At 35.3% G+C, this 57,671-nt stretch carries 63 protein-coding genes and 2 pseudogenes (1 of these 65 running past the window's edge); 41 read left to right on the forward strand and 24 right to left on the reverse strand.

Annotated elements, in window-relative coordinates:
- The 5 genes from PQF83_RS00005 to PQF83_RS00025 all read left to right on the forward strand — a co-directional run.
- The coding region (locus PQF83_RS00005) for an IS3 family transposase (protein ID WP_134656395.1) at positions 1-97 on the forward strand (97 nt) is incomplete at its 5' end.
- A 395-nt stretch (positions 98-492) separates the two neighbouring features.
- The gene (locus tag PQF83_RS00010; RefSeq protein WP_000877814.1) at positions 493-660 is read left to right on the forward strand and encodes a hypothetical protein; all 168 of its coding nucleotides are present in this window, start codon (positions 493-495) and stop codon (positions 658-660) included.
- A gap of 264 nt (positions 661-924) precedes the next feature.
- A complete protein-coding gene (locus PQF83_RS00015; protein ID WP_000343924.1) occupies positions 925-1,458 on the forward strand; it encodes a sigma-70 family RNA polymerase sigma factor in 534 nt (177 codons plus the stop codon).
- 4 nt (positions 1,459-1,462) lie between these two features.
- Entirely contained in the window at positions 1,463-1,870 is a 408-nt protein-coding gene (locus PQF83_RS00020; protein WP_000390163.1) for a PadR family transcriptional regulator, read from the forward strand.
- 6 nt (positions 1,871-1,876) lie between these two features.
- Positions 1,877-3,142, forward strand: coding sequence for an FtsW/RodA/SpoVE family cell cycle protein (locus PQF83_RS00025; RefSeq protein ID WP_001034638.1), 1,266 nt, complete (start codon positions 1,877-1,879; stop codon positions 3,140-3,142).
- 57 nt (positions 3,143-3,199) lie between these two features.
- Here the strand turns inward: PQF83_RS00025 and PQF83_RS00030 are convergent, their stop codons facing one another.
- Complete coding sequence (locus PQF83_RS00030) at positions 3,200-3,685, reverse strand: MarR family winged helix-turn-helix transcriptional regulator (protein ID WP_000841456.1); 486 nt, start codon at positions 3,683-3,685, stop codon at positions 3,200-3,202.
- A gap of 281 nt (positions 3,686-3,966) precedes the next feature.
- On the opposite strand from PQF83_RS00030, the gene PQF83_RS00035 reads away from it, so the two are divergent.
- The 3 genes from PQF83_RS00035 to PQF83_RS00045 all read left to right on the forward strand — a co-directional run bounded on the left by PQF83_RS00035 (position 3,967) and on the right by PQF83_RS00045 (position 7,351).
- Positions 3,967-4,332 (forward strand): DoxX family protein, encoded by a 366-nt coding sequence (locus PQF83_RS00035; protein WP_000156912.1) that lies wholly within the window; start codon positions 3,967-3,969, stop codon positions 4,330-4,332.
- Positions 4,333-4,485: 153 nt separating this feature from the next.
- Positions 4,486-5,877 carry an MFS transporter gene (locus PQF83_RS00040; RefSeq protein ID WP_000227532.1) on the forward strand — a complete coding sequence of 464 codons (1,392 nt, stop codon included), beginning with the start codon at positions 4,486-4,488 and terminating at the stop codon, positions 5,875-5,877.
- 25 nt (positions 5,878-5,902) lie between these two features.
- Positions 5,903-7,351, forward strand: coding sequence for an MDR family MFS transporter (locus tag PQF83_RS00045; RefSeq protein ID WP_001097157.1), 1,449 nt, complete (start codon positions 5,903-5,905; stop codon positions 7,349-7,351).
- A gap of 173 nt (positions 7,352-7,524) precedes the next feature.
- On the opposite strand, the gene PQF83_RS00050 is transcribed toward PQF83_RS00045, so the two are convergent.
- The 4 genes from PQF83_RS00050 to PQF83_RS00065 form a co-directional block, all read right to left on the reverse strand.
- Positions 7,525-8,088, reverse strand: coding sequence for a hypothetical protein (locus PQF83_RS00050; protein WP_001017084.1), 564 nt, complete (start codon positions 8,086-8,088; stop codon positions 7,525-7,527).
- An 87-nt stretch (positions 8,089-8,175) separates the two neighbouring features.
- Positions 8,176-10,506: an RNA polymerase recycling motor HelD gene (gene helD / locus PQF83_RS00055; RefSeq protein ID WP_001035413.1), complete on the reverse strand. Its 2,331-nt coding sequence runs from the start codon at positions 10,504-10,506 to the stop codon at positions 8,176-8,178.
- Between the two features lie 457 nt (positions 10,507-10,963).
- Complete coding sequence (gene prsA, locus PQF83_RS00060) at positions 10,964-11,827, reverse strand: peptidylprolyl isomerase PrsA (RefSeq protein WP_000710072.1); 864 nt, start codon at positions 11,825-11,827, stop codon at positions 10,964-10,966.
- Between the two features lie 425 nt (positions 11,828-12,252).
- Positions 12,253-12,447, reverse strand: a complete 195-nt coding sequence (locus PQF83_RS00065) for a hypothetical protein (RefSeq protein ID WP_000172692.1) — start codon at positions 12,445-12,447, stop codon at positions 12,253-12,255.
- A 118-nt stretch (positions 12,448-12,565) separates the two neighbouring features.
- On the opposite strand from PQF83_RS00065, the gene PQF83_RS00070 reads away from it, so the two are divergent.
- Positions 12,566-12,901 (forward strand): DUF1878 family protein, encoded by a 336-nt coding sequence (locus tag PQF83_RS00070; protein ID WP_000383662.1) that lies wholly within the window; start codon positions 12,566-12,568, stop codon positions 12,899-12,901.
- 5 nt (positions 12,902-12,906) lie between these two features.
- On the opposite strand, the gene PQF83_RS00075 is transcribed toward PQF83_RS00070, so the two are convergent.
- The 3 genes from PQF83_RS00075 to PQF83_RS00085 all read right to left on the reverse strand — a co-directional run bounded on the left by PQF83_RS00075 (position 12,907) and on the right by PQF83_RS00085 (position 14,738).
- Positions 12,907-13,464: an HTH-type transcriptional regulator Hpr gene (locus PQF83_RS00075; RefSeq protein ID WP_000834918.1), complete on the reverse strand. Its 558-nt coding sequence runs from the start codon at positions 13,462-13,464 to the stop codon at positions 12,907-12,909.
- A 298-nt stretch (positions 13,465-13,762) separates the two neighbouring features.
- Positions 13,763-14,125 (reverse strand): YtxH domain-containing protein, encoded by a 363-nt coding sequence (locus PQF83_RS00080; RefSeq protein WP_000030300.1) that lies wholly within the window; start codon positions 14,123-14,125, stop codon positions 13,763-13,765.
- 178 nt (positions 14,126-14,303) lie between these two features.
- Positions 14,304-14,738 carry an HIT family protein gene (locus PQF83_RS00085; protein WP_001016840.1) on the reverse strand — a complete coding sequence of 145 codons (435 nt, stop codon included), beginning with the start codon at positions 14,736-14,738 and terminating at the stop codon, positions 14,304-14,306.
- A 559-nt stretch (positions 14,739-15,297) separates the two neighbouring features.
- Here PQF83_RS00085 and ecsA point away from each other — a divergent pair.
- The 3 genes from ecsA to ecsC are packed head-to-tail and all read left to right on the forward strand — an operon-like array spanning position 15,298 to position 17,966.
- Positions 15,298-16,041, forward strand: coding sequence for an ABC transporter ATP-binding protein EcsA (ecsA, locus tag PQF83_RS00090; RefSeq protein ID WP_001292602.1), 744 nt, complete (start codon positions 15,298-15,300; stop codon positions 16,039-16,041).
- On the forward strand, positions 16,034-17,245 hold the full coding sequence (gene ecsB / locus PQF83_RS00095) for an ABC transporter permease EcsB (protein WP_001089162.1): 1,212 nt from the start codon (positions 16,034-16,036) through the stop codon (positions 17,243-17,245). Before ecsA ends, ecsB begins: the two co-directional genes overlap by 8 nt.
- A 13-nt stretch (positions 17,246-17,258) precedes the next feature.
- Positions 17,259-17,966: an ecs operon protein EcsC gene (gene ecsC, locus PQF83_RS00100; protein WP_000634131.1), complete on the forward strand. Its 708-nt coding sequence runs from the start codon at positions 17,259-17,261 to the stop codon at positions 17,964-17,966.
- Positions 17,967-18,076: 110 nt separating this feature from the next.
- On the opposite strand, the gene PQF83_RS00105 is transcribed toward ecsC, so the two are convergent.
- The 3 genes from PQF83_RS00105 to PQF83_RS00115 all read right to left on the reverse strand — a co-directional run bounded on the left by PQF83_RS00105 (position 18,077) and on the right by PQF83_RS00115 (position 19,341).
- Entirely contained in the window at positions 18,077-18,394 is a 318-nt protein-coding gene (locus PQF83_RS00105; RefSeq protein WP_000759578.1) for a hypothetical protein, read from the reverse strand.
- Between the two features lie 115 nt (positions 18,395-18,509).
- Complete coding sequence (locus PQF83_RS00110; RefSeq protein ID WP_001027812.1) at positions 18,510-18,839, reverse strand: hypothetical protein; 330 nt, start codon at positions 18,837-18,839, stop codon at positions 18,510-18,512.
- 181 nt (positions 18,840-19,020) lie between these two features.
- Positions 19,021-19,341, reverse strand: coding sequence for a hypothetical protein (locus PQF83_RS00115; protein ID WP_002163728.1), 321 nt, complete (start codon positions 19,339-19,341; stop codon positions 19,021-19,023).
- A gap of 167 nt (positions 19,342-19,508) precedes the next feature.
- On the opposite strand from PQF83_RS00115, the pseudogene PQF83_RS00120 reads away from it, so the two are divergent.
- A pseudogene (locus tag PQF83_RS00120) lies at positions 19,509-19,739 on the forward strand (peptide ABC transporter substrate-binding protein); the annotation flags it as partial.
- A gap of 91 nt (positions 19,740-19,830) precedes the next feature.
- On the opposite strand, the gene PQF83_RS00125 reads toward PQF83_RS00120, so the two are convergent.
- The 3 genes from PQF83_RS00125 to PQF83_RS00135 all read right to left on the reverse strand — a co-directional run bounded on the left by PQF83_RS00125 (position 19,831) and on the right by PQF83_RS00135 (position 21,429).
- Positions 19,831-20,142 (reverse strand): hypothetical protein, encoded by a 312-nt coding sequence (locus PQF83_RS00125; RefSeq protein ID WP_000710474.1) that lies wholly within the window; start codon positions 20,140-20,142, stop codon positions 19,831-19,833.
- A gap of 110 nt (positions 20,143-20,252) precedes the next feature.
- On the reverse strand, positions 20,253-20,567 hold the full coding sequence (locus PQF83_RS00130) for a DUF1433 domain-containing protein (RefSeq protein WP_000902682.1): 315 nt from the start codon (positions 20,565-20,567) through the stop codon (positions 20,253-20,255).
- A 538-nt stretch (positions 20,568-21,105) separates the two neighbouring features.
- Entirely contained in the window at positions 21,106-21,429 is a 324-nt protein-coding gene (locus PQF83_RS00135; RefSeq protein ID WP_001220548.1) for a hypothetical protein, read from the reverse strand.
- Between the two features lie 113 nt (positions 21,430-21,542).
- Between PQF83_RS00135 and PQF83_RS00140 the strand changes: the two are divergent.
- Positions 21,543-21,838: pseudogene (locus PQF83_RS00140) on the forward strand (lipase family protein); the annotation flags it as partial.
- Between the two features lie 215 nt (positions 21,839-22,053).
- On the opposite strand, the gene PQF83_RS00145 reads toward PQF83_RS00140, so the two are convergent.
- Together PQF83_RS00145 and PQF83_RS00150 are read right to left on the reverse strand one after the other, a co-directional pair.
- Positions 22,054-22,386, reverse strand: coding sequence for a hypothetical protein (locus tag PQF83_RS00145; RefSeq protein ID WP_000234843.1), 333 nt, complete (start codon positions 22,384-22,386; stop codon positions 22,054-22,056).
- Positions 22,387-22,605: 219 nt separating this feature from the next.
- Positions 22,606-22,932, reverse strand: a complete 327-nt coding sequence (locus PQF83_RS00150; RefSeq protein ID WP_000511535.1) for a hypothetical protein — start codon at positions 22,930-22,932, stop codon at positions 22,606-22,608.
- Between the two features lie 114 nt (positions 22,933-23,046).
- Here PQF83_RS00150 and PQF83_RS00155 point away from each other — a divergent pair, with 114 nt between their 5' ends.
- From PQF83_RS00155 to PQF83_RS00220, 14 genes are all read left to right on the forward strand, one after another.
- The gene (locus PQF83_RS00155; protein ID WP_411267118.1) at positions 23,047-24,252 is read left to right on the forward strand and encodes a lipase family protein; all 1,206 of its coding nucleotides are present in this window, start codon (positions 23,047-23,049) and stop codon (positions 24,250-24,252) included.
- Between the two features lie 14 nt (positions 24,253-24,266).
- Entirely contained in the window at positions 24,267-24,563 is a 297-nt protein-coding gene (locus PQF83_RS00160) for a hypothetical protein (RefSeq protein ID WP_001137439.1), read from the forward strand.
- A gap of 199 nt (positions 24,564-24,762) precedes the next feature.
- Entirely contained in the window at positions 24,763-25,344 is a 582-nt protein-coding gene (locus PQF83_RS00165) for a TetR/AcrR family transcriptional regulator (RefSeq protein WP_000164848.1), read from the forward strand.
- Between the two features lie 2 nt (positions 25,345-25,346).
- Positions 25,347-25,514 (forward strand): hypothetical protein, encoded by a 168-nt coding sequence (locus PQF83_RS00170; RefSeq protein WP_000783813.1) that lies wholly within the window; start codon positions 25,347-25,349, stop codon positions 25,512-25,514.
- 79 nt (positions 25,515-25,593) lie between these two features.
- Positions 25,594-26,070, forward strand: coding sequence for a PH domain-containing protein (locus tag PQF83_RS00175; protein ID WP_000371355.1), 477 nt, complete (start codon positions 25,594-25,596; stop codon positions 26,068-26,070).
- On the forward strand, positions 26,063-27,514 hold the full coding sequence (locus PQF83_RS00180) for a PH domain-containing protein (protein ID WP_000278199.1): 1,452 nt from the start codon (positions 26,063-26,065) through the stop codon (positions 27,512-27,514). The genes PQF83_RS00175 and PQF83_RS00180 overlap by 8 nt, the downstream gene beginning before the upstream one ends.
- Before the next feature lie 105 nt (positions 27,515-27,619).
- Positions 27,620-28,054 (forward strand): hypothetical protein, encoded by a 435-nt coding sequence (locus PQF83_RS00185; protein WP_000514472.1) that lies wholly within the window; start codon positions 27,620-27,622, stop codon positions 28,052-28,054.
- Positions 28,055-28,063: 9 nt separating this feature from the next.
- Positions 28,064-28,330, forward strand: coding sequence for a CPCC family cysteine-rich protein (locus tag PQF83_RS00190; RefSeq protein WP_000877826.1), 267 nt, complete (start codon positions 28,064-28,066; stop codon positions 28,328-28,330).
- A gap of 432 nt (positions 28,331-28,762) precedes the next feature.
- Entirely contained in the window at positions 28,763-29,134 is a 372-nt protein-coding gene (locus PQF83_RS00195) for a DUF1304 domain-containing protein (protein WP_000402491.1), read from the forward strand.
- A 632-nt stretch (positions 29,135-29,766) separates the two neighbouring features.
- Positions 29,767-30,750, forward strand: a complete 984-nt coding sequence (locus PQF83_RS00200) for a hypothetical protein (protein WP_000735180.1) — start codon at positions 29,767-29,769, stop codon at positions 30,748-30,750.
- A gap of 246 nt (positions 30,751-30,996) precedes the next feature.
- Positions 30,997-31,293: a hypothetical protein gene (locus PQF83_RS00205; RefSeq protein WP_000606841.1), complete on the forward strand. Its 297-nt coding sequence runs from the start codon at positions 30,997-30,999 to the stop codon at positions 31,291-31,293.
- A gap of 74 nt (positions 31,294-31,367) precedes the next feature.
- A complete protein-coding gene (locus tag PQF83_RS00210; RefSeq protein ID WP_001182705.1) occupies positions 31,368-31,844 on the forward strand; it encodes a PH domain-containing protein in 477 nt (158 codons plus the stop codon).
- Positions 31,837-33,255: a PH domain-containing protein gene (locus tag PQF83_RS00215; RefSeq protein WP_048520014.1), complete on the forward strand. Its 1,419-nt coding sequence runs from the start codon at positions 31,837-31,839 to the stop codon at positions 33,253-33,255. The genes PQF83_RS00210 and PQF83_RS00215 overlap by 8 nt, the downstream gene beginning before the upstream one ends.
- 226 nt (positions 33,256-33,481) lie before the next feature.
- Positions 33,482-33,916, forward strand: coding sequence for an NUDIX hydrolase (locus PQF83_RS00220; protein ID WP_000471218.1), 435 nt, complete (start codon positions 33,482-33,484; stop codon positions 33,914-33,916).
- A 481-nt stretch (positions 33,917-34,397) separates the two neighbouring features.
- Here the strand turns inward: PQF83_RS00220 and hmoB are convergent, their stop codons facing one another.
- Positions 34,398-34,895, reverse strand: a complete 498-nt coding sequence (hmoB, locus tag PQF83_RS00225; RefSeq protein WP_000644055.1) for a heme-degrading monooxygenase HmoB — start codon at positions 34,893-34,895, stop codon at positions 34,398-34,400.
- A gap of 127 nt (positions 34,896-35,022) precedes the next feature.
- Here hmoB and PQF83_RS00230 point away from each other — a divergent pair, with 127 nt between their 5' ends.
- The 4 genes from PQF83_RS00230 to hemY all read left to right on the forward strand — a co-directional run bounded on the left by PQF83_RS00230 (position 35,023) and on the right by hemY (position 40,757).
- Positions 35,023-37,140, forward strand: a complete 2,118-nt coding sequence (locus PQF83_RS00230) for a transglycosylase domain-containing protein (RefSeq protein WP_000756249.1) — start codon at positions 35,023-35,025, stop codon at positions 37,138-37,140.
- Between the two features lie 179 nt (positions 37,141-37,319).
- The gene (hemE, locus tag PQF83_RS00235; protein ID WP_000252614.1) at positions 37,320-38,366 is read left to right on the forward strand and encodes a uroporphyrinogen decarboxylase; all 1,047 of its coding nucleotides are present in this window, start codon (positions 37,320-37,322) and stop codon (positions 38,364-38,366) included.
- 14 nt (positions 38,367-38,380) lie between these two features.
- Positions 38,381-39,316, forward strand: a complete 936-nt coding sequence (gene hemH / locus PQF83_RS00240; RefSeq protein WP_000726777.1) for a ferrochelatase — start codon at positions 38,381-38,383, stop codon at positions 39,314-39,316.
- A 19-nt stretch (positions 39,317-39,335) separates the two neighbouring features.
- Positions 39,336-40,757 (forward strand): protoporphyrinogen oxidase, encoded by a 1,422-nt coding sequence (hemY, locus tag PQF83_RS00245; protein ID WP_001228066.1) that lies wholly within the window; start codon positions 39,336-39,338, stop codon positions 40,755-40,757.
- Positions 40,758-40,796: 39 nt separating this feature from the next.
- On the opposite strand, the gene PQF83_RS00250 is transcribed toward hemY, so the two are convergent.
- Complete coding sequence (locus PQF83_RS00250; protein WP_000453734.1) at positions 40,797-42,149, reverse strand: DUF4026 domain-containing protein; 1,353 nt, start codon at positions 42,147-42,149, stop codon at positions 40,797-40,799.
- A 241-nt stretch (positions 42,150-42,390) separates the two neighbouring features.
- Between PQF83_RS00250 and PQF83_RS00255 the strand changes: the two genes are divergently transcribed.
- Positions 42,391-44,757, forward strand: a complete 2,367-nt coding sequence (locus PQF83_RS00255) for a DUF6359 domain-containing protein (protein WP_000279246.1) — start codon at positions 42,391-42,393, stop codon at positions 44,755-44,757.
- A 152-nt stretch (positions 44,758-44,909) separates the two neighbouring features.
- Positions 44,910-45,209 carry a hypothetical protein gene (locus PQF83_RS00260; protein WP_001148848.1) on the forward strand — a complete coding sequence of 100 codons (300 nt, stop codon included), beginning with the start codon at positions 44,910-44,912 and terminating at the stop codon, positions 45,207-45,209.
- A gap of 54 nt (positions 45,210-45,263) precedes the next feature.
- Here PQF83_RS00260 and PQF83_RS00265 read toward each other — a convergent pair whose 3' ends face one another.
- Positions 45,264-46,109, reverse strand: a complete 846-nt coding sequence (locus PQF83_RS00265) for a membrane protein (RefSeq protein WP_000984154.1) — start codon at positions 46,107-46,109, stop codon at positions 45,264-45,266.
- 427 nt (positions 46,110-46,536) lie between these two features.
- Between PQF83_RS00265 and PQF83_RS00275 the strand changes: the two genes are divergently transcribed.
- From PQF83_RS00275 to PQF83_RS00290, 4 genes are all read left to right on the forward strand, one after another.
- Entirely contained in the window at positions 46,537-47,109 is a 573-nt protein-coding gene (locus PQF83_RS00275; protein ID WP_000963375.1) for a TetR/AcrR family transcriptional regulator, read from the forward strand.
- A 211-nt stretch (positions 47,110-47,320) separates the two neighbouring features.
- Complete coding sequence (locus PQF83_RS00280; RefSeq protein ID WP_000678100.1) at positions 47,321-50,134, forward strand: YhgE/Pip family protein; 2,814 nt, start codon at positions 47,321-47,323, stop codon at positions 50,132-50,134.
- Between the two features lie 143 nt (positions 50,135-50,277).
- The gene (locus PQF83_RS00285) at positions 50,278-50,490 is read left to right on the forward strand and encodes a hypothetical protein (RefSeq protein WP_002163726.1); all 213 of its coding nucleotides are present in this window, start codon (positions 50,278-50,280) and stop codon (positions 50,488-50,490) included.
- 38 nt (positions 50,491-50,528) lie between these two features.
- A complete protein-coding gene (locus tag PQF83_RS00290; protein WP_000138195.1) occupies positions 50,529-50,834 on the forward strand; it encodes a DUF2087 domain-containing protein in 306 nt (101 codons plus the stop codon).
- Between the two features lie 31 nt (positions 50,835-50,865).
- Here PQF83_RS00290 and PQF83_RS00295 read toward each other — a convergent pair whose 3' ends face one another.
- The 4 genes from PQF83_RS00295 to PQF83_RS00310 all read right to left on the reverse strand — a co-directional run bounded on the left by PQF83_RS00295 (position 50,866) and on the right by PQF83_RS00310 (position 54,969).
- On the reverse strand, positions 50,866-52,059 hold the full coding sequence (locus tag PQF83_RS00295) for a hypothetical protein (RefSeq protein ID WP_000721064.1): 1,194 nt from the start codon (positions 52,057-52,059) through the stop codon (positions 50,866-50,868).
- Between the two features lie 64 nt (positions 52,060-52,123).
- Positions 52,124-52,861, reverse strand: coding sequence for a hypothetical protein (locus PQF83_RS00300; RefSeq protein ID WP_000733102.1), 738 nt, complete (start codon positions 52,859-52,861; stop codon positions 52,124-52,126).
- A 581-nt stretch (positions 52,862-53,442) separates the two neighbouring features.
- Positions 53,443-53,943 carry a DinB family protein gene (locus PQF83_RS00305; protein WP_000713022.1) on the reverse strand — a complete coding sequence of 167 codons (501 nt, stop codon included), beginning with the start codon at positions 53,941-53,943 and terminating at the stop codon, positions 53,443-53,445.
- 84 nt (positions 53,944-54,027) lie between these two features.
- Complete coding sequence (locus PQF83_RS00310; protein ID WP_001082268.1) at positions 54,028-54,969, reverse strand: helix-turn-helix transcriptional regulator; 942 nt, start codon at positions 54,967-54,969, stop codon at positions 54,028-54,030.
- Positions 54,970-55,166: 197 nt separating this feature from the next.
- Between PQF83_RS00310 and PQF83_RS00315 the strand changes: the two genes are divergently transcribed.
- A complete protein-coding gene (locus PQF83_RS00315) occupies positions 55,167-56,180 on the forward strand; it encodes a LacI family DNA-binding transcriptional regulator (protein WP_000103718.1) in 1,014 nt (337 codons plus the stop codon).
- Positions 56,181-56,219: 39 nt separating this feature from the next.
- On the opposite strand, the gene yhfH is transcribed toward PQF83_RS00315, so the two are convergent.
- Entirely contained in the window at positions 56,220-56,348 is a 129-nt protein-coding gene (yhfH, locus tag PQF83_RS00320) for a protein YhfH (RefSeq protein ID WP_000567010.1), read from the reverse strand.
- Positions 56,349-56,528: 180 nt separating this feature from the next.
- Between yhfH and PQF83_RS00325 the strand changes: the two genes are divergently transcribed.
- A complete protein-coding gene (locus PQF83_RS00325) occupies positions 56,529-57,263 on the forward strand; it encodes an MBL fold metallo-hydrolase (RefSeq protein WP_000784663.1) in 735 nt (244 codons plus the stop codon).
- A gap of 9 nt (positions 57,264-57,272) precedes the next feature.
- Positions 57,273-57,671, forward strand: the beginning of a protein-coding gene (locus PQF83_RS00330; RefSeq protein WP_000897258.1) for a lipoate--protein ligase. Its footprint extends 591 nt past the window's final position; 399 of the gene's 990 nt are visible here — the first part of the coding sequence; it begins with the start codon at positions 57,273-57,275; its stop codon lies off the right edge, out of view.

Genomic DNA, 57,671 nt, shown 5'->3' on the forward strand with positions numbered 1-57,671 from the left:
GAATTATATTTATTATTACAATAATAAAAGGATTAAGGCAAAATTAAAAGGATTGCCTCCTGTAAAATACAGAATTCAATCCTTATTAGCTGCTTAAATATATGTCTAACTTTTCGGGTCCAGTTCAAAGCAGGGTGGTTCTCGCTTTTTTGTATACAGAAATTAGCCACGGACCGACGTATCTTCTACCGATGACAACGCCAGCTCCGGTTAGGATACCATACACTAATTTAATGACAAACATCGCGATCATTTTATCACCTCCCCCTTTTTTCAAAATGGAAGAGATGATTACCACACCTACTAGTTATAGCTTATTAAGTTACGTATTCATTGTATTATGTTTTAAAATAGGGAACAAGACATATAGATAAAAAGCCCTAGCGTTCAAACTCAAACCCCCACTGAAAGGCTTTATCTCAGTGGGGGGTAGTTGACTCCTTGTTAAATAAACATAACTAAAAAAATAAAGATACTGATAACAATATCCAAATGAAATACACGGCAGAACTAGAAAAAGCAATAAATCAACAAGAACAAACAGCTGCGTTATGTATAGAATTTCAAATACTACACTTGTATGAAGAGTGTACTGGTTTTGATAGTATCGATCCATCTTTGTATGGCCATGAAATATTAGATTCTTTAAGTGAGCGTTAGAAAGAAGGAGGACTCGATTAAATCGGTTCTCTTTTTCATTTAGCGATAGGAAACGAAGACGCCCCTCTTATTGCAAACTTAAAGAGCGCCGTGGGAGAAAGACGCTCTTTAGGTGAATGTATTGTAACGACTATTCGGTTTATTATATGTAAGTTGCGGAGGAAGTGTTTTATAAAAAACATTATTACCCTTTGTATTTTTTTATAAATTTATAAAACTTTTCCATACAGTGCGTCGTCTAATATATGGGAAGGAGGGAAGGCTGTGGATGAATTAATGATAGAAGCGTTTGAAATAGAAGATAAGGAGGACCTTATCGACGAAATAATGAACAAGTATGGACAAGAAGTCTTACAGCTTGTGTATTCATATGTGAATAATAAAGAGGTTGCGGAGGATTTAACGCAAGATATATTTGTGAAATGTTATAAATCTCTTCATACATATAAAGGGAATTCGAACTTAAAAACATGGCTATGGAGAATTGCAATTAATCATTGTAAGGATTATTTAAAAAGTTGGTATAACAAAAAAGTTATTGTTACAGAAGATGATTTTACGTATATGGAGAGTCAAAAAGAAAGTGTGGAACAAACTGTCATTCAAAATGCGGAGGATCGTGAACTGGCTTCTGCAGTAATGAATTTACCGATCAAATATCGAGAAGTCATTTATCTATTTTATTATGAAGAATTATCAATTAAAGAGATTGCGATTGTAATAGATGTGAAGGAAAACACGATAAAAACGAGGATGAAAAAAGCGAAGGAGCTTTTGAAGAAAGGATTGGAGGAATAGTCAAATGGAAGATCGATTAAAAGGTTTGCGAAAATCAATGGAGAACACAACTTTTAAACATTTGAGTTTTTCTGATCAGCACCAGAAGCGGGTGCGTGAAAAAATCAATCAATCGTCCGAAAAAGAAGAAGACATCCTTTTAGCAGTGTTGCAACTTCTTATGAATGAAAAAACAGGCTATGAATTGATGCAGTTACTACGGGGAAGAGGGATTCAAACATTTGAAGGTAATGAAGGGTCTCTATACACTTTGTTACATCGTCTAGAGCAGAATCGCTTTATACAATCTAGCTGGGACCACGCGGGAGCTAAATATTATCAATTAAATGATAAAGGAAACAAGATGCTGCGAAAGGCAGAGAAGAATGCTACGAAGGCACGATTTATATTAAAAGGATTCGTACAGGAGTGAGAAAAATTGAACAAAAAAGGGGAGCGTTTTTTAACAGAAGTTACGAACCATATTAAATCAAAAGAAGCGAAGGACTTAGTAGCAACTGAACTGAATTTTCACTTGAAACAGGCAAAGAATATGTGGATGGATAAAGGGTTAAGTGAGGAAGTTGCTGAAGATAAGGCTGTTGAGCAAATGGGGAGTCCGGTCAAACTTGGACAAGAACTTAACAAACTTCATAAGCCAAAGGTTGATTGGTTTTTAATTGGTTTATTAGTGGCTGCGATGGGATTAGGGTTTTTGCCGGTTATAGCTTTTGGATATATGAATGATTTACTAATGGATAAGGTGATATTTGTTGTTCTTGGTATTGCAACAGCGTTAGGGATGATGCTGATTAATTATCGGAAGTTAGAGAGATTAGGATGGTTGTTTTATACAATTGGTGTACTTATCTTGTTAATGCTATACTGCTTTCCGAATGCTGGGATGCTTGGAGAACCGATAATAAAAGTTGGTCCTATTGCAATTGACCGTTTAATGGCAGTGCCGTTCTTTTTTCTAGCTTGGGCTTCTTTTTTCAATAATAGTAGGATAAAAGTAATGCATCTTGTGGCTCTTTATTTATTTTCTTTGTATTTATTTTTAATTGGCGCAGCTTTTTCAGTGATTTTTATTTATATCACGATGGTATTCGTTATGCTTTGGTGGAGTAAGTTAGGGAAGAAAAAGGCATTAATTATTACAATTGTACCAATCTGTTTATTGATTATAGGGGCCTATTTTTCCTGGCACACAGTAAAAGGAGTTTATTTGGATAGATTTTTAGGGTATTTGAATCCAGAGCGTGATGCACAGGGCGCAGGATTTATGTATATACGTTTAAAGGAGGTAATGTCGTCAGCAGGTTGGTTTGGTACATACGGAGATGTAAAGTTCATCCCTAATCCAGATACTGATTTTGTATTTGCAAGTTTGACTTATTATTATGGATATGTGCTTGCACTGGTCCTTGTCTTAATTCTTTCTCTTTTTGTAGCACGGTTAATCTTCATATCTTATACAATAAATGACCGATATGGTAAATTGCTTCTCATTGGAGGCATGACTCTTTTCGTAGTACAATTCCTTTATAACGTCGGTATGATTTTAGGTTTATTACCGATTACTGCTATATCATTACCTTTTATTAGTTATGGATTAACACCAACTGTATTTCATGCGCTTGTAATGGGAATCGTACTAAGTGTATATCGACGTAAAGACATTCCAGCGAGAAAATCAGCTTAAAAAACAAACCACCTAGTCCCTATATTTTTTAGGGTGTAGGTGGTTTTATTTACACACTTAACAAGTTTTTCCGTTCTCAACTTCTCCGCATGAATCTGGAATTTGCTTATCTTTTATTAATAGTAATAAAAGTTCAAAAAACTGTTCGCGTTGTTCTAATGTGAGGTTTTTTAGAATATCGTTTGCGACTTTGTCTTGGAAAGCGAGCGCCTGCTCCATATTGGAATGCGCGCGTTCAGTAAGTTGAATTAATGTAGCTCGGCGATCAGTTGGATCTGGTATACGAACTAGGAGCTTGTCTTGTTCGAGTGCATCGACAAAATCGGTAACTGTACGTGCTTTGACGCCTAATTTAGCAGCTAATTCATTCATTCGAATGGGACCATTTTCAGAAACGGTGGATAGAACGCGTAACCTAGGACCTGTTAGATGATAAGGTGTGTCAAGGGCTGACAATTGAGATTGAAATTCTCTTTGAACATAGTTCGACGATTGCATTAAAATATGAATAATATCTATTGCAGCTGGATTATTTGATTTCATGAATGGGATGACCTCCTCATTATTTTGTAGTTCATTTTTGCACGTTTCATAAATATATTGTATATTATTAGTGAGTATCCTCTCTATATTATAAACGATTAGTGAGTAACCTCATTATATCGCGTACTCATAATGTGTAATAGCGGGATAATTACTATTATAACTGATGCGGGGATCTATAGAAAACGATAATAGAGAGAGGTGGATTTATGTAAGGAATTTCAAATCGTTTCAGCATTTAATAGCAATACCCTTAAAAAATATATAATGGAGGATTGTACATGACTATTGTAGCATTAGTACTTCAATGTTTATTAATTTTTGCATTTTTCTTTTCGAGTGTGAGTAAAATTGCGGGAGCAAAAATGCAAGTAGAGGCTTTCGCTCATTTAGGTTTACCTCAATGGTTTAGAATTGCGACAGGTTGGATCGCTTTAGCAGGCGTGGTTGGACTAATTTTTGGTTTCTGGAATGAGATCGTATTAGTTTTAGCAGCATTATGGATTGCTTGTATTATGTTAGGAGCTGTATTGTCACATATGCGTGTTAAAGATCCAATTGGAAAAATCATGCCAGCAGCCGTGCTTATGATTTTAGCACTAGTTCTTGCGGTCGTTCATTTTTCAGCAGTAACAGAACTTCTGTAAAGCAAATTGTAGATTTGATTGAATAGAGGTAGAAACTGAGCACGTACGATAAAAATGATATCCTCATTATAATAAAATAGTGAGGATATTCATTATGTTGTCACTCATTTAAATTTGTATAGATTATGGGAAAGAGAAAAGGGGGTCTACAAGATGGTAGATCATTCATCACAAAATGCAGATAAATTGCTAGCAGTTTTAGTAGTTACGCTAATATTTTCGGTTATGAACGGTACGATGTTTAATGTAGCTCTTCCTGAAATCGGTAAAGAATTCAACCTTGTTCCTTCAGAGGTTAGCTGGATTATGACGAGTTATATGGTTGTTTATGCTGTTGGTTCCATCGTAATGGGAAAACTGGCGGATAAATATCGGTTAAAGGATTTGTTAACGTATGGACTACTTATTTTCGCTCTAGGTTCCTTGCTTGGTCTACTTGCTACTGAGTATTGGGTTATCATTTTAGGCCGTGTCATTCAGGCAGCGGGAGCTTCTGTTCTTCCTGCGACAGCAATGATTATTCCGGTTAGATACTTTGCGCCAGAGAAAAGGGGGCGTGCGCTTGGAACTTCAGCAGTTGGTTTAGCGCTTGGGAATGCTTTAGGGCCCGTTGCCGCTGGATTAATTACGAGTTTTGGAAGCTGGAGACTCATGTTTGTTCTTTCATTACTACCGCTTCTAACGCTACCTTTCTTTAGAAAGTATTTAGACAATGCAAAAGGAAAGGCGGGTAGTATTGATATTCTTGGCGGAGGGTTATTAGCTATATCAGTCGCGTTCTTCTTGCTTGCCATTACGCAGATGCAAGTGCTGTTATTCCTTGGAGGATTTGTTATGTTAGCTTTCTTCATTTTGCGAATTAGAAAAGCTACAGAGCCTTTTATTAAACCGACTCTGTTTAAAAATAAGAATTTTTCGATTGGGTTACTCCTTGCCTTTATGACGACAGCGATGAGCTTTAGCATGACATTCATGACGCCGCAATTTCTATCGGCAGTAAATGGATTGACTCCTTCGAATATTGGTTTTGTTTTAGTTCCAGCTGCAATTGCCTCGGCAATTATGGGAAGAAAGGGAGGAAGGGTAGCTGATACTCGGGGCAATTTTGTACTCGTTTTTATTGCCTCAGTATTCATATTCCTTGCTTTCTCATTATTATCTACTTTCATTGGGGTCTCGGCTTTTGTCATAGCATTGATTTTAATTTTCGGAAATGTAGGACAGACCTTTATGCAGATTTCAATGTCTAATACGATTTCACAAACACTGTCAAAGGAAGAGACAGGTGTGGGAATGGGATTACTGTCGATGATTAATTTCATATCTGGCGCGATGGCTATGAGTGTAGTAGGGAAATTGCTTGATAAAGGATCGACTTCACTAAAGCTAAATCCTTTTGTTGCAAATGAAGCTGCAAATATGTATAGTAATATCTTCGGCGTGATGTCATTGTTGATCTTACTTGTAGTTGTGCTCTACCGTTTTCAATTTGGTATGGGCGTTTCTACGTTAAATATGACTAGCAAAGGTAGTAAAAACTTATAAAAGAAAATACAAGGAGGGTTTATGTATGAATACTCAAACTGCACCTGTTTCTTCGCAGTCAAAGGAGTTTGACAATGTGAAAAGACTCCCAATTTTAATATCAATGATCATTGGAGCGTTTTTCACCATTTTGAATGAAACATTATTGAACGTTGCTTTTCCACAATTAATGGTTGAGTTGAATGTAACAGCGTCGACTCTTCAATGGCTTTCAACAGGGTACATGCTTGTAGTTGCTGTACTCATTCCAGCTTCTGCTTTATTAGTACAATGGTTTACAACAAGACAAGTATTCATAGGTGCTATGGTAATCTTTACTTTCGGTACACTTGTAAGTGCGATTGCGCCTGGATTTTCTATACTATTAATGGGTCGCTTGTTACAAGCAGCAGGTACGGGATTAATAATGCCCGTATTAATGAATACGATTCTCCTTCTATATCCTCCTGAAAAGAGAGGAGCGGCAATGGGGAGTATTGGGCTTGTAATCATGTTTGCCCCTGCCATTGGGCCGACACTTTCAGGGCTCATTTTGGAAACATTGAATTGGAGATGGCTATTTTATTTCGTTCTTCCATTCGCGATTTTTTCTATCGTTTTTGCATTTATTTATTTGAAAAATGTCTCTGAGCCTACTAAACCAAAGGTGGATGTATTATCTATTCTTTTATCTACAATTGGATTTGGCGGAATTGTTTATGGATTTAGTAGCTCAGGTGAAGGTTGGGGTAGTTTCCAAGTATATGGCATAATCCTAATTGGTCTTGTAGCAATTCTATTCTTCGTATTGCGTCAATTGAAATTGAAAGAGCCATTACTAGACCTTAGTGCATTTAAGTATCCGATGTTTACGCTCACGACAATTTTATTGACGATCATGATGATGACGATGTTCTCGACAATGACTTTATTACCATTTCTATTCCAAGGTGCTTTAGGCTTAACTGTCTATGCAACCGGTCTTATCATGCTTCCAGGTAGCCTGTTGAATGGTCTGCTTTCTCCAGTTTCAGGGAAGCTTTTTGATAAATTTGGTCCAAGAGCGCTTATTATTCCTGGTACGCTATTATTAGCAGGTGTGATGTGGTTCTTTACACAAGTAACGGCAGATACGTCTAAAATAACTTTCATCCTATTACACGTCACTATGATGATATCTATTTCAATGATCATGATGCCGGCGCAAACGAACGGTTTGAACCAACTTCCGAAGCGATTTTATCCTCACGGAACAGCTATTTTGAATACTCTATCGCAAGTAGCGGGTGCGGTAGGAGTTGCGTTCTTTATTAGTGTTATGACTTCCGGACAAAAGAAATATTTGGGTGCATCTTCAAATCCAACTGACCCAGCTCAATTGACAGAAGCAATGGTTTCAGGCGTGCATAACGCATTTACAATTGGCTTTGGTTTGGCACTACTTGCAGTTGTTGTAGCTTTATTTATAAAACGCTCGCAGACCTCAGAAAGTTAAGGGTCGAAGTAAAGAGGGTATGCCGAGGGCAACCCTCTTTATTATTTTGTTCCTACATATTAATTTGATTTTGGTTCCTTCTTATTAAAATAGTATTTGTCGGATAGCACACCACACCTTTTTAAACTTATAATGGAACAGCTCTAACTTAGCGATAAAGTTTCATTTTATGTTTAAATAAGTGAACTCGCTTTAATAGAAGTACACAATTCAGAACGAGAAATTGATTCAGCTAATTGTTGCAAATAAACATATTCTGTCGCATCTTTTTCAGAAGTGTTAGGATCCAATAAAGGTGAAGAAAGAAGTACATCAATCGTAAGTATGTCTGCATCATGAGAGACGATGTTATAACCTGCAAATACAGGTCGTTTTAAGTCTTTTACTTTTTGAATCATCTGATGGAATTTCGTAACACTTATATTGATTTGTGCGAATGGAAAGCATTTTTGGGTAGGATTCTCGATGGTCTTTCTAATTTTATAATCGTATACATAGTAGTACTTTTCTTGCTGCTCAAGTGTTTGCAATTCTTTCGTTAATAAGTGGTATTTGTCTGTAAGTTCAATTGTAAGTGCATCGTGTTCTTCGTCAACTAATAATGTGAAAGGTCTTGGTGATGAGATTGAAAGGGTGCGGACGTTTAGATCAGTAAAAGTGGGATTAGATTGTAAAATGGTATGTAATTTCTCGATAGGAAACTCACCGTCATAAATAGCAATAAAATAATGGTTCATCTTTTCGCTCCTTAATTTTTTTCTAAACTGATATATTCTACTTTAAAGGTGTAAATCCTGCACAAAAAAGAAACACCTTGATTGTTATCAAGGTGTAATAAGCTCAAAACTCTCCGAATCAGCCCCAAGTATAAAAGGACTAACCTCGCCAACGCTATAAAGTTGTAATTCATGCATCGCGCGCGTACAAGCAGTGTAGAATAATCTACGAACGCTCTCATCGCTGTATACATCTTTAGAAGCATTGTAAATAATAACAGCATCAAATTCGATACCTTTCGCTAAGTAAGCTGGGATCACGACGATGCCTTGCTCATACTCGGCTGAGTTACTCTTCACGAGTTTAATATTCTCGATATGATTAAGTGCTTCGTATGCAGCGGCACTTTCAGCTGCAGATTTACATATAATTGCGATCGTATTGTGCTGCTCTTTTTGCAGTTCAGCAACTTTAGCAGTAATATGTTCGTGCAGTTCGCTGTCATTTGATACTTTCGTCACTGTAGGTTTCTCGCCGTCACGTTCAAAGGCGTGAATGTTCTTTCCTTCTGGTACGAGAGCACGTGTGAATTCAATAATTGGTTTTGTTGAGCGATAGCTACGAGTTAAGTTAATGCCGTCTGTTTCATCCGGTCCGTATAAGCTAGTGAGCGTATTGAAATTCACTGTTTCACTTGCATGGGCAAATATCGCTTGGTTAAAGTCTCCGAGTACAGTCATTCTTGCAGCAGGGAAGAGACGTTTTAAAAACTCGAACTGAAACGGCGAATAATCTTGCGCTTCGTCTACGAGTACGTGTTTAATCGATCTGTTCGTTTGGAAGCCTTCAATTAACTCTTTTAAAAGTAAAAATGGAGTTGCGTCCTCGTAATATAGCTTTCCTTCATCTAACATGTTCACCGTTAATGAGCAAATGTCATCCCAGTCTTTCGGTTTTTCTCCAGTAACCCATGATGCATCTGTAAAGAGCTGTTTATATATTCCTGTGAAATTGATAAAGCGCAATGTTTGAACACCTTTACGAAGTGGCTTCAATTTTTTACGGACAATCATACGTCCAAGTACTTTCGCTTCTTTCTCAAAATCGTTAAAGGAGTTGTCGTCAAACTCCCCTTTTTTCTGTAAATATTTATAAGCCTTTTGATATTCATCTTTACTCAGTAGTTCAATTTCTTCTTCTACCCAAGGCTTTTTCAGTTCTGCTTTTTCAAGTGCATCTATTTGCTTATTTAGCCAATCCGTTAACTTCTCAATACGGCTATGGAAGCGGAGGGAGGAGTCGGTATTGTAAAATTGCTCTGTAATTTCTTTCGCCGAGACAATTAGCTTTCCTCTAAATTTCATTCCTCTAAATAGCATGCCTGAAGATTCAAGAGATTGTCTGTACGCTCGAATCATCTCGAAAAATTGAGTAGATGCTTTAAATCGAATGCTCGCATTTCTCGTTTTATAGGTAGGGCTATTTGTTTCAGTTAGCATATATTCTAATTGCTCGTATGGATCTTCCACGTCAAATGACTTACTTAGTCTATGGTTTAAATATTCTTGGAATGTCACTTGCTGCATATTTTCTTCGCCGAGTTCAGGTAGTACGTTAGAAACGTAGCTATTGAACATAGAGTTAGGGGAGAAGAGAATAATTTGATCCGCTTTTAGCCATTCGCGATATTTATATAGTAAGTAGGCGATTCGTTGCAGCGCAGCTGATGTTTTACCGCTACCAGCAGCTCCTTGCACGATAAGGAGTCGGCCTTCATCGTGACGAATAATTTCATTTTGCTCGCGCTGAATCGTAGCGACGATACTTTGCATATGTTTGTTCGTACCTTTTCCGAGCGCTTGTTGCAAGATTTCATCGCCAATTGTAAGGCTCGTATCGAACATAGAATCAATCTCGCCATTTTGAATAATGTATTGTAATTTTTTCTCCACATTACCGTGAATTATGCCACCTGGTGTACTGTATTCAGCCGGTCCTGGTGGATAATCGTAGTACACACTTGAAATGGGTGCGCGCCAGTCATATATAAGAAAGTTTTCTCCGCTAGCATCAGTAAGTGTAGCTACGCCAATATAAATTTGCTCCGCAGCAGATTCTCCTTCTTCTTTAAAATCAATTCGTCCAAAATAAGGTGATTTATGCATGCGTTTTAGTGCGGCAAGCCGATTAAAGGTGTGCTTATGAGTAATTTGTGTGACAGCTAGTGACTGAGCTTGTTGTCTTAAGTTAATAACTGTTTCAAGATAATCATCAAAAGTATCAGTATTCACTTTCACGTCATCCCAAAAGTGTTTACGAATATTGATTACTTCTGCCCGGCGTCTACCAGTTTCGTTTTCCAGCTTATCAATTTGTTTCGCAATCGTTTCGATTACGGTATCCAAGCGTTTTTGCTCTAAATCAAGTTTTTTGTTCATACGGTAGCACTCCTTTAAAAGTGAAAAATAGAGGTTGACTGAAGATGTGTTTTGGTGTACAATTAAGATACGGATAAATACGTTCTTTGTATTTATGAAAACGTGTTTCTGTACTAATTTAACATAGTTTTTTCATTTAATCAATGATAATAAGATAAACCTTGGTTCCATGATACGTGGATCAAGGTTTTTTTGTGTTTATAGAGGGAGTCACGCTTGTTGTCGTTTTTTGTCGGTAAGTCGATATATTTTGAAAATCGCTGATATATTTGGAATTGCGCCGATATATCTCGAAAATCGCCGATATAATTGGAGTTGTGGTCGATATATTTAAAAAATCGCCGATATAATTTATTCGAAGGACCAACTATATAATTTCATTTACCGAATCGGACATAACTACCGAGAGAAGAGGGTATAAAAAAAGCTCGGACCTAAGCCCAAGCTTTTTATTTCATTATTTCTTTTCGTCTTTCTTAGCGTCAGCTTTTTTCTCTTCGAAAAGATCTTTTAAATCTTTATCATCAACTTTTACGTCAGCTTTTTTGATTTCTTTCATCATAAGATCGTTCATGAATTCGCCGTCTTGTGATTTCTTCTGAACGATTTCTTTTTTGATGTCAGCTTTAGATTGTTCGAATGATTTTTCTGGCTCTTTAATGTCTGTTACTTTAATGATGTGGTAACCGAATTGTGATTTCACAGGTTCGCTTACTTCATCTTTTTTCAGCTTATAAGCAGCCTCTTCGAATTCTTTAACCATTTTGCCAGGTCCGAAGAATCCTAAGTCGCCACCTTTTTCTTTTGAACCAGTATCTTCAGAGTATTGTTTTGCTAACTCTTCGAAAGATTTACCTTGTCCAAGTTCTTCTTTAACCTTTTTAGCAGTTGCTTCATCTTTTACAAGAATGTGGCTTGCTTTAATTTCAGGCTTGTAATTATCTTTCAATTCTTTATCAGTGATTGTTTTCTCGATAGCTTTTTCTTGCGCTAATTGAGCACGCACACCAGTTTTTAACGTTTCTTCTTTAATACCTTGTTGTTTTAATAGTGTATCGAATTGATCACCGTATTGTTTTTTCATTTCATCGAACTTTTTGTCTACTTCTTTGTCTTCAACTTTGTAGTTTTTAATAAGTACTTTTTCCATAACCATGTTATTTAGTACTTGTTTACCAGCTTGTGTCTTCATTTGCTCGTAGAATTCTTCTTTTGTAATGTCACCAGCTTTAGATGTAACGATTTTGTCTGATGATGATGTTCCACATGCTGATAATGCGATTACACTTGTTGCGGCTAAGGCAAGCATAGCTTTCTTCATTCGATAAACACTCCTACTATTATGTATTTTTAATTTATCCTATACCAATGAATTTTAGTTCATCAGAGCCCGGTTAAGTCTCACTGATACTTTTGCTTTTTATGTTGGTAAAGCGCGCTTAACAGGGCTTACCGTGGCTTAAGGATAAAGTTAAGATGCGTGTCATTTATTTCATAGTATAAGCAATATGTACAAAATTTAATATATCATATTTCGACGTGTTTTCATATTGATAAAGAAAAATTAACCAGTACGTGTCAGATTTTGAAGGTGTGCCATATTGGGCGTATGCCGCATATACAGAAAAGAGGAGGGGATGGGGATGAATTCTCAACTTATTTTATTACTTGTACTGTTTATTTTATTGGTTATAGTAGGTATAATTTGCTTATAGAGGAAAAAAGTGAGGAAGGGGCTTTCCTTCCTCACTTTCCATGAAATATAATTTCTATATAACTAGAAATTAATAAAATTGTTATACATACATTAATAACCCGAAAGACACCGGGTTGGCGGCTCGCAGATATTTGTTTTCGTTCACACAGTGTATGTGTCATGAAATTCGTGTAAAATATAACAAGAAGTGCGAATGCGACAAAAACAACTGTTATAAGTGTCATGAGGCGAGACCTCCTTTTGGCTAAAATACATATACTTTATATATTGTATCATACGATATTTTGTTCGTGTTATAAAATTCAGAAATAGAAGACTTTGTGTTAGAAAGTGAGGGAGAAAATGGACGTTGTTAGAAGATTAGAACAAGCTGAATACTACGTAGACCTACTATTTAAAATGATTGATGAAGAAAAGTGTCCATTTTATTCTTTGATCATAAAGAAAAAAGCTCGTAAAAAAGATGTTGAACGTATACTAAATCTTTGTGAAAAACTGAACGAACAATATGTAGCGGAGAAAGCAGAAGGCCTTCTTTTGTTCGATGCGCTGTTAGATCAATTTGAAAAAGCGCTTCCACATCAGCTCGAAGTACACGAAACTGCGGAAGCGCTAGCAAAACAAGGTTTATTCAAACCGCTTATGAATGAATTCTTAAGCATGATTGCGAAAAAATAAATAGATTACTTCTTAACTAACTTCTGATCGGATTCTGTAAAGTTCTCTTCAATATCTTCTAATGATTTCTCAAAAATATCGATGAAGTCTTGTCCGTAAATGTTACGCAAGATAGCAATCAGTTCGATGTTTTCTGGGAACTTCCCATAAAAATTACGAAGTGCAAGAGCCCCATTAAACACTGAATTATTTTCAGGGTCATACTCCTCCATTAAGCGAAGTAGTAATTCTTCCCCTTTGTCTGTAATTTCGATGTACGTATTTCGTTTATCATCTTCTTTTTTCGAGAATACAAGATAGCCGCGTTCTTCCAACTTTTTCGAGAAGTTAAACGCCGTTGATACGTGCATAACTCCAAACTTAGCAATCTCAGAAATAGAAGCCCCTTTTAAATGATAAGCGATTGTTAAAATATGATGCTCATTAATGTTTAAATCATAAGGTTTAATCCACATCTGCCAATCTTTCTCTACACATTTCCATAACGCTTTCGATAATTGAGCAATGCGTTGGCTGAAAATCATCGCTTCTTTTACCGAGTAATCTTTTTCTCCACTTTTCATATACTCACCCACTTTAACATTCTTTTTCATTACTATCTATTATGCCAGTAAAATAAAAATTAATAAAGTCTTTTTGTGAGAATTGTGAAAATTTTTTAAAAAAATGACATTCTATACAAATCATGCATAACTATGGAAGCGGTTTATGAGTCATGAATACATGTGTTGTCCATACATGTTAAGTGATAACATATATTGTAAATGCATAAAAACACGGCATATCTATGTGATATGCCGTGTTAAGGTCAATTTATATAAAAAATATTTGTTATATGCAAAAAACTAAGCAGGAATTTGTTTACGCTTTTTCCGGAACAGCTTCTTGTAGTTTCTCAATTGATTTTTGAATGTCCAAAATCTCTTTCTCAATATGTCGTTTGTTTTGAGAAATATCTTGCTTCCAGTTAGAAAGTGTATCGTGCATATCGTCTTTTAATTCTTGGAACACTTCTTTACCTTCTGAAGCAGTTTCAACGATTTGACGTTTTAATAATTTTGTATCAGCTGTAATATCAGCTAAAGTCTTTTTAATATCATTTCCTTTTTCTTTTAACTTGCCGCGCATGTCTTTGCCAGAAGAAGGAGTTGAGAAAAGAACAGCTAGTCCAGCAACTGCTCCGCCGCAAATGACACCGGTAATAAAGGATTTAGCTTTTGACATAAAAGGAGACCTCCTTATTTTTTGTTCGTATTCATGATGTGAAAAAATATGCATATCTTTAAGACGAGGGAAAGGAAAGTGTGCAGTCCCTGGCATCTTAAGTGGAGAAACAAGCCGTGCCATATTTAATCACTTTAGGAAAGTGGCTTGTTATGTATGACTACTTATTATAGTGTCACTATTTCACGCTATTTGCAATTGTACTTGCGATGTTTTGTAAATTTTCCATTGTGTATTCATTTTGATGTGATTTCCAAACAGCACCGAAACCATCGTTTTCACCGTAGCGTGGAATTAAATGAAGGTGGAAGTGGAACACAGTTTGTCCAGCTTTTTCACCGTTGTTGTTAAGTAGGTTAAAGCCAACTGGATTAAACTCTGCTTTAATCGCATTTGCGATTTTTGGAACGACAGAAAAAATGTGTGATGCGATTTCTGGCGTTAACGCAAAAATGTCTTGTTTGTGAACTTTCGGAATAACAAGAGTATGTCCTTTTGTCACTTGACTAATATCTAAAAATGCAAGCACATGTTCATCTTCGTATACTTTTGAGCAAGGGATTTGCCCGTCAATGATTTTGCAAAAAATACAATTATCCGCTGTATGATTCATTGATCTCATCCTTTCAAATATCCTTAGCCGTATTTTACCATAATTACATAAGAGAACAAACACGAAAAACAGGAAGCTGACTCAGCTTCCTGTTTTCTGAAGATGGATTGAAAAAGCATTATCGTAATTTACGTTTCGCAGACACCTCATTTATTTTAAGAAATGCACGGTAAATCGGCTAAAGTTTCTGCCGTAGACACCCCATTTTCAAGTGAAATGAATTGCAATCTTTTTAAATGAAATTGTTTACTTTTTAAAACAGTATATGCTCTTTCGGAGACACCCCGTTTCGAAAATAAAACAAATAATCTGGTTATGTGTAAATTCCTTTGTCCAACTTGGACACCCCATTTCATGATGACTTCACTATGTTGTTGTACTCATCAATAGGTGGTCGCTTTTTCAATGTGTTCCTTCTTCAATAATTATGATGTCCGCTTTCGTAATAATATATGCGAACAAATTTAAATTTTTTTTGAACGCATCGATACTATGTAGTACAGCGTAATTTTTGGTAAGATGAATATAGAACGAATATAAATGAAGAAAGTGGTGTCGTATGAGCGAGTTATTGCGTGTAGAAAATGTTACAGGAGGATATACGAAACGACCTGTATTAAAAGATGTTTCGTTCTCTGTGAATAAAGGTGAACTTGTCGGCTTAATCGGTTTAAATGGAGCAGGTAAAAGTACGACGATTAAACATATTATCGGTTTAATGGAACCGAAAAAAGGAACTGTCACAATTAATGGGAAAACAATTCGTGATGATATGACAGCGTACCGTTCTAGTTTTTCGTTCATCCCAGAAACACCAGTATTATATGATGAGCTAACGCTAGAAGAACATTTGAAGTTAACAGCGATGGCTTACGGCGTTGATGAAAAACAATATGAAGAACGTGTAGGACAATTATTACAAGAATTCCGTATGAAAAATCGTTTGAAATGGTTTCCGTCTCATTTCTCAAAAGGGATGAAACAAAAAGTAATGATTATGAGTGCGTTTTTAGTAGAGCCATCTCTTTACATTGTGGACGAACCGTTCGTTGGGCTTGATCCGTTAGCAATCCAATCACTCCTTCAAATGATGGACCAAATGAAAAAGAGTGGTGCAGGTATTTTAATGAGTACACATATTTTAGCGACGGCAGAGCGTTATTGTGATTCGTTCATTATTTTGCATCAAGGCGAAGTGAGAGCGAAGGGAACATTATCTGAGCTGCAATCACAGTTTCATATGCCAGGTGCAACGTTAGATGATATTTATATTGCATTAACGAAGGAAGAAGATTATGAATAGCACAGCGTTATGGAAAGAACGATTTCGTTACTTTTTACAAGAAGTTCGTACATATAGTAAATACGTATTTAATGATCATTTAAAATTTATTTTCGTATTCATCATCGGCGCAGGAGCGTATTATTACCAGCAATGGTTACAAACGTTAACACCTTCGTTTCCGACTGCGCTCGTTATGGCAGTGTTACTTGGATTCGTATTAACGGCCGGATCCATTCAAACGTTATTAAAAGAAGCGGATCTCGTTTATTTACTGCCAGTGGAAGAAAAGTTAAAACCATATTTTACAAAGGCGTTTCTTTTTACGTTTATGATTCAGTTATACATAATCGCAATTGTAGCGGCAGCGCTTGCTCCGTTATACTTCCAGCAAATGAAGCAAACAGGAGCGGCTTACATATGGGTTGTAATCGCGTTTATCATTGTAAAAGCATGGAATTTATTCGTAGCGTGGGAAAAGTCATTTTTAACAGATCAAAATATACAAAGAGCCGATTGGTTCATTCGATTTATTTTAAACGCCTTATTTGTGTATTTCCTTGTAGAACGTACTTCCGTTATCTTTATTGCTGGAATCGTCCTTCTCATGGTGTTATACCTTGCGATTATGTATCAAATCGTGAAGGGGAAACCACTAAACTGGGAGTATTTAATTTCTGAAGAAGGTAAGAAGATGATGCTGCTGTACCGCATCGCGAATATGTTCGTTGATGTACCAGCATTAAAAGAGAGAGTAGCACGTAGAAAATGGCTTGATTTCATTCTTTCGATGATCGGTGAAAAGCGTACCTATTTATACTTATATACGAGAACGTTCTTAAGATCTGGTAATTATTTTGGCTTATATGTGCGCCTGCTCGCTCTTGGCGGAGTTATTCTTTACTTCATTCCGTTTTTATATGGACGATTTATCGTAAGCCTTATCTTCCTATACTTAATCGGTTATCAGCTATTAACTTTATGGAAACATCACCGCATGAAAATTTGGCTTGATTTGTACCCAGTAGGCGGAGAAGAGAAGAAGAAAGATTTTCTTACTTTATTAAATGCAATTCTCATTATTGGCAGCGTTGTATTTACAATCATATTTGCACTTGCTACGAAAGATTTCATGATGACAGGAATTTTACTAGTCGTAAGCATAGTATTTAGTATCGGTTTCGTTTATCAATACGGGGCAAAACGTATTGAGCGTTTAAATTGAAGGGAATGAACCTATGATTACATATGAAGAAAAGGTTATAAAAGAACTGGAGCAGTGGAAAGCTACATTCATGAAAGATTCTTCTATGATGACACGGTTCTCAAAGAAAGTGCAGACGAAAGTACAGCAGCTTATTCCGGCGAAAGTGCAAAAAGTATTAACAGAAACGATTCGGATGATGGTACAAACGATTAGTGCCGGATCAAACTTTATAAAGCCGAAATTAAAAGAGACGAACTGGTCATTGCAAAGACGAGACGATGAAGTACGTAAAAAAATGGATGAGTACAAAAAAATAGCAGCGGCAGAAGGAGCAGGGACGGGAGCAGGCGGTATTCTCCTTGGCCTTGCTGACTTTCCGCTGTTGCTCGGCATTAAAATTAAATTTTTATTCGATGCAGCAACGTTGTACGGATTTGATACGAGCGATAAAGAAGAGCGCCTTTTTATCCTTCACGTTTTCCAACTTGCCTTTTCAAGTGATGAACACCGAAAAGAAATATGGAAAGCCATCGAAACGTGGGATACAGAAGAAGAAAATCATATGGACTGGGAAAAGTTCCAAACAGAGTACCGAGACTATATCGATTTAGCAAAAATGCTTCAGCTCGTACCAATAATAGGTGCCCCGGTCGGCGCATATGCGAACTATCAATTACTGCAAAGACTTGGGGAAGTGACGATGAATTGTTATCGTATGCGATTGTTGAATAGGAATTAAAAAGAAAGCATCCTAAATGTGTGATTTAGGATGCTTTTTATTTTTTATAAAGAACACTCCTGAATTAAAAAACAAATTTAAATAGTTATGTTGAAGTGAAACCGTTAGATTTAGTGTTTTAAATCAAAACCTTCAGATGTGGAAATGGAACCGATGTGATAATCATTAGCATATTCAACATCTGCCGAGAATGTTTTATTTTTATCATCTTTCACATGTCCTGAAATCCAAACACTTTGAAAGTCCTTCGGGGCAAATTGATGTTTAGTAATCACTACGTCTAGATTTTCTTTTTCTTTAAAATATTGAATTGTAGTTTCTGTTGCCTTATTAACTATTTGTTGTTCCTCATTCTTTTGATCTATCGTACATCCACCTAAAAGGATAAGTGTAAAGATAAAGAATAATCTTATAGCATATTTTTTCACGAATAATCACCCCGTTAATAGTGCGTTATATTCCTCTTCACTAAATTTTATATTCACTGAACATTGTGTGGTGGGGGATAAAGAAAGGGCTCTTTAAAAGAGTGCCTTTTCTTTATTATTTTAAATGTAAATTTTCACTTGTAGAGATAGAACCTATTGTATATTCATCTCCACCGTATTCTATTGTAATATTAAATGTTTTGCTTTCATCATTTTTTATATAGCCGGAGATAAAGATACCTTGTAAATCACTTGGACCAAACCTATAATCAGTGATTACTACATCTAAGTCTTGTTTTTCTTTGAAGTATTGGATTGTTCTTTCTTGTGCTTTTTCAACTATTTGTTGTTCCTCATTTTTTTGATTTATCGTACATCCCCCTAAAATACTTAAAATAAATATAAAGAGTAGAAAAAAACTAATTTTTTTGATTGTAATATTCATATTTATCCTCCAATAATGACATCTTGATTATATAAAATATCGTGATAGAAGGAATGTTTTTAGTGAAAAAAGCACTCACTTTTTCTGGTAGCGGGTGCTTTTTAGTTTTCTTTCTTATAAGGAATAATCCTGAATGAAAAAAGCAAACTTAAATAATTATGTTGACGTGAAACTATTAGATTTAGTGTTTAAAATCAAAATTATTAGACGCTGTGATAGAACCAATATGATAATTATTAGCGTATTGGACTGAAGCGGTAAACTTTTTGCTTTTGTCATTTGTTACATAACCTGAGATAAGGATAGTTTGAAAATCTTTTTGTCCAAATTTATGATCAGTGATTGTTACATCTAAGCCCTCTGTTTCTTTAAAATATTTAATGGTTACCTCTTCTGCCTTTGTTACTATTTCTTTTTCTTCATTTGTTTTATTATTCATACTGCATCCTCCTAAAAGGATAAGTGTAAGGATAATGAATAATCTTATACCATTTTTTTTCAATCAAAATCCCTCCATTAATGTTATTCTATATTTAGAATATATTAAAATATCTGGTAGTGGGGATATTTTGAAGGAAAATGATAAACTTTTAGATTCTTGTTATTATTAGCTGTCAAGGTTTGCTTATCGTGGTGATGAGAATTTAGGAAACAGTATTGAGGTCACCGACAACAAAGGTAATTGATGAATTAATTCATAAGGGGAAAACTGATTTATCTAGTGATGAAAAAGCATGTTGGGAAGCGATGATACAAGCGGGAAAAGTCTTGTTAGAAGATAGTGCAGTAACTCCTTTCTATCAAACGGGACGCTCATACTTATAACGCTCGTCTATTAAAGGGCTTGTGACGAATGATTTTGAGGGAGAATTTAATTTTAAATGGACTGAAGTTAAATAATGAAATGACATTGCTGTATGATAGTAACTAAAAAGAGCCTCTAAGGAGGCTCTTTTTTAACTAGTCCTGAGTATCTAATGACCTAGTTTTTTCATTCTAGACTTTCAGAATATGTTCTAGAAGTGACTCTATAATCACTATCTCCATATTCGACATGCACTGTAAATGCTTGAGTTTTATCGTCTTTAACATGTCCTTTTATAAAAACAGTTTGAAAATCACTCGGAGCAAATTCATATCCAGTAATTACTACATTTAGATTTTCTTTTTCCTTAAAATATTTAATGGTTGTTTCATTTGCTTTTTCTACTATTTGTTGTTCCTCATTCTTTTGATCTATAGTACATCCTCCTAAAAGGATAAGTGTAAAAATAAAGAATAATCTTATATCACATTTTTTCACGAACAATCACTCCATGAATGTTGAGTTATATTCCTCTTCAATAAATTTTATATTCACTGAACATTGTGTGGTGAAGTATAAAGAAAAGGCACTCTAAAGTGCCTGGATTATTAGTTTTTAAGCTCTAAATTTTTGGTGGTTGAAATAGCGCCGATATGATAATTATTTGCGTATCCAACTGAAGCAGTAAATTCTTTCGTTTTATCATTAGTCACATAGCCTGATATAGAGATAGTTTGAAAGTCTTTTGGTCCAAATTCATGATCAGTAATTGATACATCTAAGCCCTCTGTCTTTTTCAAATATTGAATGGTTTCTTCTTTTGCTTTATTAATGATTTCTTCCTCGGTATTATTTTCATTATTACAGCCTCCTAAGGTAGTAATAATGAAAACTAAATAAAAAAACAATCTTTTATGCAACATAATTCTCCTCCAATCATTGGTTCCTAAATTAGGGATATATCAAATGTTGCAGAAGAGAAACTTTAAAATGTTTTAATAGGTTCAAATCAATCTAGGTTTTTAAGAATTATTTGAGGGGCTCCTTTTGAAAATAAAAATAGACACCTTATTGTTAGGTGCCCAAAAGTTTGATACATTGCTTCTAAATTTTTAACGTTAGAAGTTGAGCTTATTGAATATTGATATCATCCTTTATATACATATGAAATAATTGGAATTAATATAAAGGGCCAACAAAAATATACTTTATTTTCATATTAATTTCAGTCATCATAACTAATACTTTCAACCTTATTTTTATAATTTATATCTGCAGTTATTTTACGGTTTGGATTATTTGTTACATGACCTGATACAAAAATCACCCAAAAATCTGAGGGGGCGAATTCCACTCTTGTCACTGTGACACCTAGCTTTTTATCTTCTTTAAAATGTTGGATTGCGATCTTTTTTGCTTTTTCTTTTAATGCTATTTCCTCATTTTTTTATCCATATTGTATTATTTTTTTAGAGAAAAATTCGTTGAAACAGAACCAACATTATAATTATTATTGTAATCTATTGTAGCAGTGAATTCCTTGCTTTCATCATCTTTGATATGACCAGTTATGAAGACTGATTCTAGATCATTAGAAGGGAACCTGTAATCAGTAATAGTTACATCTAAATTTTGTTTCTCTTTAAAGTAATTAATTGTTTTTTCTGTTGCTTTATCTACTATTTGTTTTTCTTTATTATTTTCCTGCATATTACATCCCCCAATTATTGTACTTACAAAGATAAAAAAGACAAAAAAGGTAAATTTTCGGATTTTAATTCTCATGTTTATCCTCCGTTAATGTTGTTCTATAATTTAGAATATACTAAATATCCCGAGGAGAGAATACTTTGGATAGCAAAAATACACAAGAAGTGTTAGATTTAAGCTTTTATCGAATGGCTAAAGATGCGTATAAATCAGATAAAGAGTTAAGAAATGAAATTACAGTGAATAATGCGAATGATGATACTTTACAAACATGGAAGGTCCGTGAAACATTCCACGACAAACAAACCGGAATGGACGCAGTAGTCTTTGAACGAGATGCCGATGGGAAAAAGCAAGTTAGGGTATCTTTCCGAGGAACAGAAGGGAATAAAATTATAGAGAAAAACTCTTTAGGCATTCCGATGAAGCCAGGGAAGGTATGAAGGATTTAAAAACGGATACAAATCATTTTGTTAAGAAAAAAATTCATATGCTAAAATATTTTACGTGAAAAGGGGCATTTATCAATATATTGATATCGTTTATAGATGTCCCTACGGTTTTTAATAGCTTGTATGTTTCTCGATTGTACTTAAGGAATGTAAAAAAAGCACTCATAGATACAATCTACGAGTGCTTTTGACGGTATGGATTTGTTTAGGGTTTTCATAAAGAAAAAATATTACAACAAATCGTTAACTAATCATGTTTTAGTTCAAAATTTTTGGTGGTTGAAATGGTACTGATATGATAGTTATTAGCGTATTCAACTGCAACACTAAATTCTTTGCTTTTGTCATCCGTTACATAACCAGATATAAAAATTGTTTGAAGATCATTTGGAGTGAATTTATGTTTAGTAATAGTTACATCTACGTTTTCCTCCTCCTTGAAGTATTTAAAAGTTTGTTCTTTAGCTTTATTAATGATTTGTTGTTCATCATTCTTTGGATTTATTGTACACCCTCCTAAAGTAGCAAATACTAAGATTAAAAGGAAATAAAAACTAATTTTTTTGAATTTGATAACCATTTTCTCCCTCCAATGATGTTGTCCCAGTTATTAGGATATATCATTTTTTACAAGGAGGGAGTGTTTTGAAAGAAAATAATAAAAATACAGATGAAACCTTTTTTCGTTTATCCAAATAGGAATTGATTTGTTTTATAAAAAAGACATCCTAATCACACATTTAGGATGTCTTTTTGTTCTAATGATTAATGTTTAAAAGGAAAATTTCAGATTGTCTATTCAGTGTTTTAGGCTGAAATTAGTGGTAGAGATAGAACCGATATTATAATCATCTTTATAATCAATTGAAGTAGTAAATTTCTTATTTGTATCATCTTTGATATGACCAGTTATAAAAATAGTTTCGATGTCATTAGAAGGAAATCGATGATTCGTAATAGTCACTTCTAAATTTTCTTTTTCTTTAAAATATTGGATTGTAGTTTCTGTTGCTTTATTAACTATTTGTTGTTCTTTTTCATTTTGTCCCATGTTACACCCTCCAATCATTGTAGTTAACAGGATAAATAAAGTTAAGAAGGTATATTTTTTAATTTTTATTCCCATATATATCCTCCAAAAATGTTATTCTTATTATTAAGAATATACTAAATCACCTAGGAGGGGAATACTTTGGAGAATAAAGGGTCGGAACAATTATTAGATATAAGTTATTATCGAATGGCTCAAGATGCATATATGACAGATGAAGAGCTGGGAAGCGAAATTACAGTGAAAAATAGGAATAAAGAAACATTACAAACATGGAAAGTAGGAGAAACATTCCACGACAAACAAACCGGAATGGACGCAGTAGTCTTTGAACGAGATGTCGATGGGAAAAAGCAAGTTATGGTATCTTTCCGAGGAACAGAAGGGGATAAAATTATAGAGAAAAACTCTTTAGGCATTCCAATGAAGCCAGGGGAAGGTATGAAGGATTTAAAAACGGATACGAATCATTTTGTATTACGAGAAGGTGTTCATGAACCAGCAGCACCTCCTGTTGCAGGGACTGAGAATGAAGGTTCAAAGAAATATTGGAATGAAGAGAATCAGCGCTGGGAAACACATAATCAATTCGAACAAGCTGAAAGGGTCATGAAACAAGTAACGGATACATATAAGGACAGAGATGATGTGGAGATATATACGACGGGTCATTCACTAGGGGGCGCTTTAGCAGAATATGTAGCGGCATCTAATGACAATGTAAGATGTATGTCATGGAATGCGCCAAGTGCAAAACATTTGTTACCGTCTGATTTACAAGAAAAAGCAAATAATGGTGAGTTTAATAATAGAATTGTAAGTGTTGTTCACGGAAATGATTCCATTGGCTATGGACCATTTGGTGCATATGAAAGTCATATAGGCTCTACTTATGCGGTAGCCCCACCAATTTCGAAAGAAGAAATGTCAAAGCTATCATTACAGCAAAAGCTTGGGATGGATGTTACTCGATTTTTGAATTCGATAAGTGGCCCTGGTTATCATTATCAAACAGATCAAAACTTCCAATTTGGAGAGAATGGGTCTTTATCAAATAAATACTTGTTAAATGTAGACACGAATGAAAGAGTTTATGATTCACCGGGCGCGTTATTAGGCGGGGGAGAGATTCGTGTAGTTGTAGAGAATTTGGAAAAAGCCGTAGGAGATATGAAGCGAAACGCACAAGAATTTCAAGATAGAGTACCAAGGTTAATTTCTAATATGATGACATTATTAGAAACGGCCGAAAGTAGACGGGTAGAAGCTAAAGTAAATAATATACGCGCACATGTAGAGCATTTAAGTTTTTGGTACATACGAACAGCGACGGAAATTTCAGAGTTTATTGAGAAGAAAGCCGATGATTATAAGAAGACGGATCAACAATATTAAGGGAGAAGATTAGGATGCCGAGAATTTACTTAAATGAAGAAGTATTGAGCCAAGCTTTACAACAATTTGACCAGATGATTCAAGACTTAAACCATAATAAAAGGGTTGTAAGTAATGTACATAATTTACTTTTATCAAGCTGGTCTCAACTTGGAGTAGGGAAAAAAGCCATTAGCGATTTAGAATCTTTTAAAAAAGATATTGAAAGAAGAATGGAAGAATTAGAGTCTGATAAAAGAGAGTTAAAGGGTGCGATTGATTTATTAAAAGCGTTAGATCAAAGTTATGATTACATGGGGCCTAAATATTAAATTACAAGAAGCACTCGCAAAGGTGCTTTTGTAGTTTAATTGGCTGAAAGATTACTATAGTAATTATGGAGGAATATGATTCCGCTTCATAAAGTAAATGGAGAAAGTAATATGTAATTTTGAATCCAACTTGCAAACGATAATTTTTTATTTTACAATTTATTTACCGACCGGTAAGTAAAAATAAGTGAGGTACAGTATGACAAAGAATTTACAAACATCGCAAAACATTGTAGAGGCATCATTTAAACTTATGGCAGAGCACGGCATTGAGAAGATGAGTCTTTCCATGATTGCGAAAGAGGTAGGTATTTCAAAACCGGCTATTTATTATCATTTTTCTTCTAAAGAAGCGTTAGTGGACTTTTTATTTGAAGAAATTTTTTCTGGGTATCATTTCGTGAGTTATTTTGATAAAGAGCAATATACGAAAGAAAATTTTGCAGAAAAGTTAATCGCAGATGGTTTACATATGCTATCTGAATATGAAGGACAAGAAGGAATACTACGTGTCATAAATGAATTTATCGTAACTGCGGCGCGAAATGAAAAGTATCAGAAACGCTTATTTGAAATACAAGAAGAGTTTTTAAATGGTTTCCACGATCTATTGAAGAAAGGCGCGAGACTAGGCGTTGTGTCACAAGATGCAACGGAAGAAAACGCTCATACGCTAGCGCTCGTAATTGATAATATGAGCAATTACATGCTCATGGGATTTCAGTTAAAGTATAAAGAAATTTGGATTCGAAATGTGAAAAACGTCATGAAGGAGGAGTAAAGATGAAAATGCAAAAAAACTGGTGGCTCGGTTTTCTTGGATTCATTGGGGTGTATAAAATTCCAGGCATGATAGAAGCTTTTCAAGCGGATGGAAATTGGATGAAGTTAATCGGTTTCATTTGGCTACTTTGGTTCGGATATTTTATTCCTGAGAAGAAAGAAGATTGAATTTCAATTTTATGTAAAGTTATGTAAAATATAGATTAAGACTATTCATATAGTAGATTACTAGATTTGGAGTGGTTACATGGATCCATTGAAAAATGAAATTCACCCTGACATGGTCAAGGTGTGGAAAGTTCGGGCTGTAATAGAAGAAGGGATCGGTATTCTTGTCATTTTAGCTTACCTTTTCCTCATGATAAAGTTTGATTGGTGGGCGTGGATTTTGTACGTGTTAATCGGTTTAACAGTTGCGTTAGCACCATTGGAGTACTTCGTATTCCCAAAACTACGTCAACGTTATTACAGCTACCAACTAAATGAAGAAGAACTTGAAATTCAACACGGTCTTTTCGTCGTAAAGCGCGTATTAGTACCGATGATTCGTGTACAGCACGTGACGATTGAACAAGGGCCGATTATGAGAAAATACAGTTTAGCAGAATTACACATTTCAACAGCAGCAACTTCTCACAGCATCCCAGGCTTAACGATGTATGAAGCGGAAATGTTGAAAACGAAAATCGCAGAATTAGCGAAAGTGAGTGATGAGGATGTATAAGAGGCAGCATCCAATCACGATGTTACTGGAATTAAAAATAACAGATTTTATACCACTCTTTATTTTCATGTTTAGCTTAAATGGAAAATTCCCGTTTTGGTATTTAATTCCCGCTGCATTCGGTTTACTCACCGTTTTTTCAGCGTTTGAAAAATGGTATTACACAACATACTGGGTTGAAAATAACGTATTACATGTAAAACAAGGCCTCTTTGTGAAGAAGGAGAGCTACTTAAATAAAGAACGTGTTCAAACGATTAATACAAGTTCTAACGTGTTATATCAAATGCTTGGCTTAAAGAAAATCCAAATCGAAACAGCTGGTGGGGGCGATGAAGCGGAGGTTAGCTTAGCCGGTATTACAGTAGAAGAGGCAACTGAGCTTATTGCTTTGCTAAATGAGCCAACTCCAGAAGTGAAAGCAGAAGAAACGTTAGACGAAGTAGTAGAACATACAGTAGAAAAAGAAATTGTTACAGAGGAAAAACAATCGACAGAATACAAGTTAACTTGGAAAGAGATTTTATTAGCTTCTGTTACATCTGGTCAGTTTGGACTATTATTCTCATTAATCTTTTTCGTGTACCACCAAGTAGATGAGTACATTCCGAAATGGATAGAGAATGGCGTAAAGTCGTATGTAATGGACCACGATATATATGGCTTGATTTTCATGATAGCCATTTTGATCGTCCTTTCATGGATTATATCGACAATCGGTTATGCGCTAAAACATGGAGATTTCACAGTAAATCGAAGAAATGACGAAGTCCGCATTTCACAAGGATTACTTGAGAAAAAAGAACTCGTCCTAAAGTTACATCGTATTCAAGGGATTACGATAAAAGAAAGTATTTTACGTCAGCCATTCGGCTATTGTGCTGTGCAAGTAGAAGTGATTCAAAGTAAGGGAACGGGTGACGAAAAAGAAAAAGTTACACTCCATCCAATCATTCGAAAAGACCGAGTACAACAGTTACTCGCACATTTACAATTACCATACGAACTGAATACAAATATTATTTCATTACCAAAAGCAGCATTACGCCGCTATCTCATTGATAGCTTCATCTTTTTCGCAATGATAGCTATCCCGCTTATTGGAATAAGTATATACTTTGAAAAGCACTTCATTATGTGGGCACTAATTCCGCTCACAATCCTCATCTTTACACTTGGTTACGCAACATTTAAAACAAATGGTTACAGTGTAAACGGAGAGCAAATTACGCTTGTATATCGTAGTGTTGGAAAATATACAGGACTTGTTAGAAGAAGACACGTCCAATCAATGGAAAAGACGCAATCCTATTTCCAGCGCCGCGCGGATTTATGTACGTATAAGTTTTCGAGCGCATCATCGAGTTATAAATTAGAGCATACGAGAGTAGAAGATGCGGAGAGAATGCAGGATTGGTATAAGAAGAGAATAAGTGAGAATTAAGTGGAATGGCTCGTCTTTTGCGGAAGGCGAGTTATTTTTCTATGTAAAAATGATAGGAAATAATGAATAATATATGTGACGCAAAAAAAAGTGAGGTGAGCAGGATTGGGGAAATTTTTAATTCCGTATTCCCATTCTTTATTAAGCTTATTTATTTCAATGACGATAATTCAAATATACGATGAGAAGGGGATTTTTGAAGGAGAGCTATTTTCTATTTTTACGAATCTTTTTATTGCTATGGCCCAAATGTTGGTCGCTACTTTAATAGTTGGAGTCCCTGTTGTTTTAGTTGGATGTCTTCTTGGAGAGATATTGTTTAGGTGCGTTATTTTACCTATAAAGCTACATTTTATCCCATCCTTAATTTTATATATTCTTTTAGCCATAAGTATTGTTTTTTGCTATGAAGTTATATCTGACGGGGTTCCTACAACATATGAAAATACTCGTATTATTAAAATGATGTACTTTATGGGATTAACTATAATTTGCTCTATTACATTTTTAGTAAGTAGGACTACATATGAAGGAAAATAAGGTGATTATATGAAATACACTTGTCCATGCTGCGGATATAAAACATTAGAAGAAGAACCACCAGGTACATATGAAATTTGTAACATATGTTTTTGGGAAGATGATTCTGTTCAATTTAAAGAGCCTGACTATGAAGGCGGGGCAAATGAAGTTTCGTTAAGACAAGCGCAGGAAAATTTCATTGTGTTTGGTGCCTGTGAAAAGCGATGTATTGAATTCGTTAGAAAGCCGACTAGTGAAGATGTGAAGGATGCTAGTTGGAAGCAAATTTGTTAAATAGCTTTAAATAAAAATGTTATTACTCAATTTAACAAGAGTAATAACATTTTTTTATGCCATGATGAAAGAATGAACGCCGCCTTATCAAATAAAAAAGAAATAAAATTTTCGTCTTTGGAGACAACTAATTATTAATTTGATGATTTAGCTGATTTTTTTTGTAGTTATTGAAAAACACCATAGTTTCTAGAGAGTGAACAGGGGTTTTGAATTGATTTGAAGTTGACGGAACAAAATAAAACGAATAGAGCAAAAAAACTTGCAAAACTAAAAGAGGAGTTGTATATTAATTGATGCATCAAATATTGATGTATCAATTAATGTTTTAATAAGTAAGAAGAAGGAATTTTCGAAAACGTATTATTCAGACGATGTCGGATTTTTATATAAGCTATAAGATTAAAGCGAAGATAGAGGGGGCACAATACTGTGGAAATAATCGCAGCTATTTTAGTCGGGATCGTAGCATTAGAACATTTATTTATCATGATCCTCGAAATGTTTTTTATGAATTCAAAAGTGGCAAAACGTGCTTTTCAATTACCCGAGCATTTAGAAGGAGATCGAAACGTAGCCATTATGTTTGCAAACCAAGGTTTATATAATGGATTTTTAGCCGTTGGTCTCATTTGGGGACTTATACTTGGTCTCAATTCAATTGGTTATATGGTTCAATTATTCTTTGTAATGTGTGTGGTAGTAGCAGCTCTGTTTGGCGGTTTCACATCTAATAAATCAATTATTGTAAAACAAGGACTTCCAGCTATATTAGCGTTGATTGCCCTTTTAATTGTGATATAGAACTAAAGCGTTTGTATAAAAGAACTCATTTTTGAAAAATACGTTATTCTTTCTTCCTATAGGCTCATAGGAAAGAATAGCGTATTTTTTCTTTTTAAGGGGATATATCCTTCAATTTAATCAAAAATGTAAATTCTTTTTTTAGCGCGATTGTTATGAAAATACGTATTACATTAAGGATTAGAACCGGATTAACGCTTTAAAATATAGAAGGTGGGGAAAATAATGTAAAAAAACTATTGTATGTTTAAAAACCGTGTGTTACATTTGTGTTACAAAATAGTTACAAACTGTAACTTATATTGCAGTTTGTTTTCTTTTTGTTTTTCGGTATGTTACAAATCGGAGTGTGTATCAAATCGTCAGAAGATATTTGAAGTTCAAAAAGTTTTTCTATGTGTATAAGAGTGTGTGTAGTAAAGAGCTTGGTGAGAACTTTGCGCACATTATTAAAATTCCTTTCTGTCTTTAAAAGAAGAAAACCAACTATTTAGGAGTTTTAAGTAATGATAGTAAATGAAATGTACTTCCTTTCCCGCACATAAAGTACATATTTACGCTCAGTCTAATTACTACACAGACTTTTATACATATAAAGCTATTGTTTTAGGGGATATATAGGAGGAGAAAAAATGAAAAAGTTATTAATGGTAATTGGACTTACATTTTTAATGTTAGCTGGATGTAGTAATGGGAATTTTGACAAAGTAATGGATGAAGGAAAGACCGCGTTAACGAATAAAGAGTATAAAAATGCCTTATCATCATTTGAAAAAGCACTAGATGAGAAGAAAGATGATTCAGATGCAAAGGTGCTTGTAGAACAAACAAAAGCAATGATTGAAGCTGTGAAGTTAAAAGAAGAAACAAAGGTAGAAGAATCAATCAAGTCATTTGAAAAAGTAGAGAACATGAAGGATGGAAATAGTACGTTAGTAAAACAAGCGAAGGAAGAACGAACAGCATTATTAGCTATCGTCGAACAAAAAAAGAAGTATAGCGAGCAACTAGTGAAAAGTGAAGAGTTAATAAATAAGAAAAATTACGCAGAAGCGAAAGATATATTAAATAAGCTAGTTTCAGAAACAAAAGATAACAAAAATCTTGAAGAATATAATAAAAAGGCTTCAGGATTAATTACTAAAATTGGTGAAGCAGAAAAGAATGCAACGGTAGCGAAGGCAGAAAAAACTAATGTAGCAACGAATCAAAAGGTAACAACAGAGAAGCCTCAAAAGGTAGAGACAGAAAAGAACCAAAAGGTAACGACAGAGAAGCCTCAAAAGGTAGAAGCAGAAAAGAACCAAAAGGTAACGGCAGAGAAGCCTCAAAAAGTAGAAACAGAAAAGAACCAGAAGGTAACGACAGATAAGAACCAAAAGGTAGAAACAGGAAAGACTCAAGATGCATTTACTTTTGAGAAAGCGAAAGAATATATTAAAAATGAATATAAAGAAGACTATGATTATACGCTAGAAAATACGCAAGTAGAGAATGGAAAGAAATATTATCAAATTAGAGTGCGTACGACATATAAAATAGAAGGCGCAGCTGGATCAGGATTTACTGGCGTATTTAAAGTATTTGAAGATGGTACGATTGTTGAAGTGCACTAAATTAATGGAAAGGTATCCTCAAAGTGTTTGAAGATACCTTTTTAGCGTAAAAAAAGCATCTAGCAAAAGTACTAGATGCAAATAAAAACACAAGGGAAGACAAAATTCTTCCCTTTTCCCGTAAGTAATTATATCAAAAAATTTATAAAAAACTAGCTTTATTTTTAATATAATTGATGTGTGAAGCTATGAAAGTATAAGATTACACTATTTTTGTAGTGTTTTGTTGAAAAAGGAGCCGCCTATATGATTAATTTTAAATCAGAAAATTTGAACCAACTATTAAAAGTAATGTTAATTAGTGCCAATAAGTCTTACGATGCGATTAAAGAGTATGAATGTACGGGAGAAGCAGTCGTATTCTGTGTAGACTTCGAATATATTGACGTTTCTCTTATGATTGTAGATATGCTAGGAAGATCGGCTTCTAGATTTAACATTTTGCCATTTGCTAAGCCAGATACGAATGAGATAGATTACATTCAGTTTCAAGTGTATTCCATTAATGAAGGGAATTTTAAAGAAGTTCTCGATACGATGTAAAAAACTATAATTTTACAAAAATGTATATACCAACTAATATATAAGTAATAAATTCATATAATTGGAGTGATGAGATGCAGCCGTTAGAAAGGGAGATTCATTCTAATATGCTGAAAGTGTGGCGAATTCATGCTTTAATTGGGGCGGCAGTTATACTAGCAGTCGTAATTGCATATTTCTTTTTTATGATCAATTTTAATTGGTGGGGTTGGTTGTTTGGCTTGTTAGTCACAGGAGCTATTCTATTTATTCCGCTCGATTATTTTGTATTTCCAAATTTACGTCAGCGCTATTATAGTTACAGATTAAATGAAGAAGAGATTGAGATTCAAAAGGGAATGTTCGTTGTAAAACGCGTGCTTATTCCGATGATTCGTGTGCAGCACGTAACGATTGAACAGGGCCCGATTATGAGAAAGTACAATTTAGCAGAATTACATATTTCAACAGCAGCAACTTCTCATAGTATTCCAGGTTTAACGAAAGAAGAAGCAGAGCAGTTGAAAAGACAAATTGGAGAACTTGCGAAAGTAAGTGATGAGGATGTATAAGAGGCAACATCCGATCACGATTTTATTAGGTATTCGAGTTGCGACTTTGTTGCCTTTTATTTTTCTTGTTTTATTTCGATCAGATGGTGAAGTAGAACCATGGTATTTCTTGCATCTTGTTCTTTTGTTTGTATTATTCATTATGGCTATTTTCTCAGCTATAAAATGGTATTTTAAAGTGTACTGGGTTGAAAATAATATTTTACATATTAAACATGGCGTCTTTGTAAAGAAAGAAAGTTACTTAAATAAAGAACGTGTGCAAAATATTAGTACGTCTTCTAACATCATCTATCAAATATTTGGACTGACGAAATTAAATATTGAAGTGGCAGGCGGCGGTACTGAGCCAGAAGTGATGTTGGCGGGTATTAGAGAAGCAGAAGCGAAGGAACTCATTGCTTTATTACATAAAGAAAGAAGTGTTGTGAGTGAAGAAGGGCCTGCGGAAGAAGGAAGTAAGACGGTATATCAGTTAACAACGAAAGAGATTTTAGCAGCATCTATTACATCTGGTAGATTCGGATTAGTGTTTTCTATGTTAGTCATCCTTTACACAGAGTTTAATCAATTTCTACCAGAATGGCTTATCAATAAAGTAGAAACGTATGTGATGGATAACGGTGTAGATGAATTAATCGTTATGGCGGCGATTTTAATGGCAGTGTCGTGGGTCATTTCAACAGCAGGTTATGCATTAAAATATGCGAACTTTAAAATTGAGCGAAACGGAAATGAAGTTCGCATCGTGCAAGGTTTATTTGATAAGAAAGAGTTTGTTTTAAAATTACACCGTATTCAAGCGATTACGGTGAAAGAAGGCATTCTCCGCCAGCCTTTCGGATATTGCTCTGTCGAAGTAGAAGTCATTCAAAGTATAGAAGCGGCAGGAAATGAAGTGATGTTACATCCTTTTATGAAGAAAAAAGATGTGCAGCAGTTACTCGCATATTTACAGTTGCCGTATGAAATGGAAGCGGAAATCGTTCATTTACCGAAAGCAGCATTACGTCGTTATGTCATCATGGGCTGGATTACAAGTGCCGTACTCGCTGTGCCAATCATAGGTGCGAGTATATATTTTAAACAAAATATCGCGTTATTCACTCTCATACCATTATGTATTATATTTACGTTACTTGCATACGCGCGGTATACAAGTAGTGGTTATATGATACGGGACAATCAGTTAGTCATGGTATACCGAGGACTCGCGAAATATACAGGAATCATGCGAAGAAGGCATGTGCAAGCAGTCGGATACAGTCAGTCGTATTTCCAAAAGAAAGACGAGCTATGTACAGCTAACGTGTCAGTAGCGGGGCATCGTTACAAAGTGAAGCATATGCAAAAAGAAGATGCGCTTCGTATATATAATTGGTACAAAGAAAAAGGAAACACCGGCGTGTAACGGTGTTTCCTTTTTTGTGTCATGATTTGTCGATAAGTCGATATATTTTGAAAATCGCTGATATAATTTGAGTTGCGCCGATATTGTGATTTGAACCATAACTTTGCCTCTTGGGCAAGGTTATGGTTCTTTTTGTCTGTGGCGAATTTATAATTCATGTAAAGGGAAGGGAATATTACAAACCTTGAAGAAGTGATTAAGGATAATTTATAGGAGGTACTTTAAAATGTTTATCGTAAATGTTGAAGGTGCTATAAGGAAAAATGATAAATGGCTTATTATTGAAAGAAGCAAAAAAGAGGAACATGCTGGTGGTTGGCTTTCTCTTGTGGGAGGTAAGGTAGATATAGAAGGAAATTCCTCAGACATATTAGAGCGAACAGTAAAGCGAGAAATATTAGAAGAAGTTGGTGTGAGCGTAAAAGACAGGATAAATTATGTACATAGTACATCATTCGTAACCGAAACAGGTGAAAATGTTGTCGATATTGTTTTTCTTTGCGAATATGAATCGGGGGAGGCATTTTCTAAAAGTCCCGATGAGGTTGAAGCGGTATTATGGTTAACTACTAAAGAAATATTAAATCACCCCAATTCGCCAATTTATTTAAAAGAAAGCATTAATCATGCGGAAGCGTTGATTCGTATTCATTCTTCATAACGCTATTAATTTATAATAGAAGTAAAGTTGTTATATACATAAATGGGGGTAACTTTGGAATTTATCTTGTTCAATTATCGGGCGCTTTAATGGAAGAAGAATCACAGAGATGGTCAGACTTTTTATAAAATAATGATTCAATTAAATAAATTAAGAGCGTATTTTGATCAATCTTTTTTCAAAACACGCCCTTTCTTTTTGCTCGTTTATCAAGATTATTAGTATCAATTTAACCAAATATTATTCCAAAGCTATATTAATAAAACACACGGTAAGCTTATGGTTTAATAATTAACTTCCGGCAAGCTTATGATTCCATTTTCTATGGAAAATTAGATGAATCTCTTCTAAAATAAGTGATTTCCGGCAAGTTTATGCTTCCAATTGCGGCAAATTTATGAGTATAGTGACAGATATATTCGAAAAATCGCCGATATAATTTCATGTACCGCATCCTTGGAGAAACCACGATACAAAAAAACTAAACTAACACATCAAAAGTAGTTACAAATGACGGACGAGAGAAAATACTCTTTTGCTGTTCTGCATGTGGATGCGCCGGTGCTTGTCCTTCTGCTTGTGCGGGGCGTTTTTTATGAGCATTTTCGAATGAACGTGATTCTGTCCAGTCTTTAAAGTTTTGCTCTGTTTCCCACATCGTTAAGATGACATATGTATCGTTACTTAATGGGCGTAGAACGCGGATTGCTTGGAATCCTGGTTCGTTTTCAATAAGGCCTGCGCGGTTTTTAAAACGGTTTTCAAATACTGGGCGACCTTCGTCTGTTACAGAAATGTTGTTACAAACGATATAGCCAGGTTGTCCTTTAAATTCTCCAACAGCGTCTAGTACATCATACTTAAGAGATCCTTCTACAGATTCTTCTGTATTTTCTTTATAAAACATATTTTTTTCATCATTTTTTGCAGTGAAATGTGCTTGTTCTAGAGGTGTTTCGTATGAAATAATAGCCTTCATTTTAATGCCCCCTTACTTATTTGTTTCTATTATATCAACTCTCTTAAAAAACTTCGAAGATTATATACATAAAGATACTTCTTTTTCAAATAATAAATGTACCATCATTTGGAAAGAAGGCCGATGTATGAAGAAAGTAAAGTGGACTTTATTAGGTGGGTTAGCAACGCTACTATTAGCGATTGTCCTTTATAAACTAATTGTGTTAGCTGGTGGCTATATGATGGATGAAAAGCAGCTCGTTTTCCACTCTTCATCACGTATCGTTGACCAGAAAGGGAAAGAAATTACGAAATTATACGTAGAAAATAGAGACCTTGTACCAATCGAGCAAATTCCGAAATATGTACAGCAGGCGTTCGTTGCGGTGGAAGATTCTCGTTTTTATGAGCATCAAGGAATTGATTACCCGTCTATATTTCGTGCTCTTTATAAAGACACGTTAGCTGGAGAGAAGGTCGAAGGCGGTAGCACGATTACGCAGCAACTTGCTAAAAACGTTTTTTTAACTCGTGAAAAAACATTTACGCGTAAGTTGAAGGAAGTCGCAATTTCCCTTCAATTAGAGCAAAAATATACGAAGCAACAAATTCTTGAAATGTATATGAATCATATTTATTTTGGCCATGGAGCTTACGGTATTCAAGCAGCAGCAAAGTTATATTTTAATAAAAATGTAGAAGATTTAACAGTAGAAGAAGGAGCAATGCTTGCAGGTCTTCCGAAGTCGCCAAACGGTTATTCACCTTATTTTTCTCCAGAGAAGAGTAAAGAACGCCGCGATCTCGTATTGTCACTTATGCATAAACAAGGCTATTTGACTGCCGAAGAAAGCGTACGTTATCAAGGAAAGACAATTGCACTATATAAAAACTTAGATGAGAATGAACTCGCATATATGCCGTATATTGATATGGTTATAGATGAAGCAGCTCGTTTATACGGATTGTCTCATCAAGAAGTGCTTCGCGGAGGATATACGTTTGTCGTACCGATGGATGAAAAAATTCAAAAGGTAGCGTATAACCAGTTTCAAGATGCAAGGAATTTCCCTGGGAAAGAAGAGGGGGCGCAAGGTGCTTTTTTATTAATGGATAATCGTACGGGCGGGATTAAAGCTGCGATTGGCGGAAGAAAGTACGTCCCGAGAGGATTTAATCGCGTTTTTGCAAAAAGACAGCCCGGTTCTGTGCTAAAACCACTTATCGTTTATGCGCCAGCACTCGAAACGAAAAAGTATAATCCGTATTCTTTATTAAAGAATGAAAGACATTCTTTTGAAGGGTATGAACCTCGAAATTATAACCATGAGTATTCGAAAGAAATGACGATGTACGATGCGATTGTAGAGTCAGCAAATGTACCAGCAGTTTCTTTATTAAATGAGTTAGGGGTAGAAGAAGGAAAGCAATATTTAGAGAAAGGAAATGTTCACATTGCTGATGCTGGTTTAAGCACAGCGCTTGGCGGATTGAAAAATGGTGTTTCAACATTTGATCTTGTGAAAATGTATCGTGCGTTTTTAGCAAATGGTGATATTATTGAGCCGCACGTTATTGATAAAGTGTTAAATAGACACGGCGCAGTCATTGGAGAATCACCAAAAGTAGAAACGAAAATTTTCTCGAAACAAACGGCATGGTATATGACAAAAATGTTAGAAGGAGTTGTAAAGGAAGGGACAGCGAAAGCCGGTGTATATAACGGAGCGTTAGCTGGGAAAACAGGTACAACTTCCTTACCAAATGACGATAATGGGGCGAGGGATATGTGGTTCGTTGGCTATACGCCAAATTTAGTAGGCGCTGTTTGGATTGGTTATGACCGCATAGATAAAGAGCATCAGTTGCAAGGAGAAAGTGCGTCAGCAACAAAATTATTTAAGAAAATTTTAACGAAAGCAAATGTAGAACAGAAAGAGCAGTTTAGGAAACCAGAAGGTGTGGAAACAATCGGTGCTCCAATTCGGCTGCGCAAGATTGAAGATGTGAAAATGAAATTAGCATTTAGCCCTTTCGGTTTATTTAAAGCGAAATTAAGCTGGACACCACTTCCAGATGAAAGAATTATGTATCGTATTTATAGAGTGGAAAATGGAATTCATACGCATGTAGGTACTGTAAATGGTGCCGGGGAATATGAGGAAAAGTTCGTTAACATCTTTTCAAAACCGAGTTTTTACGTTGTACCATATAACACACAAACGAATCGCGAAGGAGAAAAGTCAAAAGTAGCTAAACCATAGTTTTTCTCTGTGTTATAATAAGAATGTTGCGAAAATAGTAAGCGTTTTTAAGAATGTTTGTGTCAATTTAATGAACAACGTACATAATATTATGCATTTTGTTTTTACAAGCTGTATAGTAAAAAAAGATAAATATCGAACGTATTCGAAGCATTGTGGTAAGGAAGGGAGCTAGGGTCTTGGTAAGAACTATAAATGAGACATTTTTAAAAGCATGTAGGGGGGAACGTACTGATTATGTACCAGCATGGTATATGCGTCAAGCAGGTCGTTCGCAGCCGGAATATAGAAAGATAAAAGAAAAGTATTCTTTATTTGAAATTACACATAATCCAGAGTTATGTGCTTACGTTACAAAACTGCCAGTTGATCAGTATAACGTAGACGCAGCAATTCTTTATAAAGATATTATGTCACCACTACCTGCAATTGGTGTGGATGTAGAAATTAAATCAGGTATTGGCCCAGTTATTGATAATCCAATCCGTTCTTTACAAGACGTAGAAAAACTAGGGGAAATCAATCCAGAAGATGACGTACCGTACATATTAGATACAATTCGTTTATTAACGACTGAAATGCTAGATGTACCGTTAATCGGTTTTTCAGGAGCTCCATTTACATTAGCGAGCTATATGATTGAAGGCGGTCCATCTCGTAACTACCATAATACGAAAGCGTTCATGTATGCAGAGCCAAAAGCTTGGTTCGCTTTAATGGATAAGCTAGCAGATATGGTTATTACATATTTAAAAGCGCAAATTAACGCAGGGGCAAAAGCAGTTCAAATTTTTGATTCTTGGGTTGGAACAGTAAACGTAGCAGATTACCGCGTATTTATTAAACCAGCAATGGAGCGTATTTTTGCAGAAGTTCGCACGATGGGTGTACCGATGATTATGCACGGCGTAGGAGCTGCACACTTAGTAAATGAATGGCACGACTTACCGCTTGATGTAGTCGGTTTAGACTGGCGTTTACCAATTGAAGAAGCACGTGCACGCGGCGTTCACAAGGCGGTACAAGGTAATATGGATCCTTCGTTCTTACTTGCGCCATGGTCTGTTATTGAAGAACATGTAAAAGGTATTTTAGATCAAGGGATGAAACAGCCGGGTTATATCTTTAACTTAGGTCACGGTGTATTCCCAGAAGTAAATCCAGATACATTAAAACGTTTAACTACATTTATTCATGAATACTCTAAAGGGCAGTTAGCGAAGTAAAGGAGAATTGCTGTATGAAAAAGAAAATTGGTTTGCTTGTAATGGCATACGGAACGCCATATAAAGAAGAAGATATTGAACGTTACTATACACATATTCGCAGAGGAAGAAAGCCAAGTCCTGAAATGCTAGAAGATTTAACAGAGCGTTACCGTGCAATTGGTGGTATTTCTCCTTTAGCTACTATTACATTAGAGCAAGCTAAGAAGTTAGAGAAGCGTTTAAATGAAGTACAAGATGAAGTCGAGTACCATATGTATCTTGGCTTAAAACATATTGAACCGTTCATTGAAGATGCGGTGAAAGATATGCATAACGACGGTATACAAGATGCAATCGCACTTGTTCTTGCGCCGCACTATTCTACGTTTAGCGTAAAATCATACGTTGGACGAGCACAAGAAGAAGCTGAGAAACTTGGAAACTTAACAATTCATGGCATCGATAGCTGGTATAAAGAACCAAAATTTATCCAGTACTGGGTTGATGCAGTGAAAGGTATATATAACGGTATGTCAGACGCAGAACGTGAAAAAGCAGTATTAATCGTATCAGCTCATAGCTTACCAGAAAAAATTATCGCAATGGGCGATCCATATCCAGATCAATTAAATGAAACAGCGGACTATATTGCAAGAGGCGCTGAAGTAGCAAACTATGCAGTAGGTTGGCAAAGTGCAGGAAACACACCAGATCCTTGGATTGGTCCCGACGTACAAGATTTAACGAGAGAACTAAATGAAAAGCACGGTTATACTTCATTCGTATATGCACCAGTTGGATTTGTTGCGGAACATTTAGAAGTTTTATATGACAACGACTTTGAGTGTAAAGTGGTAACGGATGAAATTGGCGCGAAATATTATCGTCCAGAAATGCCAAACGCATCGGACGCATTTATTGACTGCTTAACAGATGTTGTAGTAAAGAAAAAAGAATCTGTACTGTAAGAAGAAAGGGGGAGCCTGCTTGAGGAAAAAAGTTGTGATCATCGGCGGAGGCATCACTGGATTAACAGCAATGTATAACTTACAAAAAAATATTCATGAAAAAAACTTGCCGATTGATACATTACTGATAGAAGCATCGGGTAAACTTGGCGGAAAAATTCAAACCGTTCGAAAAGATGGATTTACAATTGAGCGCGGACCGGATTCTTTCTTAGCACGAAAAGAAAGTGCAGCTAGATTAGTGAAAGAATTAGGTCTTGGCGATGAACTTGTAAATAATGAGGCCGGTCAATCATTTATCCTCGTAAACAATCGGTTACATAAAATGCCGAATGGATCAATGATGGGAATTCCAACGCAAATTACGCCGTTTCTATTTTCCGGGCTGTTCTCCCCAATTGGGAAACTAAGAGCTGGTTTTGATCTATTAATGCCAAGATCAAAACCAGTATCTGACCAATCACTCGGGCACTTTTTCAGACATCGCCTCGGAAATGAAGTGGTTGAAAATTTAATAGAACCATTACTATCTGGTATTTATGCAGGGGATATTGATGAAATGAGCTTAATGTCAACATTCCCGCAAATGTATCAAATTGAGCAGAAACATCGCAGTATTTCACTCGGTATGCGTACGCTCGCTCCGAAAGAAGAGAAAGCTGAACCGAAAAAAGGAATCTTCCAAACAGTGAAAACAGGTTTAGAATCTATCGTAGAATCTCTTGAAGCAAAGATGCATGAAGGTACGATAATAAAGGGAACTCGCATTGAAAAAGTTACAAAACAGGGTGATGGCTATACGATTACTCTTAGTAACGGAAAAGAAATAGAAGCGGACGCGGTCGTAGTGGCAAGTTCACATAAAGTATTGCCATCTATGTTTGCACAGTACAAGCAGTTTCGTTTCTTTCGCAACATTCCGTCCACATCAGTTGCGAATGTAGCAATGGCTTTCCCGAAATCAGCCATTCAGCGAGATATTGATGGTACAGGATTTGTTGTCTCTCGAAATAGTGATTACACAATTACAGCATGTACGTGGACGCATAAAAAGTGGCCACATACAACGCCAAAAGGAAAAACGCTTCTTCGATGTTACGTTGGACGACCTGGTGATGAAGCAGTTGTAGAACAAACAGAAGAGGAACTCGTTCAGCTCGTACTAGAAGACTTACGAAAGACGATGGATATTACAGAGAATCCAGAGTTTACAGTCGTAAGCCGTTGGAAAGAAGCAATGCCCCAATATACAGTAGGCCATAACGAGCGAATGAAGAAACTCACAACATTTATGGAGAAAGAGTTGCCAGGTATATACTTGGCAGGTAGTTCTTACGCTGGTTCTGGTCTGCCGGACTGTATTGACCAAGGTGAGAAGGCTGCAAAACGTGTACTCTCTCATTTGGAGAAAGTAATGAATACGGAATTAATCGCACAATAAAGAGAAACGCCTTCAATCATATTGAAGGCGTTTTGTTACTTATTCACCAATAAACATATATAAGTTATTTGGCTTTATAACGGCATCTCCTGCATAAATAACCCATTCTGTTAAGTCATCAAAATCTAAATGATAACTATTTCCTTCACTCATATCTTCTATAAAATATGGTTCATTAATGAGTATTCCTTGAATAAAGTCTTCTGTAATATGTTGCATTTCAAACCACATATGCTCGCTTTTACCCTCTTCATAGGAAACGCCAAACTTAGCGAGAAAACGAAACTCCTCATTTGATTGTTCAATTTGAAAAATGTTGCTGAAATACCCGAAAGTATTTTTTGCATTGTAAGCCATACGAGCCGTTTCACTATTTGTTTTATAGAACATGAGCCCTGTAGCTTCCTCGTGTTCTTTGAAAAAGCTTTCGATACATTCTTCTGAAGTATCAAATTTGAACAAGAGAACAGATGGCGATTGATGGTATTCATCTCGGTCATCCATCCCGCCTAAGAATGTGTTTTGTGCATCTATTGGTTGTAGCTTCACTTCTTCATCCTCAATTGAAGATAATTGATCTATACTCGTTTTATGCCCAATATAAGATAAACCTTTTTCCCACGGCACAGCTACTGTATGTATAGAACCTTGCTGACTATGTGCGATAACGATAGGCTCATTCATAGGGACTTGTCCATTTTCAACGGCATTATTCGCAAATGTTTGAAAGAGGTCACCAATGCCATAGTAGGAAGGAATGCGATTTGGAATAATTAATTCTATTTCTGTTACGCCCGCTCTTAAAAGGCCGTGTGTATGAAACCAATATTGCGTAGGCTCGCCTTCTTTATCGTCTTCATAAACGGAATGAATAACGTACAAGTCAGGAATGTCAGGTAATAATTCATTTTCAACGTGATATTCAATATAGCTTCTAGATATTACCTTCATTGCTGCACTTGAATCAATTACAAATAACAAATCTGGCGCAAGGTTCCATAAAAACTGTAACTGCTGGAAAAAGCAGTCCAGCACATCGCCTACAAATAGCGTACGGGTGAAAATTTCAGTACCATAAGCCGCATCTTCAAAAGTACGGTCTACGATTGTGGAATCTTGTCTATTGTATAGTTTGTATTCTTCTGGATCATCCGTTTCATCAATATGCAGTTCATACGGTATGACATTTTCATCCATATGTAACTCAACAATAAGGCTTGTCTCATCACTATAAACAATTTTTAACTCATCAACTTTAGTAGCGATAGTTTCTAGCCGTTGTTTTAACTGCTCAATTGTAATTCTAGTCGGTATAACAGCAATCATATCTGAAAAATGACGTTCTAATGTTCCATTCATAGCTGCGCGGTATGTTTCTGTCTGTACTTCCATCCAATCACTCCTATTCAAATGAATCCATTTTACATGCCAATGAAATATCGATATTTTCTGTTTTCTCTCTCTAACATTATAGAGTGCATTCGTAGAAAGTGTAAAATTATTATTTTGTATTATAGTTTGAAAGCTTGTAAATTAAATAAATTTTTTGTAAAACTTGTCGAAATATCATTCTATATAACGAATCATTTGATATGATAGACATGCTGAGAAAATATGAAATAGGGAGAGGGAAATGGCTGTGAAGAAATTGTTAAGTGTCTTTTTATCATTTATACTATTGCTTTCATTTACTGGAACTTTAGTACAAGCAGAAGAAACTACTTCTATGTCAGTAGAAAAAGCAATTCAAGTATTTAAGCAGCAAGGGAAAACGAAGGGGACAGTGGAAGGGTACATCGTCGGATATACGCAAAGTCCTTCGAAATACACGAAAGATCCGGCTAAGTTTGATGATACAAACGTAGCAATTGCTGATTCGCCAAATGAAACGAATCCAGACAAAATCATGCCTGTTCAGTTACCAAAAGGCGATGTGAGAGCGGCAGTAAACGTGAAAGATCATCCTGAAAATATCGGGAAGAAAGTTAGTTTAACAGGGACGCTTGAATTATATTTTAGTAGCCCAGGTTTAAAATCAGTAACAGCTCATAAGTTTCAAGGGGAAGAACAAAACCGTGTTAGTGATGTAGTAGCTTCACCGAATGGAGGAGAAGTTGCGAAAGGAACAGCAGTAACGTTAACAACGAATACAGAAGGAGCAACAATCTACTATACGTTAGATGGCTCTAACCCTACAAATAAAAGTGTTCGTTATAACGGACAAATTATCGTGAATGAAAATAGTGTGATTAAAGCAATTGCAGAGAAAGAAGGGCTTACTTCTTCAGCAATTTCAACATTTTCATTTGTTATCGTAAACAATGAACCAGTTCGTATTCATGATATTCAAGGAAAATCACATATTTCTCCTTACAACGGGAAGAAAGTATACAATGTGGAAGGCGTTGTAACAGCGCTTGATAAAAATGGTTTTTATATAGAAGATAATCAGCCAGATAATGATCCAGCTACTTCAGAAGGTATGTATGTGTACAAAAAGGATGCGAATGTAGCAGTAGGAGATCTTATTCAAGTTGATGGAGTAGTAGAAGAATATGTTGGACCTGGATATGCAGAAAGGTTTGACACAGACTTAACGACGACGGAAATTAAAGCGAGCCGCGTTGCTGTAATCGCAAAAGATCAAGTTTTACCAGCACCGATTGTACTTGGAGAAAACGGTGTGAAAATTCCTGATCAAATTATCGATAATGATGCATTTGGTTTATTTGATCCAAATGAAGATGCAATCGATTTTTATGAAAGTATAGAAGGTATGCGCGTTACGATGCCAACGCCAAAAATTATTGCACCTCAGAAAAACGGGAATTTATATGTAACAGTGAAAAATGGCGGAAATAAAGTCGTAACGAAATATGGCACACCTGTATTAGATGAAAATCAATTAAACCCAGAGCGTCTTTCTGTAAAAGTACCTCGTAATTATGTAGCAAAAGTAGGAGATACTTTCACTGGAGATATAACAGGAGTAGTCGGATATGATTACGGTGCGTTCCGCATTGCGCCAATAACGGAATTACCATCTGTAGTAGACGGTGGATTTAAGCAAATAGGAGCAAATATTCAGCCGCGTCTTGATAAGTTAACGGTTGCTACATATAATATTGAAAACTTCTCGGCGAATAAAAAAGAAACAACAGATGAAAAAGTAAAAGCGTTAGCGTATTCTATTAAATACAATTTAAAAATGCCGGATATTATCGGTGTAGAGGAAATGCAAGATAATAACGGAACGGTTAATGACGGTACAACAGATGCTTCGTTAAGCGCAAAACGTATCATTGATGCAGTGCTAGAAATTCGCGGGCCAAAGTATGAGTATGTAGAAATTGCTCCGAATAATAATTTAGACGGAGGAGCACCAGGCGCTAACATTCGCGTCGGTTTCTTCTATAACCCATCACGCGTGAAATTAGCAACAGTACCGAAGTTGCTTGATAAAAACGTTGTCCGTATTGGAGACGAAAATCCATTGTTTGAAAGTACACGTAAACCGCTTGCGGCAGAATTTACGTTCCAAGGACAAAATTTAGTTGTTGTTGCAAATCACTTAAACTCAAAAATAGGAGATGCAACACCATTTGGAAAAGTACAGCCGCTCGTATTAAAAAGTGAAGAAAAACGAGTTCAATTAGCGCAAGAAGTAAATCATTTCGTACAAGGAATTCAGAAAAAGAACACGAATGCACCAGTTGTTGTGTTAGGGGATATGAACGATTTTGAGTTTGCTAAACCACTAAAAGCACTAGAAGGAACAATCTTGAAAAATATGTTAAATACAGTGCCGAAAGAAAATCGCTACACGTATATTCATGAAGGAAATGCACAAGTGCTAGATCATATTTTAGTAACAAACAACATTGCACCGCACACAATCGTAGATCCAGTACATTTAAACTCAAACATTATGAAAGAACATGGACGTGTAAGTGATCACGACCCAGTACTTGCTCAAATTGATTTGAAGAAGGCATCTTAAAGTAGGGGAACGCTTAGGTAACTAAGCGTTCTTTTATTTGATAAAAATAGATAAGGATAGTGTATAAGCGATTTTTTAGAATGATATAGATTGGTCTTCTGCAGTTTTATGGTAAAATTGATTGAATATTTAGTTTTTAAGGAGGGTCAATGATGCAAGCACAACTAAATGGGAAATTAATGAATCAGCTTGCATTTTCTTTTAGTACCATCGTCATGCTTCAATTTATAGCTGATGTAACAGGACTTACGCAAAATTTAGATATTACATATAACTTAATACATACAGCAGCATCTTATATAACGTTTAGTTTAGCAGTTATTTTTACTTTAATTGGCGCAAGGAGAGAATTAAGTAAATATGCAATTACTTCATTATGTTTAGTTGTAGGTATTAAAGCGATTTATTTTGTAGGGGTCGTTATTTTATGGGGATTGGCTGGCACGCCATAAAAGGATAGTAAATAAACCTCTAATTTTCAAGATAGTAAGGAAATTAGAGGTTTATTATACTTGAAATGATTTTCTACACCGATCTCTTCTTTGCAATCTTCTTCTATATTTTTTTCTATCCCGCTTTACCCCTCGTATATACATAAGTAAGCTAACGAAAAGAAAGAAAGCACATTGCACCGTTAAAATGTACGGTGACATTCCATCCAATGGTTGTTTTGGATCATATAAATGAATTGGTGCTCCGCCTATTGTAGGGAAGACTGTATTTAGCAGGACGTAAGGGATGGAGGTAGCTGCAAATGGAAATAGAAGCGACATATAATCTTTTTGTGACCATGCAGATGCAGCAAGTCCTAAAAGAGCCATTAAACCTGCAAATAAAAAGTTAATTCCAATATATACAGTAATGTAAATAATGGGAGAAGCCTCATATAAGTTTGCAAACATCCCATTAACATTTATGATGCCTGAACCAGCCGGCGTTTCTCCGTCTGGAATGGTTAATTTGCAAAATAATAAAGATAAGATAAATGGAAGCGTATAAAGAAGTCCGCCGCAAAAGAATGTAACAATATATTTCGTTATTGAATAAGAAAATAAATTAATTCCTTTACTTACAAACTGTTTAAAGCCATCAGATTTATCCGAGTTGTAACTTGTACTAAAGGGAAGGCTCGCAATAATTGGCATTAATAATAAATAAACATCCATTTCATTGTCACGAAATCCAATCCATTTTATATCTGTTGATATAGGTCCGCTTGCAGCGTCCCCTAAATAACGAATGACATAATAATAATGATAAATACAAATAAGAACGAATCCACTAAACATAATAATTAAAGAAACACGATTACAAAAAGCTTGCTTTATATTTAAACGAAGTGCACGCATCATGACTGAAAAAGCCCCCACTGATTATTAGTCTTCACCAATCGGACTTTTATGGACAGCCCGATCCCCACCTAAATTCTTTGCTTTCGCTGAATTTTGAGGTAGGGTCTTACTGCCCGTTAAAGTCGGATAAACTTGTCTATTTTCTATATTACTATTAAATGTAAAGATTTTCTTGTTTTTTTATTTGATTATTTAAAAAAAGAGAAATTTGTTGTTGGGAAGTAAGGTTTAGCTGTATATCTCAAGAACACCTTTTCCTTTTCTCTTTTCTTCTGATAAACTATGGACAGTATGATACAATTTGACTGGAATTTTTTATACTGGAAATAATAAAAAAGAGAACTTGTATAGAATGTAAGCGTGTGGTAATATCAAAGATGTACTAATTGACTATATTATCCAATTGGTCATTTTTGGAGGTGACGATGTGGCGATAGATCGAAAACGTTCTATTATTGAGGCTGCAACAAAGTCTTTTTCAGCATTCGGTTATAAAGCAACAACGATGGATCAAGTAGCGAAGTTAGCGAATGTAGGAAAAGGAACGATTTATACTTTTTTCAAAAATAAAGAAGAGCTATTTGGCGAGATTATTTCTAATTTAATTACAGAAATGAAGCAAGTTGCAGAAAATGCAATTCGTTCAGATGTTTCATTTTTTGAAAATGTACATAGAGCATTATATAGCATATTAGAATTCAGAAAAGAACATCAGCTCATGATTAAGTTAATTCAAGAAGAGCGCGATATGGGAACGAAAGAAGTACAAGAAGTGATGCAACAAGTAGATGTGGAAATCGTTTCTGTCATTCAATCCTATTTAAAGATTGCGATTGATAAAGGTGAAATTAGCAAATGTGATCCAGAAATTACAGCATTTATTATGCTTCGCTTATATGTATCGCTTATTTTTGATTGGGAAAAAAATCATGAACCGCTAGAAAAAGAAAAAATCGCAGAATTATTTGAACTTTATTTATTAAAAGGATTGTCAAACTAAGATAATCCTTTTTTTTATAAAAAATGACCGATTGAACAAAATGGTCATACATTTAATTTAGGAGGGATTATAGAAATATTCACTTCATAGTAAGAAACAGTTGCATAGTATAAATTCGGGGATAAGGCATATGTATGAATCAGTATAGCCTTTTTGTTTGGGTAAAAATGACCAATTGAACAATTCGGTCATTTAAAAAGGGGGAGAAATGATGAAAGGAAATCAGTTACTTCGTAAAGAGTTCACACAAATTATAAAAAGTAAAAAAATATTAATTCCAATTATCGCGGTTCTATTCGTACCAATTTTATATGCAGGTATGTTTTTATGGGCCTTTTGGGATCCGTATAAACAGTTAGATGATTTACCAGTTGCGGTAGTCAATTTAGATAAAGGTGCAGTATTTGACGGAAAACCAATTGAGGTCGGAAAAGGGCTTGTTGATAATTTAAAAGATAATACCAGTTTTAAATGGGAATTTGTAAGTGAAAAAGAAGCGAAAAAAGGAATGGAAGGCAGAAAGTATTACATGTTAGTACGCATTCCAGATGACTTCTCAAGTAACGCTACAACATTATTAAAAGATGAACCGAAACCATTAAACTTAGAATATATTCCAAACGAAAGCTTAAACTTCTTATCTTCACAAATTGGCGGAACAGCCATTGAAAAAATTAAAGGTGAAGTAGCAAGTACGTTAACGAAAACATATGCAGAGAAAATGTTTGATTCCATTCAAGACGTCTCAAAAGGATTAGCAGATGGGGCGGAAGGTGCAAGTAAACTACATGACGGATCAAATGAGCTGCATGATGGTTCAAGTAAAGTGACGGATGGACTTCATACACTTCAAGGGAAGTCTGGGGAGATGAAGGATGGAGTTCAGAAATTAGCAGATGGATCTAATAAGTTACAAGATGGATCCGGAAAAGTGACAGTAGGTTTAAATACGTTAAATAGCAAAACGGGTGAGATGCAGGTAGGTATAGGGAAATTACAAGATGGATCTCAGAAAGTAACAGTAGGTTTGAATACGTTAAATAGCAAAACGGGTGAAATGCAGGTAGGTATAGAGAAATTACAAGATGGATCTCAGAAAGTAACAGCAGGTTTGAATACGTTAAATGGAAAAACGGATGAAATGAAAAAAGGAATTGACGAATTACGTGATGGATCTGAGCAAGTGACTGGTGGTTTGAACAAATTGGTAAGTAAATCTGGCGAATTAAAAGCAGGAACAACCGATCTATCAAATGGTATGGGAAAAGTTGTTGAGGGACAAAGCCAATTAGAGAAATGGTCTCAAGGGATTCAAAAGGGATTGCAGGAGTTAAATAGTAACGTACAAAACTCTATTGCAGGTTTAGAGGAAATGCAGTCAAAAGCTCCTTCTACATTAAATAAGGTAAATGAGAAAATAAATGAGGCTGGAGAAAAAGTAAATCAGTTAAATGAATTCACGCAATCAACAGCAGAGGATGCACAAACTGCAGCGCAAGATGTAGCAAATTTGCAAAAGCAAATCGAGAGTTTACCAAAAGAATATCAAGATCAGTTGCAACCCTTTATAACAAGTGCGGCAAAAAGTACAGCGACAGTGCAACAAAAAGCTGTTGGAGTTGCAGGTGGAACAAATAAATTAAATGCAGAAGTAAAACAATTAAAAGGTGAAATACAACAAACGACAAGTGGAGTACAAAGCGAATTACCAAATCCAAAACGGGTGAAAGCTTTAACGGAGGGTATTGAGAAACTAACGAATGAACAAGCGAAATTTGTTAGTACGTTTCAGGATTTTGGTGAAGGGTTAGGAGATACAAAAAGAGGTGCTGATAAATTAAAAGAGGGATCAGTTCAATTAATTGATGGCGCAACTCAATTACAAAGTGGATCTGGAAAAGTGACAATAGGATTAGGGAAATTATCTGTAGGAGCAAACCAAATGACAGGTGGTGTAACTCAATTAGTAGATGGCTCTGGTCAAGTGACAGGCGGTTTAGGTGAATTATCTACAGGAGCAAACCAAATGGCAGGTGGTGTAAATCAACTAGCAGATGGCTCAAGCCAAGTAACAGGCGGTTTAGGTACATTATCTGTAGGAGCAAACCAAATGGCAGGTGGTGTAAATCAACTAGCAGATGGCTCTGGTCAAGTAACAACTGGCATAGGTACGCTAAATGGTGGTCTAAATAAAATGTCAACCGGCTCAACCCAGCTAATCGACGGCGTTAATAAACTAGCAGACGGTTCCGGGAAAGTAACGGATGGCCTTGTAAAAGTAAACGACGGTTCAGGTGAACTTGCTGAGAAACTTGGCGAAGGGGCAGAGAAAACTGGTGAAGTAAAAGGAACGGATAAAACGTATGATATGTTTGCAAGTCCTGTAAAAGTGAAGACGGAGAAAATGGCGGAAGTTCCAAACTACGGAACTGGATTTACACCGTATTTCTTATCACTCGGTTTATTTGTTGGGGCATTACTATTATCAATCGTATATCCATTACGTGATACAGTGGGCGTTCCAAAATCAGGATTTAGCTGGTTTATTAGTAAGTTCGGCGTTTTACTATCAGTCGGTATTATTCAAGCAGTAGTAGCTGATGTCATATTATTGTTTGGATTAGGTGTAGAAGTACAAAGTATTCCTTATTTCATACTCTTTAGCATCGTTACAAGTTTAGCGTTTATCTCATTAATTCAATGTTTAGTAACAGCATTTGGTGATGCAGGGCGTTTCATCGCCATCATCACATTAATTATTCAGCTTACAACAAGTGCTGGAACATTCCCACTAGAATTGATTCCGAAGTTTTTACAACCATTCAATGCTTGGCTACCGATGACATACTCTGTATCAGGGCTGAAAGCAGTCGTATCAAGCGGAGACTTTAACTTCATGTGGCAAAACATAGGAATACTCATGATCTTTATCGTTGTGTTATCACTTGGAACAATTGCTTCATTAACTTGGATGCACAAACGACAGTTTAAAAATATTGCTGAAAATCAATCGGTTGAAGCGTAGAAAAAAGCACCTTTTTGGTGCTTTTTTATTGTAATGCAGGGCATCTTTTTTGTAGTTCGGATAGGAATCTGTCTAAAAACTATAGAAACGAAAGAAAAGGAATTACAACAATTTAAAGAGAAAACTAGAATAGAGGAGCTGATATGATGAAAGGAAAGCTTACTTATTATTTTATCTTAAATCCGCTAATCATCTTTCTTGTTTACGCCCTTTCACCTATCTTGTTTCATAAAGAAAAATATATAAATATGAAAGATGCACTAGGAATACTTGTAGTTTACTATGTGCTTATTAGCGGGTATTACTTTATGGATGTTGTAAGTAAAAGAATGAAGAAAAACGGTAAAGAAAAATAAAGAGTTTTATTACATAAAAACCGATGGAGGATAACAACATGACCGAAAATGAAATCAAATTCAGAGATACAACCATTCGTAATTTTTTCGATAAAGAGGACCGCCTAAAATCGATTCCAGGTCAAAAGAAGAAAAAACTAGTATTGTTAGAGTATTTAATTAGCAAGTTAAATGCGGAGAATCAGTATACGGAAAAAGAAATCAATGCATTCATCAAACAATATCATGACGATTTTTGTACGATTAGACGCGAGTTTATTGTGCAGGGGTTTATGGACAGAGAGGATAATATGTACCGTATAAATGGGAGAGAAATGTGGACGAAGTGGGAGGAGTTAAAATAAAAAGCTCTGTTATGGAAAACAGAGCTTTTTATTATTTATTCGGATGTAAAATTTTAAAATCGTAGGCGTAAATGGATTTACCACCTTTAACAGATGTAATAATTTGATCCATATCTTTAATTTTAGTAGTTTTAATTTTTTTACCGGTTGTTAGAGAGTATGTTTCTATAGAATATTTATGTTCTTGCTTTTCATTATAACGTAATACATATAATTGATCGTTTTCAAAATATGTTTGTTCATTATATCTAACGCCATCCGTTACATGGTAATCAATTTTGAATTTAGGATTGACTGCATTTGTTTCGGTATTAAAAGTTATGACCTCACCTAGTCCATTTATAAAAAATAATTCATTGTTATGTAGATAAGCGGAATTATTTTTTGTAAATGGTATGGAAGCTGTGGAATTCTCCTCGGAAGAAAGTAAAATTAAATCTTGTTTTAATGATTTTTTATCAATGCGTAATAAATATACTTTGCCTTTAATGGAGTTATCGTTCTCAATTAAAATCGTATAATAAAAATTTGAGTCACTTAAAATAGATGAGTAACTAGAATACGACATGTTTTTATTAAGATTAATTGTTGTAACATCTTCAAGGTGCATAGTTGAATCATTAAATAGTAATTTTTTTAAACTATGCTCATTTTTATCTATATCTTGAGTTAAGACTAAGACTTCATCTGTATTGACGCCAGAGCTAATAAGATAATGAGGAATATTTCCTTTATGAATCTGTTTTTGATTACCAAAAATTACATTCGAATCATAATTTCCAGTAGATGAGTTACTACCTGAATTGTAAATGTTAACAAATAAGCCTTGTTTTTTTAAATATATCCTTTGATCTCCTGTATGTTGGTATTTCATTTTAAAATTTTTAAAATCATCTCCAATAAATTTAATATTATCTTTACTTTCTAGTACGATTTCTTTTTTGTTATCAGATACACCTATTCCTCCGAGTTCTAAACCATTCATTTTATATCCATGTGCTTTTGCATTTTTATCGATGAATATCGCATAACTAATCCCGTTGCCATCCATATCTTGATCGGCAGTCGAAGAGAGATATATAACAGCTTGTTTATCTTTCAAAAAATCTTTTTTCTCAATATCTTCTTCAGATATTGAATTTACATTATTGTTTTTAAAGAAGAAAAAGTAGATGAGTGCTACAATTAAAATTATGCTTAGAATAAGAACGATTATTTTTTTCACTGTTATGAGCTCCTTTTATAAGAAGAAGTGCAACAAATATAGTTGTTGCACTTTTTCTTCAGTATTAAATATTGCGAATTGTTGAGGTTTGTTTTGCGTCACGAACATCCCGTGGATATACACCAGCACCGCCATCTTTATCTAAATCTAGTCCGCCATGAAGTTGATAAGCAGACCAAATTAGTTTAGAACAGTTTTTAGCCCCATAATGTGTTGTACTTCTATTTGTAGCAAAATTATAAGAATATGAATCTTTACCTACACGATCTTTTGCCCACCATGCCGCATCATTTTTGTTTTGCCAAGATGTATTTACGGATTTTACTACCGCATCTCCTTTATCTACTTTACGGGATGTAGTACTAATTGTACGAACGCCATCACCTGGTACAGATTCTACAATTGTATTTGAACTATAATACATACCAACATGTCCATGATTTAAGTATGCAGTGTATGAACCGGTATAGAAGAAATCCCCCATATTGCTGTTCCCAACTGAAACTGTACCACCACTAGCTCCTAAAGTATTCATTTTTTTACTTGCTTCTTTTTTGCCTTGTTCTTCATCTGCTTTTAGCTCTTTATAAATCTGTTCAGAAACAGCTTCTTTTGTATTCCCAGTGTTGTTTGCTAATTCATTAATACTAGATATTAGCTCTTGTGTACTTACATCGGGCTGCATTTTTTTGATTTCATTTAAGTAAGGTAAATCATCACTTTTTGCCAGAGAAGCAGTAGGTACAATCACAGTAGAAGCTAGTAACCCCATTGTTAATGTTAATGCATGTAGCTTTTTAATAATCCATCCCCTTTGTGCAATTTATTTTTTCTGGGAATTTTACCTGTATTTTATTCAAATGGTAAAATTATCCTTAATGATAAGTGATAGTTTTATAGCTGTAAATCGTATTTTAGTAATTAATTGTTGAGAAAGTTTGGCTTGTAATAGGTTTGAAAAATAAGGTTATTATGTTTTTAAGTGTAGATAAATTATATGGAAATGTATAATACAGTTTGTGTGAATATTTGTCTAAGGAATAAAAGGAGGGAATGATTATGGCGGGCTTTATAAAAATTATTCTTTAGTCGTACCATTTGTTATAATACGTGATATTCGTAATTTGTTATATTCCCTACGTTTTTTTGTTGAGAAATAAAAATAGTACTTTATTTGAACTTTCACTTTCAGTAATGTATATAATTGTCTCAATTCAGTTTTTCAACGAGGGTTCTTACAAAGTAGTAGTTTACTTTGTATAGTTCCATTTTAATAGTCATGATTAAAAAGATGGCCAGGTAAATATCTGAGCCATCTTTAAAACATTTTATTCTTCCTCCCACTATATTGGTGGGAGGATTCCATTTTCCCTTTATGAGAAATTATGAAATTGCGTTCTCTAATCGCTCTTTCTGACGAAGATGATGTGCAAAATGCATAGAAATAAGTTGAAACCATTCTGCTGCATGTAAGTAACCAAGCCCAGGATGTTCGACTTTACAATCACTTGGGATAGAAGAAAGTGTTGGCTCAATGTCTTTAACAATTGTAATTAATTCTAGAAGCTGTTTCTGTATGTCTTCTTTATTAGAGGGATTTTCAGGTGTATATCCAGGATGATTTGGTACTTTGATTTGTATATCCGGGAAAGCACCAAGTTTATATACTTTTTCACCCATGTCCGTTTTCTTGTTAGTTGCTGATGGTGTTTCAGTTTTACATTTCGCAATTGCATCTAACTGCATATATGTAGAGGCAATTAAATGACTATACATTTGACCGAGGGACCATTCTTCGCTAGACGGCTTCGTCCTAAATTGTTCTATAGAGTATCTTTCTAATTCCTCTATGTAATACGTTGCTAATTCCTCAAATTTCTTCATATTGTTAACCCCTTTTTATAAAAATGTATTTGCTAATACCTAATATAAAGGATGGCTACTGACAACATTATGTCAGTAGTGAAATTAAAGTTTTAACATTTTTTTTGCTTCATCACGGATTTTCTCAGAAAGAATTTTTGGCTCAAGTACTTGCACTTGGCTCCCCCAGCTAAATACCCATTGAAATACTTCGTCTATGTTTCTTGATTTCAAAAAAACGTGAAAACTGTTATCTCTATGCTCGTATGAATCTATAAAAAAGTAGCGGGACTCAATAATCTTATGTGCAATATGAGATGGAAACAATAAATGAACCGTAACAGTCCGATTGCTTTCAGGTTTATAGTTTTGTAAAGAAAAATCTTTCGGCTTTGTAAAGAATTCTTGTTCTTGCTGTAATGTATCCATTCGATCTAAACGAAAATTGCGTATTTGTTTTCGAAGTAAACAGTGGGCAACGATGTACCAAATTCCTGAAATATTGACTAAGCCATAAGGATGAACGGTCCGCTTTATTTTTGTAGTTTCTCTCGGTTTCCGATAAGAAAAAGAGATAGCTTGTTCTTTTTGAATAGATTCTTGCAATAGAAGAAGTTGATTTTCTAGTTTTTCTTGTTCAGATTGCTGATGTGAAAATATAGGAGAAAGGAAACGAAAAGTTTCTCGTAATTCCTGGGCTTTCTTTTGTTGATCAGCAGGGAGAACAATTTCAAGTTTCTCTTTTGCTGATCGTGCATGTACAGAAAAAGAAGAAGTGAAAGTTTTCTCGATATAATCACCGCCTAGTAAAAGAGTAACAGCCTCTTCAGGCGTAAGCTGAATGGGGGGCAAGAAATAACCATCCATTAATGAATAACCGTGACCAGGCATTGAATAAATAGGAACACCCGATTCGTTAAGTGCATCCATATCTCGATAAATCGTTCTTATACTTGTCTCAAATTTTTCCGCTAAGCTTTGTGCTGTAACAGTTTGTCTTCTTTGTAATTCAATTAATATAGCTAATAAACGATCGGTCCGATTCATGAAATATCTCCTTTTATCTTTAATAAATATGCCTCCTGTAAACTTCTAAAAGTAATATAAAATCCCCTCCCATTAACATACTTTTCCCTATGTATAATATTAATATAGTAAAATCATAAGAAGCCGTATTGCAGTTTCCAATAATATACTATATAATCAATTTAAGAAAACGTTTTCATGCAAAGGGGGAGAATTTCGTGTCGACTATAGAGGACGTGGCGAAATTAGCGGGGTTATCAAGGACAACGGTTTCTAGGGTGATTAATAATCATCCATATGTTTCAGATGAGAAGAAAAAAAGGGTTCAATTAGCAATGAAGCATTTAGGCTTCGTTCCTAATTCTGCGGCGAGAAGGCTTCGTAAACAAAAAACGGAAACAATTGCGGTGCTAGTTCCAAGGATTACAAATCCTTTCTTCAGTAGATTTATTGAAGCAATCGAGATTGCTGCTTCTGAACATAAATATAAACTGATTATTTGTCAAACAAGATATTTACCGGAAAAAGAGATGGAGTATTTACAATTATTATCTACGAAACAAGTAGATGGGATTATTCTATGTTCACTAGAAAATCCGTGGGAAGATGTAGAGCCATACTTACAACACGGTCCAATCGTGTTATGTAATGAATATATTGAGGAAGCAAATATTCCAACAGTGAAGTTTGATCATGCGCAAGGAGCATACATAGCTGCTAAGCATGTGTTAGAACAAGGATATCGTAATCTTATTTTTTGCCGTGGTAACGAAACCAAAGTGGTTAGCCAACAGCGAAAAATGGGCTTTTTACGTGCAATAACGGAGAAGAGCCGCCAAGTAGAAGCGATTGATTTTCTTGAAAACGCTTTCTCTTGGGAAGATGGAAAACGAATATTCCATGAAGTATTAAAGGACAAAAAAAATCCTACCGCGATTTTGGCAGGAGGCGATGAGGTAGCAGCTGGAATTATTTCAGAGGCGAAACGCCATGACTGGAGCATTCCAGATGATCTCGCTGTTATCGGTTTTGATAATCAAATTTTATCACAGATTACAGAGCCAGGTATTACGACAATTGAACAGCCAATCGATGAGATGGCCCGAAAAGTTGTCGACCTGATGATGGATAAAATCCATACGAAAAATTATCGAAAAAAAGAATTGTATGAGTTTGAACTGGAGCTCTTGGTGAAAGGTTCAACGATGAAGGATACGATGTTATTAGCCTAGTAGACTATGTCTGCTAGGTTTTTTTCTGTTCACAAACTACTATTCTTCGTGAACGCAGTCATCACATTTGTTATGGTATGCTTCGTGTTGCTCATCAATTTCTTTCCCACAGTGCGCACAAGTTTTCGTCGGTAAATTTCTGAAAAACTCCATTGGTTGATCGATCATGTCAATCCCTCCATTTCCATTTCTTACTATCATTGTATTAGTACAAAAAACAAAAGTCAACAACTGTTTTATAACAAAATTGAAAATTAATGAAAAAGTTTAGGAAATGGATTATAGTTAACAATGTAGAATGTAAGTGAAACATGCATTTCTACTCGGTTTTAGAAAGGATGGATACATATGAAAATGACTGTTGTCGGCTTTTGGGGCGGCTTTCCAGAAGCGGGAGAAGCAACGTCGGGGTATTTGTTTGAACACGATGGTTTTCGTTTACTTGTAGACTGTGGTAGTGGTGTACTAGCACAGCTTCAAAAATATATAACACCATCTGATATAGATGCAGTTGTACTTTCGCACTATCATCACGATCATGTTGCAGACATTGGGGTATTGCAATATGCGAGACTAATTACGAGTGCGACAAAGGGACAACTACCGGAACTACCAATATACGGTCATACGTTTGATGAGAGTGGATTCCAGTCTTTAACGCATGAACCGCATACGAAAGGAATCGCGTACAATCCAGAAGAAACACTTCAAGTTGGACCGTTCTCGATTTCATTCTTAAAAACTGTTCATCCTGTTACATGCTTTGCGATGCGTATTACAGCAGGTAATGACGCTGTAGTATATAGCGCAGATTCCAGTTATATTCCTGAATTTATTCCATTCACAAAAGATGCTGATCTTTTCATTTGTGAGTGTAATATGTATGCACATCAAGAGGCTGCAAAAGCAGGGCATATGAATAGTACAGAAGTAGCAAGTATTGCGAAAGATGCGAATGTAAAAGAACTTTTATTAACGCACTTACCGCATACAGGCAATCCAGCTGATTTAGTAACAGAAGCAAAACAAATTTTCAGTGGCCATATTACGCTAGCGCATAGTGGCTACGTATGGAACTCATGAGGTGATACGATGTTATTTATTGATAATAAAGGGATTACAGATCCTAGAATAAACTTAGCGATTGAAGAATATTGTGTGAAGAATTTAGATATTAACGAAACATATTTACTGTTCTACATTAATGAACCTTCGATTATCATTGGTAAAAACCAAAACACAGTAGAAGAAATTAATGCAGATTACGTAAAAGAAAAAGGTATTCATGTCGTTCGTCGTCTATCAGGCGGAGGCGCAGTATATCATGATTTAGGAAACTTAAACTTCAGTTTTATTACGAAAGATGATGGAGACAGTTTCAGCAACTTCAAAAAATTCACAGAGCCTGTAACGAAAGCGCTTGGTAAATTAGGCGTAAATGCAGAACTAAGTGGTCGTAACGACATTTTAGCTGAAGGCAGAAAAATTTCA

The sequence above is a fragment of the Bacillus sp. FF-1 genome (assembly GCF_028548245.1).
Taxonomy (GTDB): domain Bacteria; phylum Bacillota; class Bacilli; order Bacillales; family Bacillaceae_G; genus Bacillus_A; species Bacillus_A paranthracis.

Coding starts and splice junctions, on each gene's coding strand:
- PQF83_RS00145 (WP_000234843.1), bottom strand. CDS start 22,386: ATGGTTATCAAATTCAAAAAAATTAGTTTTTATTTCCTTTTAATCTTA.
- PQF83_RS00255 (WP_000279246.1), top strand. CDS start 42,391: ATGGCTGTGAAGAAATTGTTAAGTGTCTTTTTATCATTTATACTATTG.
- PQF83_RS00305 (WP_000713022.1), bottom strand. CDS start 53,943: ATGAAGAAATTTGAGGAATTAGCAACGTATTACATAGAGGAATTAGAA.
- helD (WP_001035413.1), bottom strand. CDS start 10,506: ATGAACAAAAAACTTGATTTAGAGCAAAAACGCTTGGATACCGTAATC.
- PQF83_RS00050 (WP_001017084.1), bottom strand. CDS start 8,088: ATGAACCATTATTTTATTGCTATTTATGACGGTGAGTTTCCTATCGAG.
- PQF83_RS00035 (WP_000156912.1), top strand. CDS start 3,967: ATGACTATTGTAGCATTAGTACTTCAATGTTTATTAATTTTTGCATTT.
- PQF83_RS00030 (WP_000841456.1), bottom strand. CDS start 3,685: ATGAAATCAAATAATCCAGCTGCAATAGATATTATTCATATTTTAATG.
- PQF83_RS00150 (WP_000511535.1), bottom strand. CDS start 22,932: ATGGGAATAAAAATTAAAAAATATACCTTCTTAACTTTATTTATCCTG.
- PQF83_RS00175 (WP_000371355.1), top strand. CDS start 25,594: ATGGATCCATTGAAAAATGAAATTCACCCTGACATGGTCAAGGTGTGG.
- PQF83_RS00215 (WP_048520014.1), top strand. CDS start 31,837: ATGTATAAGAGGCAACATCCGATCACGATTTTATTAGGTATTCGAGTT.
- PQF83_RS00170 (WP_000783813.1), top strand. CDS start 25,347: ATGAAAATGCAAAAAAACTGGTGGCTCGGTTTTCTTGGATTCATTGGG.
- PQF83_RS00080 (WP_000030300.1), bottom strand. CDS start 14,125: ATGTCAAAAGCTAAATCCTTTATTACCGGTGTCATTTGCGGCGGAGCA.
- PQF83_RS00290 (WP_000138195.1), top strand. CDS start 50,529: ATGACCGAAAATGAAATCAAATTCAGAGATACAACCATTCGTAATTTT.
- PQF83_RS00285 (WP_002163726.1), top strand. CDS start 50,278: ATGATGAAAGGAAAGCTTACTTATTATTTTATCTTAAATCCGCTAATC.
- PQF83_RS00165 (WP_000164848.1), top strand. CDS start 24,763: ATGACAAAGAATTTACAAACATCGCAAAACATTGTAGAGGCATCATTT.
- PQF83_RS00180 (WP_000278199.1), top strand. CDS start 26,063: ATGTATAAGAGGCAGCATCCAATCACGATGTTACTGGAATTAAAAATA.
- PQF83_RS00010 (WP_000877814.1), top strand. CDS start 493: ATGAAATACACGGCAGAACTAGAAAAAGCAATAAATCAACAAGAACAA.
- PQF83_RS00250 (WP_000453734.1), bottom strand. CDS start 42,149: ATGGAAGTACAGACAGAAACATACCGCGCAGCTATGAATGGAACATTA.
- ecsC (WP_000634131.1), top strand. CDS start 17,259: ATGATTACATATGAAGAAAAGGTTATAAAAGAACTGGAGCAGTGGAAA.
- PQF83_RS00280 (WP_000678100.1), top strand. CDS start 47,321: ATGAAAGGAAATCAGTTACTTCGTAAAGAGTTCACACAAATTATAAAA.
- PQF83_RS00160 (WP_001137439.1), top strand. CDS start 24,267: ATGCCGAGAATTTACTTAAATGAAGAAGTATTGAGCCAAGCTTTACAA.
- ecsB (WP_001089162.1), top strand. CDS start 16,034: ATGAATAGCACAGCGTTATGGAAAGAACGATTTCGTTACTTTTTACAA.
- ecsA (WP_001292602.1), top strand. CDS start 15,298: ATGAGCGAGTTATTGCGTGTAGAAAATGTTACAGGAGGATATACGAAA.
- yhfH (WP_000567010.1), bottom strand. CDS start 56,348: ATGATCGATCAACCAATGGAGTTTTTCAGAAATTTACCGACGAAAACT.
- PQF83_RS00230 (WP_000756249.1), top strand. CDS start 35,023: ATGAAGAAAGTAAAGTGGACTTTATTAGGTGGGTTAGCAACGCTACTA.
- PQF83_RS00065 (WP_000172692.1), bottom strand. CDS start 12,447: ATGACACTTATAACAGTTGTTTTTGTCGCATTCGCACTTCTTGTTATA.
- PQF83_RS00155 (WP_411267118.1), top strand. CDS start 23,047: ATGGCTCAAGATGCATATATGACAGATGAAGAGCTGGGAAGCGAAATT.
- PQF83_RS00265 (WP_000984154.1), bottom strand. CDS start 46,109: ATGATGCGTGCACTTCGTTTAAATATAAAGCAAGCTTTTTGTAATCGT.
- hmoB (WP_000644055.1), bottom strand. CDS start 34,895: ATGAAGGCTATTATTTCATACGAAACACCTCTAGAACAAGCACATTTC.
- PQF83_RS00045 (WP_001097157.1), top strand. CDS start 5,903: ATGAATACTCAAACTGCACCTGTTTCTTCGCAGTCAAAGGAGTTTGAC.
- PQF83_RS00190 (WP_000877826.1), top strand. CDS start 28,064: ATGAAATACACTTGTCCATGCTGCGGATATAAAACATTAGAAGAAGAA.
- PQF83_RS00070 (WP_000383662.1), top strand. CDS start 12,566: ATGGACGTTGTTAGAAGATTAGAACAAGCTGAATACTACGTAGACCTA.
- hemH (WP_000726777.1), top strand. CDS start 38,381: ATGAAAAAGAAAATTGGTTTGCTTGTAATGGCATACGGAACGCCATAT.
- PQF83_RS00085 (WP_001016840.1), bottom strand. CDS start 14,738: ATGAATCATACAGCGGATAATTGTATTTTTTGCAAAATCATTGACGGG.
- PQF83_RS00205 (WP_000606841.1), top strand. CDS start 30,997: ATGATTAATTTTAAATCAGAAAATTTGAACCAACTATTAAAAGTAATG.
- PQF83_RS00210 (WP_001182705.1), top strand. CDS start 31,368: ATGCAGCCGTTAGAAAGGGAGATTCATTCTAATATGCTGAAAGTGTGG.
- PQF83_RS00200 (WP_000735180.1), top strand. CDS start 29,767: ATGAAAAAGTTATTAATGGTAATTGGACTTACATTTTTAATGTTAGCT.
- PQF83_RS00075 (WP_000834918.1), bottom strand. CDS start 13,464: ATGAAAAGTGGAGAAAAAGATTACTCGGTAAAAGAAGCGATGATTTTC.
- PQF83_RS00135 (WP_001220548.1), bottom strand. CDS start 21,429: ATGAGAATTAAAATCCGAAAATTTACCTTTTTTGTCTTTTTTATCTTT.
- PQF83_RS00310 (WP_001082268.1), bottom strand. CDS start 54,969: ATGAATCGGACCGATCGTTTATTAGCTATATTAATTGAATTACAAAGA.
- PQF83_RS00110 (WP_001027812.1), bottom strand. CDS start 18,839: ATGAATATTACAATCAAAAAAATTAGTTTTTTTCTACTCTTTATATTT.
- PQF83_RS00260 (WP_001148848.1), top strand. CDS start 44,910: ATGCAAGCACAACTAAATGGGAAATTAATGAATCAGCTTGCATTTTCT.
- PQF83_RS00020 (WP_000390163.1), top strand. CDS start 1,463: ATGGAAGATCGATTAAAAGGTTTGCGAAAATCAATGGAGAACACAACT.
- PQF83_RS00130 (WP_000902682.1), bottom strand. CDS start 20,567: ATGTTGCATAAAAGATTGTTTTTTTATTTAGTTTTCATTATTACTACC.
- PQF83_RS00220 (WP_000471218.1), top strand. CDS start 33,482: ATGTTTATCGTAAATGTTGAAGGTGCTATAAGGAAAAATGATAAATGG.
- PQF83_RS00040 (WP_000227532.1), top strand. CDS start 4,486: ATGGTAGATCATTCATCACAAAATGCAGATAAATTGCTAGCAGTTTTA.
- prsA (WP_000710072.1), bottom strand. CDS start 11,827: ATGAAGAAAGCTATGCTTGCCTTAGCCGCAACAAGTGTAATCGCATTA.
- PQF83_RS00325 (WP_000784663.1), top strand. CDS start 56,529: ATGAAAATGACTGTTGTCGGCTTTTGGGGCGGCTTTCCAGAAGCGGGA.